45 protein-coding genes and 9 tRNA genes (1 of these 54 running past the window's edge) are annotated in these 57,671 nt (G+C 59.6%); 44 read left to right on the top strand and 10 right to left on the bottom strand.

Annotated features, from left to right (window positions below; translation table 11 throughout):
* Nucleotides 1–37: 37 nt before the first annotated feature.
* Nucleotides 38–2,905: a cache domain-containing protein gene (locus A8C75_RS15605; protein ID WP_067384408.1), complete on the bottom strand. Its 2,868-nt coding sequence runs from the start codon at nt 2,903–2,905 to the stop codon at nt 38–40.
* A 210-nt stretch (nt 2,906–3,115) separates the two neighbouring features.
* On the opposite strand from A8C75_RS15605, the gene A8C75_RS15600 reads away from it, so the two are divergent.
* From A8C75_RS15600 to A8C75_RS15555, 10 genes are all read left to right on the top strand, one after another.
* Nucleotides 3,116–3,934 carry an ABC transporter ATP-binding protein gene (locus tag A8C75_RS15600; protein ID WP_067384399.1) on the top strand — a complete coding sequence of 273 codons (819 nt, stop codon included), beginning with the start codon at nt 3,116–3,118 and terminating at the stop codon, nt 3,932–3,934.
* A complete protein-coding gene (locus tag A8C75_RS15595) occupies nt 3,931–4,647 on the top strand; it encodes an ABC transporter ATP-binding protein (RefSeq protein WP_067384397.1) in 717 nt (238 codons plus the stop codon). Before A8C75_RS15600 ends, A8C75_RS15595 begins: the two co-directional genes overlap by 4 nt.
* A 204-nt stretch (nt 4,648–4,851) precedes the next feature.
* The gene (locus A8C75_RS15590) at nt 4,852–6,066 is read left to right on the top strand and encodes an ABC transporter substrate-binding protein (protein WP_067384391.1); all 1,215 of its coding nucleotides are present in this window, start codon (nt 4,852–4,854) and stop codon (nt 6,064–6,066) included.
* Nucleotides 6,067–6,123: 57 nt separating this feature from the next.
* Nucleotides 6,124–7,011, top strand: coding sequence for a branched-chain amino acid ABC transporter permease (locus A8C75_RS15585; protein ID WP_067384387.1), 888 nt, complete (start codon nt 6,124–6,126; stop codon nt 7,009–7,011).
* A gap of 24 nt (nt 7,012–7,035) precedes the next feature.
* The gene (locus A8C75_RS15580; RefSeq protein ID WP_067384384.1) at nt 7,036–7,974 is read left to right on the top strand and encodes a branched-chain amino acid ABC transporter permease; all 939 of its coding nucleotides are present in this window, start codon (nt 7,036–7,038) and stop codon (nt 7,972–7,974) included.
* A gap of 52 nt (nt 7,975–8,026) precedes the next feature.
* Nucleotides 8,027–9,658, top strand: a complete 1,632-nt coding sequence (locus tag A8C75_RS15575) for an acyl-CoA synthetase (protein ID WP_067384383.1) — start codon at nt 8,027–8,029, stop codon at nt 9,656–9,658.
* Between the two features lie 206 nt (nt 9,659–9,864).
* Nucleotides 9,865–10,599 (top strand): 5-oxoprolinase subunit PxpA, encoded by a 735-nt coding sequence (locus A8C75_RS15570; protein WP_067387377.1) that lies wholly within the window; start codon nt 9,865–9,867, stop codon nt 10,597–10,599.
* The gene (gene pxpB / locus A8C75_RS15565; protein ID WP_067384381.1) at nt 10,599–11,285 is read left to right on the top strand and encodes a 5-oxoprolinase subunit PxpB; all 687 of its coding nucleotides are present in this window, start codon (nt 10,599–10,601) and stop codon (nt 11,283–11,285) included. Before A8C75_RS15570 ends, pxpB begins: the two co-directional genes overlap by 1 nt.
* Complete coding sequence (locus tag A8C75_RS15560; protein ID WP_067384378.1) at nt 11,285–12,220, top strand: 5-oxoprolinase subunit C family protein; 936 nt, start codon at nt 11,285–11,287, stop codon at nt 12,218–12,220. The genes pxpB and A8C75_RS15560 overlap by 1 nt, the downstream gene beginning before the upstream one ends.
* A 125-nt stretch (nt 12,221–12,345) precedes the next feature.
* Nucleotides 12,346–12,903, top strand: coding sequence for an acyl-CoA thioesterase (locus A8C75_RS15555; RefSeq protein ID WP_067287019.1), 558 nt, complete (start codon nt 12,346–12,348; stop codon nt 12,901–12,903).
* A gap of 71 nt (nt 12,904–12,974) precedes the next feature.
* Here the strand turns inward: A8C75_RS15555 and A8C75_RS15550 are convergent, their stop codons facing one another.
* Nucleotides 12,975–13,670, bottom strand: coding sequence for a hypothetical protein (locus tag A8C75_RS15550; RefSeq protein WP_067384375.1), 696 nt, complete (start codon nt 13,668–13,670; stop codon nt 12,975–12,977).
* A 131-nt stretch (nt 13,671–13,801) separates the two neighbouring features.
* Here A8C75_RS15550 and A8C75_RS15545 point away from each other — a divergent pair.
* The 18 genes from A8C75_RS15545 (at nt 13,802) to A8C75_RS15460 (ending at nt 32,727) form a co-directional block, all read left to right on the top strand.
* Nucleotides 13,802–13,877 (top strand) — tRNA-Glu (locus A8C75_RS15545).
* A 33-nt stretch (nt 13,878–13,910) separates the two neighbouring features.
* Nucleotides 13,911–13,986, top strand: a tRNA-Gly gene (locus tag A8C75_RS15540).
* 40 nt (nt 13,987–14,026) lie between these two features.
* Nucleotides 14,027–14,102, top strand: a tRNA-Glu gene (locus tag A8C75_RS15535).
* A gap of 34 nt (nt 14,103–14,136) precedes the next feature.
* Nucleotides 14,137–14,212, top strand: a tRNA-Gly gene (locus tag A8C75_RS15530).
* 430 nt (nt 14,213–14,642) lie between these two features.
* Nucleotides 14,643–17,255 (top strand): EAL domain-containing protein, encoded by a 2,613-nt coding sequence (locus tag A8C75_RS15525; RefSeq protein WP_084784108.1) that lies wholly within the window; start codon nt 14,643–14,645, stop codon nt 17,253–17,255.
* Between the two features lie 11 nt (nt 17,256–17,266).
* On the top strand, nt 17,267–18,787 hold the full coding sequence (locus A8C75_RS15520; RefSeq protein ID WP_084784107.1) for a response regulator: 1,521 nt from the start codon (nt 17,267–17,269) through the stop codon (nt 18,785–18,787).
* 35 nt (nt 18,788–18,822) lie between these two features.
* A complete protein-coding gene (locus tag A8C75_RS15515; RefSeq protein WP_084784106.1) occupies nt 18,823–22,371 on the top strand; it encodes a PAS domain S-box protein in 3,549 nt (1,182 codons plus the stop codon).
* A complete protein-coding gene (locus A8C75_RS15510; protein WP_067384363.1) occupies nt 22,371–25,349 on the top strand; it encodes a PAS domain S-box protein in 2,979 nt (992 codons plus the stop codon). Before A8C75_RS15515 ends, A8C75_RS15510 begins: the two co-directional genes overlap by 1 nt.
* Nucleotides 25,350–25,484: 135 nt before the next feature.
* Nucleotides 25,485–25,874: a response regulator gene (locus tag A8C75_RS15505; protein WP_067384360.1), complete on the top strand. Its 390-nt coding sequence runs from the start codon at nt 25,485–25,487 to the stop codon at nt 25,872–25,874.
* Nucleotides 25,864–27,531: a diguanylate cyclase gene (locus A8C75_RS15500; RefSeq protein ID WP_067384357.1), complete on the top strand. Its 1,668-nt coding sequence runs from the start codon at nt 25,864–25,866 to the stop codon at nt 27,529–27,531. Before A8C75_RS15505 ends, A8C75_RS15500 begins: the two co-directional genes overlap by 11 nt.
* A gap of 74 nt (nt 27,532–27,605) precedes the next feature.
* A tRNA-Glu gene (locus A8C75_RS15495) sits at nt 27,606–27,681 on the top strand.
* Nucleotides 27,682–27,731: 50 nt separating this feature from the next.
* Nucleotides 27,732–27,807 (top strand) — tRNA-Gly (locus tag A8C75_RS15490).
* Nucleotides 27,808–27,848: 41 nt separating this feature from the next.
* Nucleotides 27,849–27,924 (top strand) — tRNA-Glu (locus A8C75_RS15485).
* Nucleotides 27,925–27,958: 34 nt separating this feature from the next.
* A tRNA-Gly gene (locus A8C75_RS15480) sits at nt 27,959–28,034 on the top strand.
* 23 nt (nt 28,035–28,057) lie between these two features.
* Nucleotides 28,058–28,133: transfer RNA gene (locus A8C75_RS15475), tRNA-Glu, on the top strand.
* A 94-nt stretch (nt 28,134–28,227) separates the two neighbouring features.
* A complete protein-coding gene (locus tag A8C75_RS15470; protein ID WP_084784105.1) occupies nt 28,228–28,656 on the top strand; it encodes a hypothetical protein in 429 nt (142 codons plus the stop codon).
* A 25-nt stretch (nt 28,657–28,681) separates the two neighbouring features.
* Nucleotides 28,682–29,863, top strand: a complete 1,182-nt coding sequence (locus A8C75_RS15465) for a hypothetical protein (protein WP_067384354.1) — start codon at nt 28,682–28,684, stop codon at nt 29,861–29,863.
* An 8-nt stretch (nt 29,864–29,871) separates the two neighbouring features.
* Nucleotides 29,872–32,727: a bifunctional diguanylate cyclase/phosphodiesterase gene (locus tag A8C75_RS15460; protein WP_162272102.1), complete on the top strand. Its 2,856-nt coding sequence runs from the start codon at nt 29,872–29,874 to the stop codon at nt 32,725–32,727.
* 91 nt (nt 32,728–32,818) lie between these two features.
* Here the strand turns inward: A8C75_RS15460 and A8C75_RS15455 are convergent, their stop codons facing one another.
* Nucleotides 32,819–33,514 (bottom strand): winged helix-turn-helix transcriptional regulator, encoded by a 696-nt coding sequence (locus A8C75_RS15455; protein WP_067384347.1) that lies wholly within the window; start codon nt 33,512–33,514, stop codon nt 32,819–32,821.
* 179 nt (nt 33,515–33,693) lie between these two features.
* Here A8C75_RS15455 and A8C75_RS15450 point away from each other — a divergent pair, with 179 nt between their 5' ends.
* The 6 genes from A8C75_RS15450 (at nt 33,694) to A8C75_RS15430 (ending at nt 40,273) form a co-directional block, all read left to right on the top strand.
* Complete coding sequence (locus tag A8C75_RS15450; protein WP_067384344.1) at nt 33,694–34,215, top strand: flavin reductase family protein; 522 nt, start codon at nt 33,694–33,696, stop codon at nt 34,213–34,215.
* 114 nt (nt 34,216–34,329) lie between these two features.
* Nucleotides 34,330–35,466, top strand: a complete 1,137-nt coding sequence (locus A8C75_RS15445; protein WP_067384341.1) for an acyl-CoA dehydrogenase family protein — start codon at nt 34,330–34,332, stop codon at nt 35,464–35,466.
* 94 nt (nt 35,467–35,560) lie between these two features.
* On the top strand, nt 35,561–35,737 hold the full coding sequence (locus tag A8C75_RS23660) for a hypothetical protein (protein WP_157890306.1): 177 nt from the start codon (nt 35,561–35,563) through the stop codon (nt 35,735–35,737).
* Nucleotides 35,738–35,934: 197 nt separating this feature from the next.
* A complete protein-coding gene (locus tag A8C75_RS15440) occupies nt 35,935–37,713 on the top strand; it encodes an SLC13 family permease (RefSeq protein ID WP_067384335.1) in 1,779 nt (592 codons plus the stop codon).
* 395 nt (nt 37,714–38,108) lie between these two features.
* Nucleotides 38,109–40,067, top strand: coding sequence for a sensor histidine kinase (locus tag A8C75_RS15435; RefSeq protein WP_084784103.1), 1,959 nt, complete (start codon nt 38,109–38,111; stop codon nt 40,065–40,067).
* Nucleotides 40,064–40,273 carry a DUF3565 domain-containing protein gene (locus A8C75_RS15430; RefSeq protein WP_067384330.1) on the top strand — a complete coding sequence of 70 codons (210 nt, stop codon included), beginning with the start codon at nt 40,064–40,066 and terminating at the stop codon, nt 40,271–40,273. Before A8C75_RS15435 ends, A8C75_RS15430 begins: the two co-directional genes overlap by 4 nt.
* Here the strand turns inward: A8C75_RS15430 and A8C75_RS15425 are convergent.
* The 4 genes from A8C75_RS15425 to A8C75_RS15410 all read right to left on the bottom strand — a co-directional run bounded on the left by A8C75_RS15425 (nt 40,270) and on the right by A8C75_RS15410 (nt 45,725).
* Entirely contained in the window at nt 40,270–41,430 is a 1,161-nt protein-coding gene (locus A8C75_RS15425) for an NAD(P)/FAD-dependent oxidoreductase (protein WP_157890305.1), read from the bottom strand. The genes A8C75_RS15430 and A8C75_RS15425 overlap by 4 nt on opposite strands.
* Nucleotides 41,431–41,454: 24 nt before the next feature.
* Nucleotides 41,455–43,509 (bottom strand): LodA/GoxA family CTQ-dependent oxidase, encoded by a 2,055-nt coding sequence (locus A8C75_RS15420; protein ID WP_067384324.1) that lies wholly within the window; start codon nt 43,507–43,509, stop codon nt 41,455–41,457.
* A gap of 61 nt (nt 43,510–43,570) precedes the next feature.
* Nucleotides 43,571–44,932, bottom strand: a complete 1,362-nt coding sequence (locus A8C75_RS15415) for a hypothetical protein (protein ID WP_227819943.1) — start codon at nt 44,930–44,932, stop codon at nt 43,571–43,573.
* Nucleotides 44,933–45,326: 394 nt separating this feature from the next.
* On the bottom strand, nt 45,327–45,725 hold the full coding sequence (locus A8C75_RS15410) for a PA2817 family protein (RefSeq protein WP_067384321.1): 399 nt from the start codon (nt 45,723–45,725) through the stop codon (nt 45,327–45,329).
* Between the two features lie 261 nt (nt 45,726–45,986).
* Here A8C75_RS15410 and A8C75_RS15405 point away from each other — a divergent pair, with 261 nt between their 5' ends.
* From A8C75_RS15405 to A8C75_RS15375, 7 genes are all read left to right on the top strand, one after another.
* The gene (locus tag A8C75_RS15405; RefSeq protein WP_067384318.1) at nt 45,987–46,922 is read left to right on the top strand and encodes an ABC transporter ATP-binding protein; all 936 of its coding nucleotides are present in this window, start codon (nt 45,987–45,989) and stop codon (nt 46,920–46,922) included.
* A 94-nt stretch (nt 46,923–47,016) separates the two neighbouring features.
* The gene (locus A8C75_RS15400) at nt 47,017–47,790 is read left to right on the top strand and encodes an ABC transporter permease (RefSeq protein ID WP_067285839.1); all 774 of its coding nucleotides are present in this window, start codon (nt 47,017–47,019) and stop codon (nt 47,788–47,790) included.
* Nucleotides 47,787–48,614 carry an NADPH-dependent 7-cyano-7-deazaguanine reductase QueF gene (queF, locus tag A8C75_RS15395; RefSeq protein WP_067384315.1) on the top strand — a complete coding sequence of 276 codons (828 nt, stop codon included), beginning with the start codon at nt 47,787–47,789 and terminating at the stop codon, nt 48,612–48,614. The genes A8C75_RS15400 and queF overlap by 4 nt, the downstream gene beginning before the upstream one ends.
* A gap of 33 nt (nt 48,615–48,647) precedes the next feature.
* Nucleotides 48,648–49,208, top strand: a complete 561-nt coding sequence (locus A8C75_RS15390; RefSeq protein ID WP_067384312.1) for a nitroreductase family protein — start codon at nt 48,648–48,650, stop codon at nt 49,206–49,208.
* Nucleotide 49,209: 1 nt separating this feature from the next.
* A complete protein-coding gene (locus tag A8C75_RS15385) occupies nt 49,210–49,665 on the top strand; it encodes a YiiD C-terminal domain-containing protein (RefSeq protein ID WP_227819942.1) in 456 nt (151 codons plus the stop codon).
* 255 nt (nt 49,666–49,920) lie between these two features.
* Nucleotides 49,921–50,130, top strand: coding sequence for a heavy-metal-associated domain-containing protein (locus A8C75_RS15380; RefSeq protein WP_067384299.1), 210 nt, complete (start codon nt 49,921–49,923; stop codon nt 50,128–50,130).
* A 5-nt stretch (nt 50,131–50,135) separates the two neighbouring features.
* Nucleotides 50,136–52,376 (top strand): heavy metal translocating P-type ATPase, encoded by a 2,241-nt coding sequence (locus A8C75_RS15375; RefSeq protein ID WP_067384296.1) that lies wholly within the window; start codon nt 50,136–50,138, stop codon nt 52,374–52,376.
* A 20-nt stretch (nt 52,377–52,396) separates the two neighbouring features.
* On the opposite strand, the gene A8C75_RS15370 is transcribed toward A8C75_RS15375, so the two are convergent.
* Complete coding sequence (locus A8C75_RS15370) at nt 52,397–53,011, bottom strand: peptidylprolyl isomerase (RefSeq protein ID WP_067384293.1); 615 nt, start codon at nt 53,009–53,011, stop codon at nt 52,397–52,399.
* 251 nt (nt 53,012–53,262) lie between these two features.
* Between A8C75_RS15370 and A8C75_RS15365 the strand changes: the two genes are divergently transcribed.
* From A8C75_RS15365 to A8C75_RS15355, 3 genes are read left to right on the top strand one after another with little or no spacing between them, the layout of a single operon-like run.
* Nucleotides 53,263–54,003: a DUF6134 family protein gene (locus A8C75_RS15365; protein WP_227819941.1), complete on the top strand. Its 741-nt coding sequence runs from the start codon at nt 53,263–53,265 to the stop codon at nt 54,001–54,003.
* On the top strand, nt 53,970–54,737 hold the full coding sequence (locus A8C75_RS15360; protein ID WP_067384287.1) for an SDR family NAD(P)-dependent oxidoreductase: 768 nt from the start codon (nt 53,970–53,972) through the stop codon (nt 54,735–54,737). The genes A8C75_RS15365 and A8C75_RS15360 overlap by 34 nt, the downstream gene beginning before the upstream one ends.
* Complete coding sequence (locus A8C75_RS15355; RefSeq protein WP_157890303.1) at nt 54,734–55,171, top strand: nuclear transport factor 2 family protein; 438 nt, start codon at nt 54,734–54,736, stop codon at nt 55,169–55,171. The genes A8C75_RS15360 and A8C75_RS15355 overlap by 4 nt, the downstream gene beginning before the upstream one ends.
* Before the next feature lie 66 nt (nt 55,172–55,237).
* On the opposite strand, the gene A8C75_RS15350 is transcribed toward A8C75_RS15355, so the two are convergent.
* Nucleotides 55,238–56,611 carry an MFS transporter gene (locus A8C75_RS15350; RefSeq protein ID WP_067384270.1) on the bottom strand — a complete coding sequence of 458 codons (1,374 nt, stop codon included), beginning with the start codon at nt 56,609–56,611 and terminating at the stop codon, nt 55,238–55,240.
* On the bottom strand, nt 56,608–57,671 hold the 3' portion of the coding sequence (locus tag A8C75_RS15345; RefSeq protein WP_067384267.1) for an SAM-dependent methyltransferase. It continues 205 nt past the right edge of the window; the window shows 1,064 of its 1,269 coding nt (coding positions 206–1,269); its start codon lies off the right edge, out of view — the gene reads right to left on this strand; it ends in the stop codon at nt 56,608–56,610. The genes A8C75_RS15350 and A8C75_RS15345 overlap by 4 nt, the downstream gene beginning before the upstream one ends.

Raw genomic sequence — 57,671 nt, 5'->3', positions numbered from 1 at the left:
TAATTCAATTTATGTAAGAGCCGGTGGCGCCTGGGGTCTAAGGTGCCTGCTTGGCGAGGGCTTCGCGCCGCAGGGCCGCCTGCAGCGCGTCCTGCTCAAAGGGCTTGGGCAGCATGGTGAAAAAATGATCGCTGCTGTCACCGGGATCCTGTTCATAGCTGTAGCCGCTCATTAGCACGATGCGGCTGCACGGCTGCCTGTTGTGCAGCCGGCGGGCCAGTTCAAAGCCATTCAGTGTGCCCGGCATGATGATGTCGCACAGCATGCCATGGAGGTTGTCCAGGGAGTCAATCAGCTGGCAGGCCTCGTCGGCATCCTGGGCTTCAATCACGTTGTATTTCAGGCTGATCAGCTGCTCGCGCACGACCTGGCGCACATCAGCGTTGTCTTCCACCAGCAGGATCAGTTTGCCTGTGGTGTCGTTGAGGTCCTCGGCTGGGTTGGCGATGCCATCTGGTGCCTGCAGCTGTGGCATCGCCTGGGATGCGGGCAGCAGCAGCGAGATAACAGAGCCCTGGTCGAGCGCGCTTTGAATCTGGATATAGCCTTTGGACTGCTTGACGAAACCGTACACCATGCTGAGGCCCAGACCCGATCCGGCGCCGCCGGTTTTGGTGGTGAAGAACGGCTCGAAGGCCAGGCTCACAGCCCGGGGTGAAAAGCCGTGGCCGGTGTCGCGCACGCGGATCTCGACGTAATCGCCCGGCAACACCGGTTCGTCACAGGTCAGGGGTTCGCTGACATGACGGCGGCTAATTTCAAAGCTGAGGGTGCCGCCGTCGGGCATGGCATCGCGGGCATTGAGGGCCAGGTTGACCAGGGCATCTTCCAGCTGGCCGGCATCGACAAAGGGTTGCGGCGCATCGGGGGCGCACTGGTAGTCGATGCGGATGCTATTGGGCAAGGGGCCGGCCAGCAGTTCGGCGATCTCGCTGATCAGGGTCGGCAGATGGACGGGGGAGGGCTTGAGGGGCTGGCGCCGTGAAAATGCCAGCAGACGCCGGGTTATATCGGCGCCGCGCCGGGTTGCCCGAATGGCGGGGTTAAGGTAGCGCAGCAGGGCGTCGTTCAGCGCCGGGTTGTCGCGCATGGCCACCAGGTTGCCGAGCAAAATGGACAGCAGATTATTGAAATCATGGGCCAGGCCGCCGGCCAGCTGACCCACGGCACTCATGCGCTGGGCCTCGTTAATGTGCCTTTCCGCTTCCTTTTCCGCGGTGATGTCCAGTGACAGATTGAGCAGGCCGTTAACCTCGTCGTCGGCGGAGTGGAAGGGGATCAGAATGCGCTTGGTGATCATCTCCCGGTCTTCACGCTGTATGCGGTATTCGTACACCGATTCTTCGCCCGCCAGGGTGCGTTCAATCTGCTGGCGGATGTCGGCGAACATCTGCTCACCCAGTATCTCCGCTGGATGACGGCCGACGATATCATCCTTGCTGCGATTGAACACATCAGCGTAACCCTGGTTGACGAAGATGTAGCGCATGCTGGTGTCGATATAGGCGATCTGGGCTGGCAGGGCATCCAGAATCAGGCGCTGGCGCGCTTCGTGGACCCGCAGCTCTTCCTGTGCCTGGCGCAGTGAGTCGACGGCGCCGAGCAGCTGGCTGTTGGTCGCCTCCAGGTCCCGGGTGCGGGCCTGGACCTTGGCGTCCAGGGTATGAATATTGCCACGCAGCTGATCCACCATGCGATCGAAGGAGTGGGCCAGCAGGCCGAGCTCATCGTCGCGGCGAATGCCACTCTTGGCGCTGAGTTCGCCGTCGCTGACGCGCTGGGCGGTTTCCGACAGGCGCCGTATGGGTCGGGTGACCCAGTTGACGAAGATAAATGCCAGCAGTATCGCCGCCAGCATGGCGACCAGGGCCATGGTGAGGATGCGGTCGGTGAGGACTTGCGAGCTACTGCGCAGTTCGTCCACATAGACCGAGGAGCCGATGTACCAGTCGAAGCCCGGCAGGTAACGCACCAGTGCGAGCTTGTCGTAGACGTAGTGGCCGGGGTCCGAGGGCTTGTCCCACTTGTAGTACAGCTCCTCACCGCTTTCGGCCACCTCCATCAGTTCGGTGGAGATGGGGCGGAGTGTGACCGGGTCCTGCAGGCCAAGGAAGTTGGTGCCATCCAGGTTCGCATTGGGGTGGATCAGCATATTGCCGTCACCATCGAAGATATACATATAGCCGGTCTGGGCGATGCGCAGTTCGAGCAGGCCCGAGCGCAGCTTCTGCAGCGCCTGGGCGGTTTGTTGCTGCACTTCTGCGTCTATGTCGTCCAGATAGACGCCGGCGCCGACTACAAAGCCCCAGTCGGGAAAGTTCTTCACATAGGAGTACTTGTCGAGGCTGCGGCTTTCCCCCAGACGGTGCCACTTGTAGCGGTAAAAGCCTTCGCCTTCCTGCGTGGCCAGGGCCACGATTCTGGGAATGATGCTGTTGCCGTCGCTGTCGCGCAGGTCGAGTGCGCTCTGGTTGTGCAGGGCCTCTTCGGGGTGGGACAGCAGCACCGAGTCATAGTCGGCGATCCAGATATAGTCGCCGCGCCCATAGCTGAAACTGCGCAGGCGCTCGAACAGGCGGGCGCGGGCCTGATCGGGCGGAATGTTCAGCTGTCTCGCCTGCGCCAGGCTTTCGTCGATGTGCATGGCGGTGAGGGCGACCACGGCCTTGAGGCGTTGCTGGTGTGAATCCAGGGTGCGGTTGCGGTAGTCCTCCACGCTGACATGCATCTGGCTGGCCAGCTCAAAGATGTTGTTCAGGGTGGTGCGGCTGTTGTTGCGCTCGATCTCGAACACCTTTTTCTGAATCAGCGGCACCGAGTAGGCATAGAAGGCCAGAAAGATTGCCGCAATGATCAGGGCAATCACGGTGAAGAAGCGTCGTGTGAGCTTGGAGCCTGGCAGCATGGTGTTTCCTGCTCTGAAGGTGCCCCATCTTAACCAACTTAACTAGGGAAATCCCTTATATCACGGCCGTTGTTACATTTCGTTAGATTTGCGACAAACTCCGGCAACGGTCCTGGCCTAGATTGAGTGCAACCGGGGGCTCTGGCCCCGATCCCGAATACAACAATAAGGCTGTGCCGGCTTCAGGTCGTGGCAGCGGGGACGTGTTGCATGAGTCAGGATCTTATTCTTGAAACGAAAAATCTCATCAAGGCATTCAAGGGCTTTACCGCCGTGGATGATGTCAATCTGCAGATCGAACGCGGCGCCATCCATGCGCTTATCGGCCCCAACGGTGCCGGCAAGACGACAGTATTCAACCTGCTGACCAAATACCTTACCCCCACCAGCGGTGCGCTCCTGTTCAACGGCAAGGACATTACCGCCCGCAAGTCGGCGGATATCGCTCGCCTTGGCATTGTGCGCTCGTTCCAGATATCGGCGGTGTTTCCCAATCTCAGCGTACTGGAAAACGTGCGCGTGGCGCTGCAGCGCAAGGAAGGCAACAGTTTTCATTTCTGGAAGCACGAGCGCGTGCTCGATCGCCTTAACGACAAGGCCATGGCATTGCTGGACGACGTCGGCCTGACCGACTTCGCCCACAGCAAGACGCTGGACCTGCCCTACGGCCGCAAGCGGGCGCTGGAAATTGCCACCACCCTGGCGCTGGATCCGGAACTGATGCTGCTGGATGAACCGACCCAGGGTATGGGCCACGAGGATGTTGAAGTGGTAGCCAATCTGATCAAGCGGGTATCGGCCGGGCGCACCATCCTGATGGTGGAGCACAACCTGCATGTGGTGGCCAAGCTGGCCGATCGCATCACGGTGCTGCAGCGTGGCGCCATCCTGACCGAGGGCGACTATGCCAGCGTGTCGGCGGACTCAAGGGTACGCGAAGCCTATCTGGGTGTTGCCGATGACGAACCCGCTGCGCCTGTAGCCGCGGTTGGGGTGCATTCCAGTGTTGTTGCAGGAGCCCAGGCATGAGTACGTCTTCTTCGCGTGAAAAAATCCGCATCAGTGATCTGCACGCCTTTTATGGCGAGTCCCATATTCTGCATGGCATCGATCTGAGCATTCGCCAGGGTGAGCTGGTGACACTGCTGGGCCGCAATGGTTCGGGGCGCAGCACCACCTTGCGCGCGATCATGGGCATGGTGGGGCGACGCAGTGGCAGCATCATGGTGAACGGCAGCGAAACCCTGAATCTGGCGCCGCATCGCATTGCCCACCTGGGGTTGGGGTATTGCCCGGAAGAGCGCGGTATTTTCTCGAGCCTTAACGTCGAGGAAAACCTGATGCTGCCGCCTGCGGTACGTTCCGACGGCATGAGCGTGGAGGAACTGTACGAGATGTTCCCCAATCTTTATGAGCGCCGTTATAGCCAGGGCACACGCTTGTCCGGTGGCGAACAGCAGATGCTGGCACTGGCCCGTATTCTGCGCACCGGCGCCAATATCCTGCTGCTGGACGAAATTACCGAGGGGCTGGCACCGGTCATAGTGCAAAAACTCGCCCAGGTGCTGCTCGGGCTCAAGCAGCGTGGTTTGACCATCCTGCTGGTGGAGCAGAATTTCCGCTTTGCCGCCCCCATTGCCGACCGGCATTACGTTATGGAACACGGCCATATAGTCGAAGAAGTCCATGCCCATGAACTTGAAGCCAAAACCGATCTGCTCAACACCTACCTGGGCGTCTAAACGATAGATGGCTGCTCTTTAGAAAAGAGAGGGGCGGAAAACGCAGGAGCAGTTTTCTGTCCAGGCGTCCGGGCGCTACAGACTGATCACGAATCACGAATCACGAATCACGAATCACGAATCACGAATCACGAATCACGAATCACGCAACATGACTCACGCAACATGACTCACGCAACAACAAGAAAAACTGGAGTGTATTACATGAAAGCAATGAACAAGACCCTGCTCGCGGTGGCCGTTGCCGCCTCCACGGCTATCGGTGGCGCCGCACTGGCCGGGCCTGTCAGCGATGACAAGGTCAAGATTGGCGTACTGGCGGATATGGGCGGCGTCTATGCCGATATCTGCGGTCCCGGTTGTGTGACGGCCATTGAAATGGCGGTGGAAGATTTTGGTGGCACCGTGCTGGGCATGCCCATCGAGGTAGTCAGCGCCGATGATCAGCTCAAGCCTGATGTGGGTTCGGCCAAGGTGCGCCAGTGGGTTGAAAGCGAGCAGGTGGATGCAGTGGGGGGGCTGGTGTCCTCCGCCGTGGTGGGTGCGGCCACCAAGGTGCTGACCGACAACAAGAAGATCGCGCTGATCTCCACCGCCGCATCCAACGCCTTTACCACCAGTGCCTGCTCGCCGTACAACGTGCACTGGACCTATAACGTGGCGGCGATGGCGAACGGCACCGTCAAGCCGATTGTGCAGTCGGGCAAGAAAAAGTGGTTCTTCATCACTGCCGATTACGCCTTTGGTCATGCGCTTGAGGGCGTTGCGACTGAAGTGATTGTCGAAAACGGCGGTGAAGTTGTCGGTGGCGTGCGTGCGCCGCTGGGCACTACCGACTTCTCGTCCTATGTGCTGCAGGCCCAGGCCTCGGGTGCCGATGTAGTCGCGCTGGCCAATGCCGGTGGCGACACCGTTAACGCCCTGAAAACCGCCGCCGAGTTCGGCCTGACCCAGACCGCCGATGTGGCCGGCCTGCTGGTCTTTACCCCCAATGCCCAGGCCATGGATCCTGCCACCGCCGGCGGCATGACGCTGACCACCGGCTTCTACTGGGACTACGATGACGCCACCCGTGCCTGGAGCACGCGCTTCAAGGAACGTCACGGCGCCATTCCCGCCATGGGCCACGCCGGTGCCTACTCCATGACCATGCATTATCTGAAGGCAATCGAAGCCGCCGGCACCGATGAGTCCGATGCCGTGATGGCGAAGATGAAAGAGATGAAGCCGGACGACTTCTTCGCCCGCAATGCCACCCTGCGTGCCGATGGGCGCATGGTGCATGACATGTACTACGTGCAGATCAAGACGGCTGAAGAGCGTCGCGACGCCGACGATATCTTCAAGGTGCTTGACGTGATTCCGGGTGATACGGCCTACGCCCCCATGCTGCCAGAATGTAACTTCGTTAAATCATGATAACGAGCCCGGCGCCGGATCTGTCCGGCGCGGGGCTGGCGTTAGTCGGGGTACCTTATGGCCACTTTTCTTGGCATTAATCTGTTCGGGCTCTTTGGTCAGCTGCTAGTCGGCCTGATCAACGGCTCCTTCTACGCGTTGCTGAGCCTGGGACTGGCGATTATTTTCGGTCTGCTGAAAATCATCAATTTCGCCCAGGGCGCGATGTACATGCTGGGCGCCTTCGCCGCCTGGATGGCACTCAACTATCTGGGCATCAATTACTGGCTGGCACTGATTGTTGTGCCGCTGGCCGTGGGGGCTGTGGGCATACTGATGGAGCGGCTGCTGATTCGTCCCATCGCCAAGGAAGATCACCTTTACAGCCTGCTGCTCACCTTTGGCATAGCGCTGATGCTGCAGGGCACCTTTACCCATGTGTTCGGCTCATCCGGCATGGCCTACGCCATTCCTGAGGCGCTGCAGGGCGGTTTCAAACTGCCCTTCATGTACCTGCCGGCCTACCGGGCCTGGATCGTTGTCGCCTCTATCCTGGTGTGTGGCGTGACCTGGTGGATGATCGAGAAGACCCGTCTGGGGGCCTATCTGCGCGCCGGCACCGAGAACGCGCAGTTGATGCAGGCCTTTGGCATCAACGTGCCGCTGATGGTCACCCTGACCTTTGGCTTTGGCGTGGGTCTCGCGGGTTTTGCCGGTGTGATGGCCGCGCCTGTGTATTCGGTGTCACCGGACATGGGTTCCAATCTGCTGATTATCGTCTTCGCCATCGTTGTTATCGGTGGCATGGGCTCGATCGGTGGTGCCATTCTGACCGGCCTTGGCATGGGTGTCGTGGAAGGTCTGACCAAATACTTTTACCCGGAGGCCTCCAGTACGGTGATCTTCCTGGTGATGGTTATTGTCTTGCTGCTCAAACCTGCGGGCCTGTTCGGCAAGGAAGCCTGAGCCGGCATCGCGGAGGAAACGTCTATGAATACGTCAATCTTTACCCATTCAAAGTTGAACCTGGTGTTACTGCTGCTGGCACTGGTCGCACCCTTTGTGCTCTATCCGGTGTTTCTGATGAAGGTGCTGTGCTTTGCACTTTTCGCCTGCGCCTTTAACCTGCTGCTGGGCTTTGCCGGGCTGCTGTCCTTTGGTCATGCGGTGTTTCTGGGAACGGGTGGCTATGTTACCGGTTATCTGATGATCAATACCGGCATCACGCCTGAACTGGGCATTCTGGCCGGCACTGTGGCGGCGGGCCTGATAGGCGCGCTCTACGGCAAGCTGGCGGTGCGCCGCGAAGGCATTTACTTCGCCATGGTGACCCTGGCGCTGGCCCAGCTGGCTTTCTTCTTCTATTTGCAGGCGCCTTTTACCGGCGGGGAAGACGGTTTGCAGGGTGTGCCGCGCGGGCATCTGTTTGGCGTGATTGATCTGTCTGACAACCTGCAGATGTACTTCTTTGTACTGGCCATTTTCCTGTTCGGCTTCTGGCTGATTCAGCGCACGGTGCATTCGCCCTTTGGTCAGGTGCTCAAGGCGATTCGCGAAAACGAGCCCCGCGCCATTTCCCTTGGCTACAACGTCAATGACTACAAATGGGTGGCCTTTATCATCTCGGCGGCGCTGGCAGGGCTGGCAGGCTCCACCAAGACACTGGTGTTTCAGCTGGCATCGCTGACCGATGTGCACTGGCATATGTCCGGCGAAGTGGTACTGATGACCCTGGTGGGCGGCATGGGAACCCTGTTCGGGCCCCTGGTGGGCGCGGCAGCCATCGTTACGATACAGAACTATCTGTCCGGCGGAGAACTGGGGAATTATATCCATATCATCATGGGGGCGATTTTCGTGATCTGCGTACTGGCGTTTCGCAACGGCATTGTCGGCCAGTTCCGCAAGGTGCTGAAGCAGAACTTCTGAGCGCGCCCGGGGGAATCCTGATCGCTATTTTATCCTGAGCCGAGGGGCCTGTATGTCAGAACAACATCCTTACGAACAGGGGCTGGCGCGGACGCCGGCCAACTTCAGCGCCCTGACACCGCTGAGTTTTCTGGAGCGTGCGGCCATTGTTTATCCTGATCGCACGGCGGTGGTGCATGGAGCGTTGCGCCGCAGTTGGCGGGAGACCCATGAACGTTGCCTGAAACTCGCCAGCGCGCTGCGCCGGCGCGGTGTGCAGCCCGGTGATACGGTATCCATCATCGCACCGAACCTGCCGGAGCACTTCGAGGCGCACTTCGGTGTGCCCATGTGTGGCGCCGTGCTCAACTCCATCAATACCCGCCTGGACAGCGAGGCTATCGCTTTTATCCTGCAGCACGCCGAGGCCCGGGTGCTGATCACCGAGCGGGAATTCTCAGGCGTCGTGGCCAAGGCACTGCAAGGCATGGCCCATCCGCCGCTGGTGATCGATATTGATGATCCGGGCTGGCAGGAGGGGGAGCTGATTGGCGAACTGACCTACGAGCAGTTGCTGAGTGAAGGGGATGATAGCGAAGCCTGGACCCTGCCAGATGATGAGTGGCAGGCCATTTCGCTGAACTACACCTCCGGCACCACCGGGGATCCCAAGGGGGTGGTGTATCACCACCGCGGCGCCTATCTGAATGCCACCAGTAACCTGGTGTCCTGGAACATGGGGGATAATCCTGTGTATCTGTGGACGCTGCCGATGTTCCACTGCAATGGCTGGTGTTTTCCCTGGACCCTGGCGCTGGCGGCCGGCACCGCTGTGTGTTTGCGCCATGTGCGGGCCGAGCCCATTTTCGACGCCATCAGGCGCGAGAAGGTGGATCACTTCTGTGGCGCGCCCATAGTGCTGAATATGCTCAACGGCGCGCCGGATGCACTCAAGCAGGGTATCGAGCACGCGGTCAAGGTCATGACCGCCGGGGCGGCGCCGCCGGCGGCGGTGATCCAGGGGATGGAGGAACTGGGCTTCAAGGTGACCCATGTCTATGGCCTGACCGAAACCTATGGCCCGTCGGTCATCTGTGCCTGGCATGAGGGCTGGAATGAGCGCCCACTGGCGGAGCAGGCGCGCCTCAAGTCACGTCAGGGCGTTCGTGCCCCCATGCTGGACGGGCTTATGGTGGCGGACCCGCAGACGCTGCAACCGGTGCCACAGGATGGCCAGAGCATCGGCGAGATCATGATGCGTGGCAATCTGGTGATGAAGGGCTATCTGAAAAATCCTGCCACGACTCAGGAGAGCCTGGCCGGCGGCTGGTTTCATTCCGGCGATCTGGCGGTGTGGCATCCCGATGGCTATGTCGAGATCAAGGACCGCTCCAAGGATGTGATTATTTCCGGTGGCGAGAATATCTCCAGCATCGAGGTGGAGGATGTGTTGTACCGTCACCCCGCTGTTGCCGAAGCCGCCGTGGTGGCGCGCCCGGATGATAAGTGGGGTGAAACGCCCTGTGCCTTTGTGACACTCAAGGCCGGGGCTGTTGCGTCCCAGGATGAGATAATCGCGTTCTGCCGCGAGCATATGGCGCGCTTCAAGGTGCCCAAAAGCGTGGTGTTCTGCGAGCTGCCCAAAACCTCCACCGGCAAGATTCAGAAATTCGTGCTGCGGGCCCAGGCCAGGGAACTCCCCTAGCCGATGGTTTGATGCCAGTACTCTGAGTGCATTCTGGGCTTCCTGCGGGAAGCCTTTTTTGTGCGTGCCTTGTACGTGTTGTGTGAAAAGCAACCTGGGGCGCGGCGGATAGGGTGAAGTACGCTGGGGGAGGCGCCCAAAGCCGCGACAAAAAGGCTCAGGTTTTGTTTATCATAAGTGATCAGACGATTTCGGAAGGTCACTCCATGAAGTTCAATTGTGATATGGGCGAGAGCTTCGGCAGCTGGGTCAAGGGCAATGACGCGGCGGTGATGCCCTTCGTCGACATGGCCAATATTGCCTGTGGCATGCACGCATCCGACCCGATGACCATGGCGCGTACCGTGATGCTGGCCTGTCGCTATGGCGTCAGCATAGGCGCACATCCGGGTTATCCCGACCTGCTGGGGTTCGGGCGCCGCGAGTTTGCCCTCGAGGGAGAGGAGCTGGAAGCCTGTGTGCTGTACCAGATAGGTGCGCTGGACGGGATCTGCCGTGCCCAGGGGCGGCGGGTCGAATATGTTAAGCCCCATGGGGCGCTCTACAACAAGATGATGCGCGATGAAGCAACCCTGGACAGCATGATCGCGGCCGTACGGCGCTACGGTGTGGACTTGCCGCTGGTGGTGCTGGGGGCGGGCGAAAGTGCCAATGCTGCACTGCGCGAACGGGCGGCGGTTCAGGGCGTTGAGCTCTGGTTCGAGGCCTTTGCGGATCGCGCCTACGGCGCCGACGGGCGACTGGTGCCGCGCATCAAACCCGGCGCCGTGCATACCGATGCCGAGCGGGTGATTCAGCAGGTGCGCGAGATTGTCGAGCAGGGGCAGGTCAGCACGCTGGAGGGCGGCACTATCCCGTTACAGGCCGATACCCTGTGCCTGCATGGCGACAACGAACAGCTGCTGGCCGCGGTCGGGCGCATACGCGCGGCCTTGTCGTGATGCGGATCGAACCCGCCGGCGAGTCCGGTTGCATGCTGTACCTGGGCGAGCAGATTGAACCTGCTGTCTGCGCCCGGGTTTGCCGTGCCGCCGCGCTGATACGCCACCGTTTAGGGGCCTGCGTCACCGACCTGGTGCCATCCTATGCCAGCATTTTTATAAGCCTGGATCTGTCCCGCACGGGCGTGATGGCGTTTTGCGCCTTGTTGCGCGAAGCGCTGCATGATCTGGACAGCGTTGCTTATGAGAGCGAGGCCAGTGGCGAGGTTATGTCTGTCGGCGTCTATTACGGCCCCGAGGTGGCACCTGATCTGGATGAGGTCGCGCAGCTTGCAGGCTTGTCCCGGGATGAGGTCATCGCTCTGCACTGCGGCCAGGAGTATCTGGTGTACGCCATTGGTTTCAGTCCCGGTTTTTGCTTTATGGGCAATACGGATGCGCGCCTGAAGGTGCCGCGCAAGGCTTCGCCCCGCACCCGGGTGCCGGCCGGCAGTGTGGCACTGGCGGACCGGCAGACAGCGGTCTATCCCTGCGTGTCGCCGGGGGGCTGGCAGATTATCGGGCGTACGGCGGTGGATATGCTGGCGCTGTGCCAGCGCAGTGAAAGTCCGCTGCAGGTCGGAAGCCGGGTGCGGTTCGAGCCCGTAAGCCTTGAGCACTTTGTGCAGGCCGGGGGGCAAATCTGATGGCATTCGAGGTTATCAAACCCGGTTTCCTGACGCTGCTGCAGGATTATGGCCGCTACGGCATGCAGCATCTTGGCATGGCCAGCGGTGGGCCGCTGGATGAACATGCCTTTCTCTGGGCCAATCGGTTGCTGGAGAATCATTACAACTGTGCGGCGCTGGAGATTACTCTGGGCCCAGTGCGCCTGCGCGCGCTCCAGCCTACCCAGATCGCCATTACCGGGGCTGATTTTGCGGCCCGTATCAATCAGCAGCCAATTGAGCCCTGGGGCAGTTACTGGCTCGAGGCCGGGGATGAGTTGAGCTTTGCTGCGGCGCGCAGTGGCATGCGCGCCTACCTGGCGGTCGGCGGCGGTTTTGAGGCACAGCTGCAGCACGGCAGTTGTGCCACTGTGATGCGTGAGGGCTGTGGTGGTCTGCAGGGGGACGGCCGGCGCCTGGAGGCGGGTGATCGGCTTGAGTACCGATCGGCACCGCGAAAACGGCCGCGGCAGGTGCCCCCGCGCTATGTACCCGATTACAGCGCGCCGCTGTGTCTGCGGTTGCTGCCGTGCTATCAGTACGATCAGTTCGATGCGGCTCAAGTCCGGCGTTTTTTCAGTAGCGACTATCAGGTATCGCCCCACAGCGATCGCATGGGCTATCGGCTGTCGGGGCCTGCAATTCACTCGCGCCTGGACGGTATTATTTCCGAGGGTATTGCCTATGGCGCCGTGCAGGTGCCGGGGGATGGTCAGCCCATAGTGCTGTTGCGGGATCGCCAGACCATCGGTGGCTATCCGAAAATCGGCTCTGTGGCGACACTCGATGCCGCGCAGCTGGCCCAGCGCGGGCCGGGCGCGGTGATTCGATTCACACCTGGTGATGCTTGGGAGGTTGAAACCGAGCGTCTGGCCTTTAATCGCTTTTTTTGCATAGGCACGCCCGGGCGGTGACGGAAAATCAGTCGCAGGGGCTTTGGCGCTAGTGCTATCTTAGGCAGCCGGGTGCGAATCCCGGCAAGCATGTTAAGGCCGCAAGGCCTTGCGCATTTATTTCAGTGTCAGTAAGGACTCGGCAGATGTCAGAAAACGAATTCAGAACGGTCAAGGCATCCCAGCAGGTGCTCAAGGAACTGATGGTGCCCTCCTATGCAAACTTCGGTGGCAAGGTACACGGCGGCATCATCCTGTCGCTGATGGACAAGATTGCCTACACCTGTGCTGCGACCCATGCGCGCTGTTATTGCGTCACGGCGTCGATCGATTCGGTGGATTTTCTTAACCCTGTGGAAGTGGGGGAGCTGCTGACGCTCTATGCGTCGGTCAACTACGTCGGGAAATCCTCGATGGAAATCGGCATCAAGGTCGTGTCGGAGGACTTTCACAAGGGCATCGTGAAGCCGACCAATACCTCCTACTTCACCATGGTGGCGGTGGATGAGGAAACGCGCCTGCCGGTGCAGGTACCGGGCCTGGTGCTCGAGGATGATGTTGAGGTCAAGCGCTTCCTGGAAGGGATTACGCGGCGCAAGTTCAAACGCACCTACAAGGACGAACTGCGTCAGGCGCGGCGGGAGCTGGATGTGGAGATCGACCTTGGGCGTCTGGACGGGGAGAATTGCCGCCTGCAGCGCTAACCGGCTATTGACGGCCTTTTCTTGGGGTCAAGAAGCTTGGCGTTGAGAGGCCTGGCTAGAAGAGCGCGGCTCTAGTCGCCCTGCGCCTGGGAAACGTTCAGCCGGCGCTCGAGCTGCTCCAGGTGGGTTTGCAGGTTCTGGATCTGGGGTGCAGTATTTTGCATGGCGCGAATGGCCCGCAGCTTGCCCAGGCAGCTGCGGTACTGATGTGCGGCCACCTGGGCCCGCCCGCCGGCTTCCATTGCCTGGGCATCCATGATGGCTAAGTCGCAGCTCACGCGGTGGTAGCCGCTCTTGATATGACGCAGGCACAGTTCCGCCATTTCGCTCGGCAATTCCTGGCGTTGCTGTTGCAGGCGCAGCAGCTGCGCCAGATCGCGCAACAGGGCGCGTACGCGGCGGGCGCTGTGCTGATCCGGCAACCGTGTCAGTGCCCCCGGGGGCAGGTCGGGCTCGTCAGGTGTTTCCTCCAGGTGCTGTACCAGTGTCAGGCGCTCCTGCTCGCTGCAGGCGCGCGGCGCCAGCTGCTGCAGTTCTGTGAGTGTGAGACTCAGGCTTGCCGCCAGTGCATGGCGGATATCGGTACTCTGGAAGGGGGCGGGCAGGTTGTCCGCAAGGTAGGTCAGGTGACGTATGTTCTCCTGCAACTCGGTGCTGCGTGCAAGGCGCAACTGGCGCCGGTTAACAAGGTGCTGGGTTAGGCTTGCGGCCAGGGTACAGAGCAGTATGGCGGCAAGAATCAATAGTCCTGTTTCGGTCGGGCTCATGGCTATCCTGACGAGTTAGCTAAAAAATGAACATATTGATTTTATAGGAAAAAAACCTTAAAAAACCCTTGACCTACGCCGGCGTCGGAAATAATATACGCCCCGCATTTGGCGTTAAGCCAAAGCGAAATGTCCCATTCGTCTAGTGGTCCAGGACACCGCCCTTTCACGGCGGTAACAGGGGTTCGAACCCCCTATGGGACGCCATTTTCTGACAGTCGATCGGCTGGCGGGAAATTAGCGGGAATAGCTCAGTTGGTAGAGCACGACCTTGCCAAGGTCGGGGTCGCGAGTTCGAGTCTCGTTTCCCGCTCCAATCCTCGAAAGAGGGTATGCCTCGCAAGAGGTGTTAGTAAGTCCCATTCGTCTAGTGGTCCAGGACACCGCCCTTTCACGGCGGTAACAGGGGTTCGAACCCCCTATGGGACGCCATTTTCTGACAGTTGATCGGCTGACAGAAAAATTAGCGGGAATAGCTCAGTTGGTAGAGCACGACCTTGCCAAGGTCGGGGTCGCGAGTTCGAGTCTCGTTTCCCGCTCCAGATCACTCCGTACTTTCATCTGTCCCCTGTTACGCTTGCATGCAGTCACCGCTATTTTCCGGTGTACTATCTGTCGACTCATTTTTCTTTATCGTCTGCGTTGTGCGACGCTGGGTACTATAGTTAGCCGGTGCAGCACTGTCGTCGGCGATCTTCGGGATCGAAATATTCTGCTCTATCTGAATGCTTGCAGGTGCGGATGAGGGTGATCCAGGGTGCTCGGTTTTAGCGTAACGGATTTACTGTGTACAGACGACGTCAACTGTATGTGCAAGCATTGTCCGATTGTGTAATCTGCTTTGTGCGGTTGCGAGACCATTTTCATAACGGGCGCTATATTCCTGTTATCGAACACGGATGCTTGACACGCTGTCTTATATGCGAAGACGGTGGTAGTGCGAGGAAGTGAGTTCTTCATTCTGTGTCTGGGATGGGGTTACAGGGAGAGTTCAAATTGCTGCATGCTGAAACGAGTTCACTTTGTCGTGCATTGTCACTGGCGCCCTGTGCAGTCATGGTCGTCTCGCCTCGGGGAGAGGCCCTCTGGGTCAATGAGGCATTTTGCTCCTTGTCCGGCTGTCAGCCGCAGGACGCCTTGCGTCGTGCGGCGCTATCCTATTTCGAGGGTCCAGCCTCGGACCCTCAGCAGCTGCATCAAATCGATAGGGCGCGATCCTGCGGGGACCCTCTTGATATTGAAATTCTCTTTTATCCGACCGCGGGTGCTGTGCGCTGGGTGCATCTGCAGAGTCAGCCTCTGCACGAGAGCGAAAGGCCGCCGGAGGCCTTTGCGTGGTTTTTCACCGATGTGACGGATGAGCGGCACAGGCGCGGGCTGGAACAGCTGCGCGCCTCGCTGCTGGACCCAGTAGCGCTAGCCAGGCCGCTGGCAGGTCAACTCCAGTCATTGGCCCGCGGTGTTTTGTCTCTGTTGCCTGAGTCGGCTGTCTGTATTCTCCTGCTGCAAGATGATGGGTATCGGCTAGGCTGCGGTGCCACAGCAGGGCTTTCTGATCGCTACCTGGAAGCTTTCGAGAATATGACGCCGGGCGATATGCCGGGGCCTGCATCCCTTGCGATCAGCCGGGCCGAGCCGGTGCAGATCGACGACATCGCAACCAGTGCGAGCTGGCGTCAGCATGGGGATGCGCTGGTATCACAGGGGTTCTCGGCGAGTCTGTCGCACCCGGTGGTCAGTGCCGGCAAGATGCTGGGGTGCATCGATATCTATTATCGCCAGGGGGCGCTCTCGCAGCTTGTTGTCGATGAGGTCGCAGCGGTCGCAGCAAGTATTACGGCTATTGCCCTGCAGCTGCGCGGTGATCGCGATCGGCTGCGGACACTGAGTTGCGGGATGAATCAGGCAAATCTCGCCATTGCAATTCTGGATGCGCGCGGTCATGTGACGGAGATAAACGACTGTTTTGAAGCCCAGACAGGTTTTGGGCGTGCCGATATAGTAGGGCGGCATCTGTCGGAGCTGAATTGCAGTGATGAAGGGGAGGAAGGTTGGGAAAACTGGTGTCAGGAATTGCTCTCATCCAGCGGTTTTGACGGCGAGTTGACGCTGCGACGCAAGAGCGGCGGCGATTATCTGGCTGAAGTGACTTCAACGGTACTGCGGGACTCGCGGGGCACTATTACCCATTATGTGTCTGTGCTCAAGGATGTGACCGAGCACAGGGAAAGTGAAGCCATGCTGCACCAGATGGCCTTTTTTGACCCTATGACGGGGCTGCCAAATCGCCGCTTGCTGCTGGATCGGCTGGAGATGGTACTGGCATCCGGACGCCGTCATCGTCGGGTGTCGGCGCTGATTTTTCTCGATCTGGATCAGTTCAAGCGTGTCAATGATGTCTTCGGGCACAGTGTGGGCGATGCCGCATTGAAAGTGCTGTCGCGGCGGCTGGAAGCGCTGGTGCGCGAGCAGGATACGGTGGCAAGGCTGGGGGGGGACGAGTTTGTGGTATTGCTGCCGGATCTGGACGCCAGTATATCGCCTGATGTCTCACGTACGGTTCGGCGCCTGGCGGGCAAGCTGGCACTGGCAGTGCGTGAGCCGTTTGAGATAGACGGTCATCAGCATCACCTGCAGGCATCCATGGGCATTACGCTGTTGCCCAAGGGGCTGGAAACGGCGGAAGACTTGCTGCGCGAGGCGGACATAGCGCTCTATCGCAGCAAGGCTGCAGGGCTGGGGGAAGTCACGTTTTTCGAGGCGGGTATGCAGCTGCAGGTGCAGGAATTTGCGGATCTGGAACGCGATCTGCGCCATGCGCTAATGCACGGTGAGCTGTTTATATTCCTGCAGTCACAGGTCAACGGTGATGGCCGCATGGTTGCGGCTGAAGCGCTGACACGATGGTGTCATCCCACACGTGGTTTTATTCCGCCGGTGCAGTTTATCCCGGTGGCCGAAGAGTGCGGGCTGATTATTGAGCTGGGAGCCTGGATATTTGCCGAAGTGTGCAAGCTAAGCGTACGGGTTAATGCCTCTGGCCCTGTGCTGCCCCTGTCGATAAACGTCAGTTTAAGGCAATTTCAGCAGGAGGGATTCGTACAAAGCGTCAAGCATATCCTGCAGCAGACAGGTGCAAACCCCGCGAACCTTGTACTGGAAGTTACCGAGAGTCTGCTGGGTGATGAAATGGGCGATGCTGTGGGTGTCATGGCTGAGCTGTCGCGCCTGGGTTTGCAGTTTTCGATTGATGATTTTGGTACCGGCTATTCCAATCTTGCCAGGCTCAAGCAGATGCCGCTGTGCGAACTCAAAATCGACAAGAGTTTCGTACAGGATCTAGCCGAAGGAAGTAATGACGCCGCCATCGTCGAGGCGATTCTTGGTATTGCCAAGAGTCTGCACCTGTCGGTTGTGGCGGAGGGGGTTGAGACCCGGGCGCAGGCAGACTTTTTGCGCCAAAGGGGCTGTGATCGTATGCAGGGATATTTTTTCGCAAGGCCTGAGCCCGCCGAGGTGCTGCTCCGCGAGTGGCTCGAGCCTACTGTCGGTGGCGCCTTGTGCGCTGAGTCCAAGGTTCATTGACGGGTGTGCATATGAATACTGAAAAGACGATGGACGTTCTTGCGCTGGCGTTTCTGGAAAAATTGCCTACGCGATTGCAGGCAATCTGCATGCAGGCCGGACGGGTCGGGCCTGGCTACTGGCAGTCGGGTCCGGTACAGGAGCTGTGTCGATTGTTGCATAGTCTGGTGGGTGCGGCGGGTACCTTTGGTCAGTCAGGGCTTGGGGGCAAGGCACGCTGTCTGCTGGATTTTATTGAAGGCTGGAGTGAGGATAAGGCGGGGCCCACACAGGCGGAGTGGGCTGTCTGGACGGGCTTGCTCGAATCCATGAAAAGCGTGCCACTGTCGAGCCCGCAGCAGCGACGCTGGGATGATGGTGTTGTATTTGACTTGGGTGTGGATCAGGCGCCGAGCCTGGCTAACACGCTCAGGCCTTCCATTGATGTGCTGGAAGATGACCTGGAACAGGCTGCCGTGTTGCAGACACTGCTCGAGTCCCATGGCTACGATGTGCGGGTGTTCGAGGAAACCGCTGACTTCCGGGATGCCTGGCTGGGGGGGCACCGGGCCGATCTGGTGCTGGCTGACATGGTCTTTGCCGAGCGGGTGCAGGCCGGGGCCGAAGTGGTGGTTGAAGTGCTGGCCACGGTGGAAAATGCGCCACCGGTGGTGTTTCTGTCTGCCCGCGATGATGTGCCCGCGCGCCTGGCGGCCTTTCGTGCCGGTGCCTCCCGCTATCTGACCAAGCCGGTTCAGCCGGCCCGGCTGTTCGAGCTGGTGGATGAACTCTCCCTGCGCCGCCCGGCCGAACCCTATCGCGTGATGGTGGTGGATGATGATCCGGTGCAGGCCGAGCTGACGGCAAAACCCCTGCTCGATGCCGGCATGTGTGTTCAAGTGCTGCATCAGCCACTCGAAACCCTGGACATGCTGCGCAGTTTCGGTCCGGACCTGTTGCTGCTGAATATTTCCATGCTGCAGGCCAGTGGTCCGGAGATCGCGGCGATCCTGCGGGAAGAAGATCAGTTTGCCTTCCTGCCGATCCTGTTTCTGTCCGCGGAAAAGAGTGCGGCAACACAGCTGATGGCGCTGGGCTTGGGAGGTGATGATTTTCTGCTCAAGCCCATACGTGCCGTTGCATTGCTCGCGGCAGTGCGTGCCAGGGCCTGGAGGGCCCGGCGCATGCGTTTGCTGGGGGCGCGTTATCAGGCGTTGTCATATGAACATGAGCGCCTGCTGGATGGCGTTAGTCATGGCATCGCCCTGGCACGTGCTGATGCGACAGGCAGCCTGACAATGACAAACGGGCGACTGCGCGCACTGCTTGGGTACGACAGTGCCCAGGCCTGGCGCCAGGAGGGCCTGCCGGCGCTATCGCAGCAGCTGCATGACCTTATCGTCATGTGCCTGGCAGTGGGTGAAACCTGGCAGGGGCAAATGACTTTGCAGCATCGCAATGGGCGGGCCATTACTGTAGAAAGTACCATTACGCCATTTGGAGATGCGGACGGGCGTTCCTATAAGGCATTCGTGATCGTTCAGCCCGAGTGAGTGTTGTTTATCAAGCAAGTTTGAGGTGTAACACAATGGTTCAGCCCTACAGGGATGATGCCGGGGCTGGAGCTCGCTGGAGCCCTGTCTGGTTCGTGTTTTTGGCGGTGGCGGTGTTTGGCGGGTACCTGTGGCTCTTGCTGTCTGGCAGCTGGGGTGTTGGCAGTGCGGCGACCCATACGCTGATGGAACTCGTGGCGACTGTGCTGGCACTGGTGGCCGGGGGTATTGCGCTGGTGCGTTTCTACAGTCGCCCCGAAATTGGTTTCCTGGTGCTGGGCGCGGGCCTGGTGGGCGCGGGGCTCCTGGATGGCTCCCATTGTCTGCTGAGTGCCGCAGGGTTTGAATCAGACGCGCCCTCATCACTGGAGCGCCTGGCGCCCTGGAGCTGGTTTGTCTCGCGTTTTTACTTCGCTGTCTTGCTGTTTATGTGGTGGTGGTTGCGCAAAGCACCCTGGGCTATGCAGATAGACTCGAAACAGCTGGCCTCGCCGGTATTCATCATGACCGGTGTTGTGGCGGTGGGCTGTTTCCTCTTCTTTGCCCTGGCACCCTTGCCCCAGGCGCATTTTGATCTTGCCCTGTTATCCCGCCCTGAAGAGTTTATTCCGGGCACTTTCTTTCTGCTGGCGTTGGTCGGTTTATGGCGCGATCGACGCTGGTCCGAGGATCGCTTCGAGTATTGGCTTGTCATTACACTGCTGCTGAGCAGTCTTTCGCAGTGGCTTATCATGCCTTTTTCGGCGACCTTGTTTGATGTCTCCTTTGTCAGCGCTCATCTGGTCAAGATTCTCAGCTATCTGGCGTTGATGGCGGGCCTGTTCTGCAGCATGTATCAGACGTTCAAGCAGAAGGAGCAGGAAACCTCCCGGCGTCGCCAGGTTGAAACCCGGCTGGGTGCGACCGAGTCCCGCTTGCAGCTGTTGTTTGATCTGTCGCCGGTGGGTATCGCCATGACGGATGTCGGCAGTCGGCGTTTTCTGGACGTTAACGATGCCCTGCTAACGGCGACAGGCTACAGCCGAGAGGCGTTTCTCGAGCTTGACTATGAGGCTGTGGCCGCACGGCCAGGCGCCCAGACTGAGCAGGATATAGAGACCAGCCTGGCTGAAACGGGTCGATACGGGCCCTTTGAATCCGCCTTTATCCGCCAGGATGGTAGCCGCTTTCCAGTGTTGCTCAGTGGCGTAAAGCTGGCGGATGAAGCCGGGCGAGAAGTGATCTGGTCGATCGTGCAGGATATCAGCACGCGCAAGCAGGCCGAACAGGCGCTGGTGAAGGACCGGGAGTTTCTCAAGACAGTGCTGGATAACCTGAGCGACGGTGTTGTCGCCTGTGACGAGACGGGTACCCTGACCCTGTTTAACAATGCCGCGTTTGAGTTTCATGGTTTACCGCCTGAACCGCTGGCCCCCGAGCGCTGGGGGCGGCATTACAGCCTCTATGCCGCGGACGGACAGAGCATTCTGAGGCAGGATGATATTCCGCTGTTTCGGGCACAGAAGGGCGAGGTGGTACGGAATGTCGAGGTTGTGATTGCACCGGTCGGGTTGCCCCGGCGCACCGTTGTCTGCAGTGGTCAGCCGATATTGAGTCCGGAAGGCCAGCAGCTTGGCGCTGTGGTTGTCATGCATGATGTCAGTGAGCGCAAGCAGGCAGAGCGTCAGGTGCAGCAGTTGAATACGCGCCTCAAGCTGGCAACCCAGGCGGCCAAGGTGGGTATCTGGGACTATGCCTTCGCTTCCAGCGAGCTGATCTGGGATGCCAATATGCATGACCTTTACGGCTATGCAGAGGGCGAGTTTGATGGCCGTTACCGCAGCTGGATTGATCAGGTGCATCCGGACGACCAGCGGCGCGTGCAGCAGACGCTGGATGGGCTCTTGCTCAAGAGCGACCCGGTTGAGTGTGAGCTGCGCATCATCCTGCCTGGAGGTGAGATTCGCTGGCTGAAGGCGTTTGCGATCCTGAGTCGTGATGAGTCTGGGCGTCCGCTGCGCATGACCGGCACCAATTGGGATATCTCGCAGACCAAGCACAATGAACAGATGAAAAACGAGTTCATTTCAACGGTCAGCCATGAATTGCGTACGCCCCTGACGTCGATTTCGGGTTCGCTGGGCTTGCTGGCCGGTGGTGCTCTGGGGGACATGCCGCTTAAGGCGAAGCCGTTGCTGGATATTGCCCAGAAGAACAGTCAGCGTCTTATTCATCTGATTAACGATTTGCTGGATATCGAAAAGATCACTGCGGGCAAGATGACATTCAATTTCCAGACGCTGGACATGTCGTTCCAGCTTGAGCGCGCCTGCGAAGTCAATCAGGGCTATGCCGAGGCCCATAGTGTCGAACTGATGCTGGCTGGCGGCGGCGTGGGGCATGCGCTTGTCCGGGCCGACGAGCAGCGCCTGCAGCAGATTCTGGCCAACTTCATCTCCAATGCCATCAAGTTCTCACCCTCTGGCGGGGTGGTTGAGCTTGCGGTGCAGGAGCTGGATGGGCGTGTGCGCGTTACTGTGCGGGATCAGGGGCGAGGTATTCCGGCATCCTTTCATGCCCGCATTTTCCAGAAGTTCGCGCAGGCGGACGCGTCTGATACCAAGTCGACAGAAGGTACCGGCCTTGGGTTATCGATCTGCAAGGAGCTGGCCGAGTGCATGGGTGGCGGCGTAGGTTTTGATTCGATTGAGGGGCAGGGCAGCTGTTTTTACGTCGAGTTTGACGATCTGAAGATTGAGAGCAGTGAGCCGGACCCGGATACGCCGCTGCCAGAAGGTGCGCCGCGAGTACTGGTGGTGGAAGACGAGCCTGATATTGCGCGCCTTATCAGTCTGATGCTTAAGCGCGGCGGGGTCGCCAATGATGTGGTATTCAATGGCAAGCAGGCACTGGCGCAATTGCGGGTAGCGACCTACGACGCCATGACGCTGGACCTTATCTTGCCTGATATTGCCGGCAGCAAAATTATCCGCAAAGTGCGGGAGTGGGAGCAGGATGAAGGTCGCGAGCCACTGCCTATCCTGGTGGTTTCGGTCGTGGCCGAAGAAGGCCGGCTGGAAATTGGCGGCAACTTCCCCGTGGTCGACTGGATGAGCAAACCGATTGATGAAATGCGGCTGCTGGCAAGTCTCAGGCATATGCTGCCCAAGGGGCTGCCGGCATCGGTGCCACGGATTCTGCATGTCGAAGATGACAAGGACCTGTGCGAGGTGGTCAACGTCATGGTCAGTGAACTGGCCTCTCTCGATCGGGCCGGATCGCTTGCCAGCGCAAGGCGCAAACTGGCGCAGGAAGCCTATGATCTGGTGATTCTGGATCTGGGGTTGCCAGACGGGTCTGGCTGGTCCTTGCTGCCGGAGCTGAAAGAATTGACCCAGCGGCCGCAAATTATGCTGTTGTCGGCGACCGAAGTCAGCTTTGCCGAGGCGCAGCAGGTTGATGCGGTGTTGCTCAAGTCCCGGGTCTCACAACAGGATCTGCTTGAGCAGTTACGCGCTCTGCTGGAGCAAACCCGGGCCAGACGCGTGATAGCGACGGCGATTGAATGCGAGACCGCAACTCCTTTGGATACGGGGGCTAACTGATGCAGGCGCCTGACATTCCCGATAATGAGGCGCAACGGCTGGCGGCACTTCAGCGCCTGTATATTCTGGATACGTCGGCGGAGGAGCGGTTTGACCGCCTGACTCGCCTGGCGAAGGCCCTGTTTCAGGTGCCGATAGCGCTTGTCAGTCTGGTGGATGCTGATCGGCAATGGTTCAAGTCGCGCCAGGGACTGGATGCCTGTGAAACACCCCGCAACATATCCTTTTGTGGTCATGCCATTCTGCAAGACGGTGTCTTTCATGTGCCTGATACGCATGCCGATCCGCGTTTTGCCGACAACCCCCTGGTTGAACTGGCGCCGAACATTCGCATGTACACGGGCGCGCCGCTGCGTACTCTCGAGGGTTTGCGCATCGGCACCCTGTGCATTATCGACGACAGTCCCCGCGCTCTGGATCAGGCGCAACTCAGTGCGTTGCGGGATCTGGCCGACTGTGTCGAGCGCGAGCTGGCACAGGCCGAGTATGAAACCCTGATGCTGCGCCTCAGTGAGGCCGAGTCCTACAGCCGTGCCGTCATGAACCATGTTATCGATGGCATCATGACGCTGGACGCCAGGGGGATTATCTGTGATCTGAATCAGGCGGTATCGCAGATGTTTGGTTATGATCGCGATGCCTTGCTGGGACAGAGTCTGGACTCGCTGCTGTTTTCGCCGGTCGATGGGCACAGCGGCCTGGGGTCCGCTGCGGAGTTCGAGGCGTTTACTCAGCGGGCCGACGGGCGCGAGATCGTATTGCAGGGGCAGCGCAGCGATGGTGGTGTCTTTGCGCTGGAGGTGGGGCTTTCGGCGGTGAACCGCCGCGGTGGCAGGCAGTTTGTGCTCCTGCTGCGGGATATCAGCTTGCGCCACGGCGCCGAACAGGAGCAAAAAAAGTACTCCGTTGCGCTGGAACGCCTGCATACAATCACGACCTCGTGCTGGTCCTTCGAGCGCAAGGTCGAGCAGCTGCTGCAACTGGGCAAGGATGTGTTCGAGCTGCCGCTGGCCATCGTCAGCTGTATCGAGGCGAATGATTACCGGGTTGAATTTATCAGCGGCCCGCAGGGAGCTCCTGAGCCGGGAAGCCGTTTTTCACTGGGCTCGACCTATTGCGTGCACTGTTTGCAGGCCGATTCACCGCTGGGCTTTCATCATGCCGGTGAGAGCGACATCAGTGAGCATCCCTGTTATCAGAATTTCGGGCTTGAGGCTTACATAGGGGCGCCCCTGCTGGTGGATGGACTGCGCTATGGAACGCTGAATTTTTCCGGCCCGGATGCGCGTACACACCCCTTCGGCAAGATCGACTTCAACCTGATTCAGCTGTTCAGCCGCTGGGTGGGCAATGAGATTAGCCGCAACAGGACCCAGCTGGTGCTGCAGCGAGAAATAGCCCACCGGACCGCAATCCTGGACAGTGCCAACTTCAGTATCATGTTCTGCGATCAGGAAGGTGTGGTGCGGTCGTTTAACCGTGGCGCGCAGCGCATGCTGGGTTATCGCTCGCAGGACGTGGTGAACCAGCAGCGGCTGACCTTTGTACATGACGCGCAGGAGCTGGCTGCCAGTGCCGTGGCACAGGGGCTGGAGTTTGCCGCTGAGTCCGGTGTCGAGGTGCTGGTCGGTCGCTCGCGCAATGGTTCAGCCGAAGAGCATGAGTGGACCTACGTGCGGCAGGATGGTTCGCGCTTTGCGGCCCAGGTATCCATCACCTCGGTGCGGGACGAGCGCGGCCAGATCGGCGGTTATGTGTGTATTGGCGCCGATATCAGCGAGCGCAAGCGCATTGATGCAATGAAAAGCGAGTTTATCGCCACCGTGAGTCACGAGTTGCGTACACCCCTTACATCCATTGCCGGGTCCCTGGGGTTGATCTGCGGCGGTGTGCTGGGAGACGTGCCCGAAAGTGCCAGGCCCTTGCTGGCTATAGCGCTAAAAAACAGCGAACGACTCATCCATCTGATCAATGACTTGCTGGATATTGAAAAAATTACCGCCGGCAAGATGCAGTTTGATCTTCGCACCCAGGATGTGGCCGAGCTGGTGAGCAAGGCGCTGGAGGGCATAGCCGGTTACGCAGAACCCTATAAGGTGACGGTGACGCAGGGCCGTGTGCCTGATGAGCCGCCCCGCATCTGGGTGGATGAACAGCGCGTGCAACAGATTCTGGCGAACTATTTCTCCAATGCAGTGAAGTTTTCACCACTGGGGTCCGAGGTAGGGGTGCATGTGGATGTGCTGGGCGCCTGGGTACGGGTGTCGGTAGAGGACAGTGGCATGGGTATTTCCACTGAATTTCGCCCCTACGTGTTTGAGAAATTTGCCCAGGCCGATGGCTCTGATACCAAGAAAACCGCCGGTACCGGGCTGGGTCTGGCGATCTGCAAGGAGTTGGCCGAACATATGGGCGGGCGGGTCGGTTTTGAGTCTGAACCGGGTTGTGGCAGTGTGTTTTATGTGGAGTTTCCCCGCGCAAATCGCGATGGGGTGGCGTCGGCCAATGTGCGACAGGACAAGCAGGGGCGGCCCTTTGTTGAGCGTCGTCGCAGTGTGCTGTCCAGTCGCAGCCAGCTGGGGCTGGATGCTGCGGTGGCGGGGAATGGGCGAGTCCTGCATGTGCGCGATGCGCAGGATCAGACCCTGCACCGCCTGGCTGAGCGCCTGGCGGTGGATGTCGAACAGGCCTACAGCATTGAAGATGCCAGGGCCAGGCTCGAAAACCGCGCCTACGATCTGGTCATACTGGATGTCGGGATTGAGGATAACCGCACCCGCACCCTGTTGCCGCATATTCAGGGGCTCAGGGATTCGCCCCGTGTACTGGTGCTGACGGTGGAGGATACGTCAGCCCAGTGGCTGGATGACGTCGACAGTACGCTGGTCAAGTCGCGCATATCTGAACAGGATCTCAGCCAAAGTGTTAAAAGCTTGTTGCATTTGGCACAGCATACTCAGGGAGAAAAAGCAGAATGACGGAATTGGTCAGCCCAGTGGCTGGATGACGTCGACAGTGCGCGGGTTAGAGCGCGCATAGCTGAACAGGATCTCAGCCAAAGCGTTAAAAGCGTGTTGTATTTGGCACATATATAGTCAGGGAGAAAAAGCAGAATGACGGAATTGGATCGCGTGCTCTATGTCGAGGATGACGAGGATATCCGGGTCGTCGCCCAGGTGGCGCTCGAAATGGTCGGTGGACTCAATGTGAAGGTGTGCTCATCCGGCGATCAGGCGCTGGCCGAGGCAGAGGCGTTTGCGCCCCAGCTTATTTTGCTTGATGTCATGATGCCGGGGCTGGATGGCCCTATGACGCTGGCGGGGCTGCGCCAGATACCCGCGTTGGCGCAAACGCCAGTGCTGTTTATGACGGCCAAGGTGCAGCCCTCGGAAGTCGAACACTACCGGTCTCTCGGTGCTGTGGATGTATTGAGCAAGCCTTTTGATCCCATGAGCCTGGCTGATCAGTTGAAGTCCATCTGGGGTGGCTTGAATGACGGCTAAAGACCGTGCAGTAGAAACGTTAAAGTTGCAGCGTCAGCGCTATCTGGAGCGCCTGCCGGCGACCGTTGCCTACCTCGGCGAACTGGCGCTGGCCTGGGGGAAGGGGCGTCTGGATACTGAGCGTTTTGATGCTCTGAAGCAGGGGCTGCACCGTATTGCGGGCTCCGCTGGCATTTTCGGGCAGGAGGCGCTGGGGCTTGAAGCCAGCCGGCTGGAGCAGGCAATCCGTGGCGGTCAGTTGCTTGAGGGAGACGCCCGTCAGGCGCTGGTGCGGGACGTTCTGGCACTGGGCGAGCGCTGGCTCAATTCGACTGAGCATCTGGCCGCGCCGGTCAGCACGCTCGAGACCCCGTCCCAGGGCGTTATGCCAACGATCTGGCTGCTGATGGGCGCGGTTACCCGTGAGCAGAATTTATTGCGCTCACTGCGTCAGTACGGTTTTGCAGTTAAACCACTGGATGGGCTCCAGGCGGCGGAAGATGCGCTGGTGTTTCCCGAGCCCACGCAGGGTGTGCTGATACTGGATGCCGAGCGGGTAACGCTTCCAGAGTCGCTTTTGCAACGCCTGTCTCTTGCCGGTGTGCCCTTGGTGTTCATTTCACAGCAGGATGACTTTGAGTCCCGACTTGAAGCGGCAAGATTGGGCGCGGCGGCATTTTTCGTGCGGCCACTGAATGTGATGCAACTGGTTGAAAAGGTCGATTCGCTGGTGGGGGATCATACGGAAATACCCTATCGCATTCTGATTGTGGACGATGACGAGATGTTGTCGCTCAGTTATCAGCAGGCGCTTCTCAATGCGGGAATGCGGGCAGAGATCGAGCCTGACCCGACCCACCTGCTGCGTCGGCTGGAGGATTTTCGGCCGGACCTGTTGTTGCTCGATATCCACATGCCGGGCTATAGCGGTGTCGAGCTGGCCGCGGCGCTGCGCTACTACGACGAATGGACCGGCTTGCCGATCATTTATTTGTCGGCGGAAATTAACCGGGAGCGGCAGTTGCACGCGCTGAATCGGGGCGGGGACGATTTCATTACCAAGCCCATCTCCGAGCAGTATCTGGTGTCGGTCGTTCGAGTGCGGGCAGAGCGTATGCGTCGTCTTGCCAACCTGCGCGCCTGCGATGGTCTGACCGGGCTGTTGAATCATGTGCATATCAAGGAAGCGCTTGCTGCCGAGTGCCTGCGCGCGACACGGGAGGAAAGCTGCTTCAGTGTGGTCATGCTGGATATCGATCACTTCAAACAGGTGAACGATACCTATGGCCATGCCCGGGGCGATACCGTGATTCGGGCTCTGGCGCATTTGCTGAAAACCCGTTTGCGGGGCACGGACAAGGTCGGGCGTTACGGCGGCGAGGAGTTTTTTGCCATTTTGCCCAGTTGTCAGGAAGAGGGGGCGGAACGCCAATGCAACTGGCTGCGCGAAGCCTTCGCGGCGCTTGAGTTCGAGCATGAAGGTGAAACCTTCGCTTGCACGCTAAGTGCCGGTATCGCCTGCAGTGAAGATTTTGAACTGCTGCACGCCGATCAGTTTATTGAATGCGCTGACCAGGCGCTCTATGCGGCCAAGGACGCTGGGCGCAACTGTGTGGTGGGCTGGCACGGGAAGCTGCCGCCGCGAAGCGAAGCCGGGTTCGGCGTAGCGCGCCAATAAAATTCCTTGAGGGGCTTTACAGCTCCTGATCCTGGGCATAGAATACGCGCCTCTTCTGGTGAAGAGGCCGCAGCGTCCCATTCGTCTAGTGGTCCAGGACACCGCCCTTTCACGGCGGTAACAGGGGTTCGAACCCCCTATGGGACGCCATTTCATGCCAGGCACAGCCTGCGGAAATACGGCAAGCGCGCAAGCGTTCAGCGGGAATAGCTCAGTTGGTAGAGCACGACCTTGCCAAGGTCGGGGTCGCGAGTTCGAGTCTCGTTTCCCGCTCCAATCCTCGAAAGAGGACATTCCTCGCAAGAGGAGTTTTATCAGTCCCATTCGTCTAGTGGTCCAGGACACCGCCCTTTCACGGCGGTAACAGGGGTTCGAACCCCCTATGGGACGCCACTTTCTGACAGCCGCTCGGTTGGAAGAAGAATAAGCGGGAATAGCTCAGTTGGTAGAGCACGACCTTGCCAAGGTCGGGGTCGCGAGTTCGAGTCTCGTTTCCCGCTCCAATCCTCGTCCGGGGATTCAGTCAGTCCCATTCGTCTAGTGGTCCAGGACACCGCCCTTTCACGGCGGTAACAGGGGTTCGAACCCCCTATGGGACGCCATTTCGACCAGCTCCTGCTTTTGACTTACCTCAGGCTTATTCTTTCCTATACTATTCATCGGATTGACAGGAATATCAGGGGGTAGCAAGGGATTGTGGGATATTTTCTGCGTTATGGGGTGCTGACACTCGTGCTTGGCGTATTGCCGGTACAAAGTCTGTGGTCCCAGGTTGTGATTGCCCATCCCGGGGTTCAGACCGACTCCCTCAGCCCAGCCTACCTTTTTTCTCTCTTCTCACTGCGCAACCGTCACTGGCCCCAGGGGCAGCCCGTCTCGCTGATCGTATTTGAGGATCAGCATCCCGCCCACGTTGACTTCGTCAAGCAGGATCTGGGTGTGTTTCCCTATCAGCTGCGCAGCATCTGGGACCGCTATATTTTTTCAGGCGCCGTGCAGGCACCCAGAGTCGTCGGCAACGCTGAAGAGATGCTTTATTGGGTCAGTCATACCGAGGGCGGGATTGGTTACCTTGAGTCTGCCGTTGGCGATATTCAGGGGGTGCGCGTCATTGAAATCAAATAGCCTGGCTTGTCTAATGGGAGTCGCAATGCTCTTTGCGGCTTTGGCGGTGCGAGCCGATGGCACGGCGTTGCCATCTAACCTGCGCATGAACGGCTTTGTCACCCAGGGTTACTTTCTCACCGATCACAACAATATTTATGGCAACAGTGAAGACGGCAGCTTCGACTTTCGTGAGCTAGCGGTCAATGCGTCCTGGCGACCTAAGTCTGATCTTCTGGTGGCCGGTCAGCTGATGTCCCGTCGTGCCGGCAACGTCAATGACGGTTCACCGCAAGTGGATTATCTGCTGCTGGACTGGCGTCTGCAGGACAGTCTCGAGACCCAGAGCGGCCTGCGTCTGGGGCGACTCAAGGTGCCCTACGGCTTTTATAATGACACCCGGGATGTGGCTTTTACGCGGCCTTCCATTCTGCTGGCCCAAGAGATCTATTACGACATGTCCCGTGATCTGGCGCTGTCCGTTGATGGCGCAGGCTTCTATCGCCAGGGGATGGCGGCTGGTCTCCATCTGGATCTGGATCTGATGCTGGGGCTCCCCAAGACGGATGTGGCGGTCGAATATCCCTATCTTGGAGGGGATATGCCCGGCGAGTTTGACTCAGGCCTGGCTGTGATTGGCCGCCTGATGCTGTCCGACCCGCAGGAGCGTTGGCGTGCCGGCGTCTCGCTGCTGAGCTTTGATCTGGATTACGAGGCTTTCGATGATCCGGTGCCCGTGATGTTGCCGGGGGATGGTCAGCTGCATGTGGATATTGCCGTGCTGTCAGGGCAGGCGCGATATAAGCGCTGGCTGTTTACGGCCGAATACATGCTGCAGCATATTGACTGGGGCGAGCTCGGCGGGGTTGTGGCGCTTAAGCCCGAGGTCGATCTGGAGGCCTACTACCTGCAGGCGCAATATCGTTTTTCTTCGCAATGGGATCTTATCCTGCGCTATGGCGAAGCCTATCTTGATCGTGACGACCGGGACGGCCTGGATTACCAGGCGCGACTCGCTGATCTGGGCATCGCTTCGCTGCCCGCCGTGCGCTACGCCAGGGACCTGACCCTGGGGGTTGGCTGGCAGCCGTCGCCGGCCTGGCTGCTGCGGGCGGAATGGCACCGTGTGCGGGGTGCCCTCTGGCTGCCGGTACAGGACAATCCGGACCGTCTGCAGCTGGAGCGCAGCTGGAATCTGTTTGCGCTCCAAGCCACCTACCGGTTTTAGGGGGCGCCATGAGTACCAGGGCGAGCAGAAGCAGTACCTTTATCAGTCTTAAATGGAAACTGATGCTGATTCTGCTGATGACGTTGTCCCTGGTCTATGGTCTGGCTCAAACCCTGTCCTATTCGCGTCAGCAGCGGGAGCTGGCGGCCGAGCTCAGTGCGCGCAGTCAGCAGCAGGTCGACATGCTTAATGCCACGGTGGATACGAGTTACAGGCGTCTGCTGGATATAGCCCAGGTTATGCTGTTGCCGCGAAATGACGCCCTGGCTGCACCGACCGATGACCCCTGGTCGCAACAGGCCCAGGACATGGAGAGTCGAGCGACGAACATCCTGATGCTGGGGGTGGTGGATCTGGTGCAGCTGTACAGCGCCGATGGTCAATTGCAGCAGGCCTGGGGGGAGTCACTGGCTATCAAACCGGAGATTGTCCGGCGGGTGCTTGAGCTTGAACAGCCGCAACAGAGTATTTCATGTCAGAATAACTGTCTGCGTTACCTGGCCATTCCGGTTATGTTCGAGGGTGGCACGACCGCGGTCCTGCTGGTGGGCAGCCTGATGCATGATGTGGTGCTGGAGTACCATCGCCAGAGCACCGTGGATATCGGCTTGCTGTTGATGCCCTCAGGGCGCGGTGATGGCTTGGCGCCGCGTCTGATGGCGCTTACCAACCGTGACCGCTATGAGTCAATGCTCAGTCATATGAACCTGACGGCGCGGCTGCAAAGCCCCGGCTCCAGCTTTAGGCTGACGGTGGATGGGCGCGAGCTGGAGCTGTTGTTGTCACCCCTGGTTCAGGATATATCCGACAGTCGCGCCTACTGGCTGATTATCAGTGATATCACGGCACCGCTGGAGGCCATGCATAACCGGCGCCTGTTCGATATGAGCGTCGCGCTGAGCGGCATTGTGCTGGTCCTGGTACTGCTGGCGCTGATGTTGCGCCGCCCGCTGGGCTATCTTGGGCGCCTGGCCGAACAGCTGCCACAACTGGCCAGGGTCGGCGGCCTGCGCAAGCAGGAGTTGCAGCAATTGCCGGCAGGTCTTGGTTCCAGAGCCTTTAGTGACGAGCTGGATGTGCTGGCGGACAGCGCCGGTGAGCTTGCCAGTCGGCTGGATGAGCTGGAGGACGCCGTGGCTGACCACACCCTGCATCTGGAGCGGCGCAGCGCGGCACTGCAGCGTGAGCGTGATTTTGTCACCAGTCTGTTTGATACAGCGGAGGCCGTGATTCTGACGCAAAGCCGCGCCGGGGTTATTCAGTCCATGAACCAGCATGGCAGTCGTCTGCTGGGGCTTGCCCTGCCGTTGCAGCCCGGTTATCGCTTCGAGGATATCGGGCTGCTGGCAGAAGGCGAGGATGCACAGGCGCAGTTGCAGTCGCTTTATGAGGGCCGCAATCCGCGGTTGCAGCTGGATACGCGCTTTGTCGCCGACGATGGGCGCGAGCTGCACCTCTCGTGGCAGCATTCGCGGCTGCGCGACGCAGGCGATCGCGATGCCTATATTCTCTCCATCGGGCTGGACATGACCGAGCGGCGCCACGCTGAAAGCCGCCTCTACTGGCTTGCCAACCATGATCCGCTGACCCGACTGCCCAACCGCCAGCTGTTTTTCGAAGCGCTGGTACAGCGGTTGAAAAGTGCGGCGCAATCCGGTCGGGAGCTGGCCATGCTCTGTTGCGATATTGACGATTTCAAAGGCGTTAATGACAGCCTTGGGCACCATGTTGGCGATCAGCTGCTCGAGGCGGTGGCGCTGCGTATCGGCGAAATCACTGTTGAAGAGCATCATCTGGCACGCCTGGGAGCGGATGAGTTTGTACTCATGCTGGAGTGCGAACGGGACATAGCGTCGGCGGCCAGTTGTTTGGCCCAGCGCCTGATTGGTGCTTTTGTCGAGCCGTTTCATCTGGGAGGCTACGAAATTTACAGCACTCTCAGCATTGGTATCAGCCTGTTCCCGGAGCATGGCCAGGACGCCACCGACCTGGTTAAAAGTGCAGACCTGGCAATGATCGAGGCCAAGGAACAGGGCTCGGGGCGCTACCGTGTGTACCACGCGGCACAGGGCAGTGTGCGGGTAGAGCGCTTTGCGCTGGGCAACGAGTTGCGTCGGGCAACGGATAGGGGCGATTTTACCCTGCAGTATCAACCCAAGGTGGATGCCCTCAGTGGCCTTGTCTGTGGCATGGAGGCGCTGGTGCGCTGGCAGCATCCCGAGTTTGGTGCTGTGTCCCCCGGGCGCTTTATTCCGCTGGCCGAGGAAATGGGGCTGATTGTGCCGCTGGGGCGCTGGGTGTTGAACGAGGCCTGTCGGCAAATGGCGCAGTGGCAAGGTGAGGGCATGATTCCGATTCGCCTGGGGGTGAATCTTGCCGGTCCGCAAATAGCCCACGAGGGTCTGTTGCAGGAGGTAGACGCTGCGCTGGCGCATTCAGGTTTGCCGCCGACCCTGCTTGATCTGGAAATCACTGAAAGCTTCGTGATTCGCCAGCCGGAGCTGACCATCAGCAAGCTGATTCAATTGCGCGAGCGGGGTATCAGCCTGTCGATGGATGATTTCGGCACCGGTTACTCCTCACTGAGTTACCTTAAACGCTTGCCCATCAACACCCTGAAAATAGATCAGAGCTTTGTACGCGACATAGGCAAGGACAGGGATGACGAGGCGATCGTCAAGGCGATTATCGTGATGTGCCGCAGTCTGGGCATTGGGGTGCTGGCCGAAGGTGTGGAAACCAGCGAGCAGCTCGACTTTCTGCTCAAGCACGGCTGTCACCACATCCAGGGTTATTACTACAGCCGCCCGCTAGACCCATTGGCCCTGTGGGACTTCGTGGATCAACACGGGAGTTCGGAATAGGCGTCGCCGGGGAATTGGATGATACCGGGGGTCGTCATTATGCGCCGCAGATCAATACAGGCCCGACAAGCATCCGTCCGCTCCCCGTTTCTCAGGCGGGTTCCATGATCTCCCGGGCGTCCGGGATGCCGGCGAAAATGCTTGGTTTGAGCCAGTGCTCGACATGCTTGGTCAGCTCGGAATGCCCCACCAGTTGCAGCCGTCCCTCGGAAATAGCCCTTTTGTAGCTGATGTCGCCCATCCACAACTGGCACATGGTTTTCAGGCCGACGTTGAAATACACATCCACCTCTTTGCCGGGATCATGCACACAGACATCGACATCCGCTCCCTTCACGACTATCCACCAGCTGGGGTACTCCTTGACGTCTTTGAAGTTGAAGCGAATAACGGTTTCATTGCCGATCAGCCGGTCTGGACAGATGCTGCGTTGCAGATAGATCATCAGCAGTTCGAGGTCATAATCCTCTTCGATGAGCTGATTGCGCGCCCAGCGCATGCCCCAGTGACCGATCTGTTCGATGACGGGCATCAGGTCCCTGCAGGCCTCGGTCGGAAAATACTCGAATCCCCGCTGACCTGGAATGCGTTTGCGCACTATAAGTCCGGCTTCCTCAAGGCTTCCCAGGCGCTTGGTCAGCAGGCTCGGTGACATTTGACAGAGTCCGCGCTGAAAGGCGTTGAACCGGGTCGAGCCCATCAGCAGTTCCCTTACCAGCAGCAGAGTCCAGCGTTCGCCCAGCACTTCCATGGCTTTGGCAATGGGGCAAAATTGGTAATAGCTCACGGTGTACCCCTTGTTTAGACAGCCTGGCAGGTCAGGTTTTCCGGTAGTCAGCTTTATCTACAGTAGTTAGTTGCTACAAAAACTGTAGCTGGTTCCTGCTGTTTTTGAAGCATTATAAAAAGCCCCGGTGGATTAACCTGAACAGCATGCAAGTTACAGAGTAAACCGGAGGCGCCATCATGTGCAGAATAATAAAAAGGCCTATTGATAGCAGCGATCTACGCAAGACGCTGAGCACCTATCCAACCGGCGTATCGGTGGTAACGGCCACGGGTCTTGATAAACAGCCCAGGGGCATGACGATCAACAGCCTGGTTTCAATCTCTCTTGATCCACCGTTGCTGGGCTGGTGCCTTGATCTGAAGGCTGCCAGCTTCGCTGATTTTGCCCATTGCCGCTTCTTCAGTCTGTCGGTGTTGAGTCTGCAGCAGGCTGCACTGGCAAAGCGTTTCGCTACTCGCGGCATAGACAAGTTTGCCGGCCTTGATTGTCGGCCAGGGCCTGAAGGCGGTGAGGACGCGCCGCTGTTGATCGCCGATGCCTGTGCCTGGATTAGCTGCAAGCTGTACCGTTTTGTGCCCTTGGGCGACCACCTGATGCTGGTGGGTGAGGTGCTGCATGTTGAGCAGGGCGATGCGCATCCGCTGGTTTTCGCCGCCGGGCGTTTCACTAACCTGGACGCTGAGCAGCAGCTGGCCTGACGCGGGCTGGACGATCCAGCCGCGCGGGCAAGACTCTGGCGCTATTGTGTAACGACTCTCTTTGGCTGACGCGATCAGTCCTGCAAAAGAAAAACAAATCGAGGAGATAATCCGATGAAATCACTAGCACTTAACCCCCGTCTGGCTGAAACACTGGAACGAATCGGCGGACAGATTGCGGAAAATGGTGAGGCGGCAGAGCAGGCCGAGCGGTTTTCCGAGGAAAATTACGCACTCTTGCAGCAGGAAAAAATCTTTTCGGCGCTGGTGCCCGAGGCGCTGGGCGGGGCTGGCCACGGCTACCGGGATCTATGCAGCTTCCTGAGGGAGCTGGCCGCACTGCATCCCTCCACGGCGCTGGCCTGTTCCATGCACCAGCACATAGTGGCGGCCAATCGCTACAACCACCTGAATGGCCGTCCGGGTCAGGCGGTGCTTGAAAAGGTGGCTGCCCGGGAGCTGGTGCTGGTCAGTACCGGCGCCGGGGACTGGCTGGCATCGAACGGTCAGCTCGAGAAAACGGAAGGCGGTTTTATCTTCAATGGCGTCAAGCATTTTGCCAGCGGCTCGCCGGCCGGCGATGTGCTGGTGACGTCGGCGCCCTACGAGGACCCTGCGCAGGGCTGGCAGGTATTGCATTTTCCGGTACCGCTGGGCACCGAGGGGGTCAAGGTGCTTGATAACTGGACGCCGCTGGGCATGCGCGGTTCGGGTTCGAACAGCGTCAGCCTGGAAAATGTCTTTGTTCCTGAGGCCAGTATAGTGGTGCGCCGTCCCCGGGGGGATTTCCACCTGATGTGGTGCGTGGTACTGCCGGTGGCGCTGCCTCTGATCATGTCGGTGTACTACGGCACGGCCCGCGAGGCGGCAAGACGTACGCGTGATCTGTGCCGCAGCAGCCTGGATCCGGTAACACCCTATCTGCTCGGTGAGATGGAGAACGCATTGACCTGCGCCGAGGTCGCACTGAACAGCATGATCGATATCGTCGACGAGTTCGGCTTCAGTGCGGACCTGGCAACCGTCAATGAGGTGGTCAAACGCAAAACCCTGGTTGCCGAGGCCTGCAAGGGGGTGACCGCCAAGGCTCTGGAGGCCAGTGGCGGCCGGGGCTTTATGCGCGGCAATGGTATCGAAAACCTGCTGCGTGATGTGATGGCATCCCATTTCCATCCGCTGCAGGAGAAACGCCAGCATCTGTTCACCGGCTCACTGGCCATGGGAAAAGAACCCCCCACTCAGGCATTCTGAAATCTGACTGGCCTGACAAGCGTCCCTAGAGGGGCAGGGCAAGTGACCTGGTCATGAGTCCAGCCCCTGACACAACTAGTATCGGGAGACAGTTATGAAATTTCTCAAATCTGTTATCCAACACTTGAAATCCTGGCATCAGCCTCGGTGCTGGGCCAGGCATACGGCAGTACCGTTACTGGATCGGCATACGCTGAAAGATATAGGTGTCGACCCCATGGCGCTCGAGCTTCAGCGCAATGAACGTCTGTGGCAGGAGCTGGCGTCATGAAGTCTGCTGTTAGATCCGGGGTCTTTGGTGGCAACCGCTAGCGCTTGCGCGATACCGGTTACCTTCGAACAGCGCTGCCGATGTTTGATTTTCCAGGGCGCGAGACGGTGTCAGCTGGAGGGTCGCAATAGTGCTTTGCCTGTTTATTCCCCCTGCGGTGCTCTATCATCAGAGGCCTGTGAACAGGGAGTTTCAGCTTGAATTTTGAACAGTGGCTTATCTCCGCCATCCTGCTGGCGACCTTGGTACTCTTTGTCTGGGGGAAGTATCGCCATGATGTGGTGGCTGCGATCGCACTGGGGCTGTGCGTGCTTGCCGGCCTGGTGACGGCTGAAGATGCGTTTGCAGGTTTCGGCCACCCGGCGGTGGTAACGGTGGCGGCGGTGCTGGTGATCTCCGATGCACTGCGCCGCTCCGGTGTGGTGGACCTGATCGTACAGAAAATCCTGCCCTATACCGAGCATCCGCTCAGCCATATTCTGATTATGACCTCGGTCGTGACGGTGGCGTCCGCCTTTATGAACAACGTGGGGGCGCTGGCGCTGATGCTGCCCGTTGCGCTGGCGACCTGCAGCAAGCATCAGCGCTCGCCGGCGCTGATACTGATGCCGCTGGCCTTTGGCAGTATTCTGGGGGGCATGACCACGGCCATAGGTACGCCACCCAATATTATTATTGCCATGATGCGGGCCGAGGTGAGCGGAGAATCATTCAACATGTTTGATTTCTCCCCGGTGGGGGTGGCCATCGCCATCATCGGTGTGCTCTTTATCACGCTGCTGGGCTGGCGCCTGATACCGGCGGCACGCCTCAAGCGCAGCTCGCCCGAGCAGCTGTTTGCCATTGATGAATACCTGACCGAAGTGATAGTGACCGCAGATTCCGGTTTGGTGGGCCGGCCGGTGGAGGATATCGACGGTCTGGATGACGGCAGCATCGAGGTGGTAGGTGTGGCGCATCGCCATGGCAAGACGCTGTCGATGCGTCCGGGACAGCGGCTCAATGCCGGCGATATTCTGATTCTGCAGGCCGATCCGTCGGAGATTCAGCCTTTGCTCGACAAGAACGATCTGGAGCTGATCACCAGTGCCGACAAGAAATTTGCCGAGCTGACCCAGGGCGACCTCACCCTGGTGGAGGGGGTTATCAAGAGAGGTTCGGTGCTGGAGGGGCGCGATGTGCCCTTTTTGCGCAGGCGCAGCGGCAGTTCCCTGGCGCTGGTCGGCCTGGCCCGGGAAGGGCAGCAGATTCGCAGGCGGCTGCGGCGCGAGCAGTTCCAGGCCGGCGATATTCTGCTGTTGCAGGGCGCTGCCGATGATGTTGATGAACAGCTCAGTGAACTGGGCATGATTCCGCTGGCTGAGCGGAATCTCAGTCTGGGGCAGCCGAAAAAAATTGCCATCGCACTGACCATCTTTGCCGTGGCCATTGCGCTGGGCGTTGCCAAGGTGTTGCCGCTGGCGGTCGTGTTTTTTCTTGCCGTTGTGGTCTATCTGCTGCTCGAAATTCTGCCGGTGCGCAATCTGTATGATGCCATCGACTGGCCGGTGATCATCCTGCTCTCGGCCATGATTCCGGTGGGCTCGGCACTGCAGAGTACGGGGCTTACGCAGTTGCTGGCCGCAGAAGTACTGGCCCTGACCGAGGGTATTCCGGTGTATCTGGTCATCGGCCTGGTGCTGGTGGTGACCATGTTCCTGTCGGACATTATCAACAATGCGGCCACGGCCGTGATCATGGCGCCGCTGGCCTACGGTATCGCCATGGGGCTGGGCGTCAGTCCGGATCCGTTTTTCATGGCCGTGGCCGTAGGTGCATCCTGTGCCTTTTTGACCCCGATCGGGCATCAGTCCAACACCCTGGTGCTGGGTCCCGGCGGATACGCCTTCGGGGATTACTGGCGCATGGGGTTGCCGCTGGAAATTCTGATTGTGCTGCTGGCGGTGCCGCTGATATTGCTGGTCTGGCCGCTCTAGTGTACTGCTTCGCTCTTAGAGGCGCTTTTAGCGAGTCGCCAGGAGGTGGGCCGCACGGCGCATTTTCGAAGGCATAGTGGGCCTATGTCGAGGAAATGCAACACCGCGGACGGCCTTCTGGCGGCTCGCCCGCAGGGAGCGCGCCAATTCGCGCCCAGCTGCGTTGCCGCTCTTGGCAAGAGCCCCACATTACCGGCGAACGGCGCCTTGCCGGACACGAATTGGCGGGCTCTATAAGCACCCATTAGGGCGAAGCAGTACACTAGCCGCAGGATCGCGGCCGTGGAACAATGCCGCCTGTCGGGAAACGCGGCGGCTCTTTTGCACCACCTCGTATGGTTACAGTTTTGATCTATAACGCTGAAGTCTGGCGCTGAATAAAAGGGATTTTGAGTATGCATATCTCAGATGCCGCAACTGAGCCTTCGGTCCGGTCTGCAGCGCCGCAGTATAGGTTGCTAGGTACCGTCAAGCTGACCTGTATTGTATTGATGCTGGCGATAGCGACGCCGGTACTGCTGGGCTGGCTGCTGCCCTGGGTGGGCGCGCAGTTGCCCGGTGACTGGTTCCTGATGAAGGCCAACACGGCGCTGGCGTTTCTGCTGTGCCTGGGGAATTACCAGCTGGGCGGGCTGCACCCCAATCGGTTGCGGCGTGGCGCGGCCTGCCTCTGTGCATTTTTGGTGCTGCTACTGTCCGGCACCGCCTTGCTGGGGCACCTGAGCGGACGGACCTTCGGGCTCGATACCCTGCTGGCGGCCGATACGGCGGCCGATCTGCCGGGGCGCATGTCCCTGCAGACGGCCCTGCTGTTTCTGGTTGTCGGGCTGATACTCGTTGCCGAGTCCAGTCTGCGGGGCCCTTGGCGCAACAGAGCCGCTGATAGCCTGAGTATCGCCATGGGCGCCATGATACTGATCATTATTGCCGGCTACAGCTTCAAGGCGTCGCAGCTGTTCAGCCAGTCCTCCTTTACCGTTACCTCGCTGCAAACCCTGGTCTGTTTTGTCCTGCTGGGCACTCTGGTGATTATCAGGCGCACGGATTCAGGTTTCTTTTCTTTACTGGTAGGTGAGGGTATTGGCAGCCTGATCGTCAGGAAGGCCATTCCATTGGCGCTGCTGTTGCCTTTTATACTGGTGGGCGGGGCTGTCTACGCGATCTCGGCCGGCTGGCTGCCCAGAGCCTATGCGGCGGCACTGATATCATCTATCACCTCGGTCATGCTGCTGGTGCTGGTGATGCTGCTGGCCTGGCGCATCAGTGAATCGACCCATGCGCTGCAGGCGTCCGAGCGGCACAATCGCCTGCTGCTGAATGCCGTCGGTGAAGGCATTTACGGTCTGGATCTGGAGGGCTGTGTCACTTTCTCGAACCCGGCTGCCTGTCAGATTCTCGGATACGGTGCCGAGGAACTGCTGGGGGCTCATATGGGTGCGCTGATTCAGCCAGGCGTGCCGGCCACCAGGGCTAAAGGCTCAGGTACGGAGCCCCTGGACGAGGTGTACCGGGTGCAGGGTGAGCAGTTCTGGCGCCGGGACGGTTCAAGCTATCCGGTGGAGTACACCCGCACACCACTGAAAAAAGATGGCCTTGTGGTGGGCTCTGTGGTTGTTTTCAATGATGTCAGCGAGCGCAGGAAAGTCGAGCGCATGAAGGATGAGTTCATTTCCACGGTCAGTCATGAGCTGCGTACGCCCCTGACGTCCATCAAGGGGGCGCTTGGCCTGATTGTCGGCAACAAGCTGGGCGAGGTGCCGGCGCCGGCACAGCGGATGCTGCAGATCGCCTATGACAACAGTCACCGGCTGGAGCAGCTGATCAATGACCTGCTGGATATCAACAAGCTTCAGCTCACCAATAACAACTTCCAGCTGCATCCGCTATCGCTCGAAACTCTGATCGACAAGGCTGTCGCCTCCATGCAGGGCTATGCGGGCAAATATGGCGTGCACATCCTCTGGCACCCCGGCGAGGGTGCTGACACCCGCGTGCTGGGGGTTGAGAGCCGGCTGATGCAGGTGATGTCGAACCTGCTGTCCAATGCCATCAAGTACTCCCCCGACGCAGGAGAGGTTCGGATTGAAAGCCGTGTGCTGGCTGAGCGGGTGCGGGTCAGTGTGTCCGATAACGGCCCCGGGGTTGCGCTTGAGTTTCAGGCGCGCATTTTTGAGAGATTTTCCCAGGCGGATTCCTCCGATACGCGGCAAAAAGGCGGCACCGGGCTTGGGCTTGCGATCACCAAGGAAATTGTGGAAAAGCATGGTGGCACCCTCAATTGCATCAGTACGCCGGGAGAAGGTGCCTGCTTTAGCTTTGAGCTGCCGCTGAATCCCGCGACTGAGCTTGCATGAAACAGCCAATTACGGGCTATCACCTGGATGAGCTCGGTGACTGGGTGGCGCAGCTGGCCTGCGGACATTTTCAGCACGTACGACATAACCCGCCCTGGGTAAGTCGCCCCTGGGTAATCACCGAACAGGGGCGGGCGTCAAAGCTGGGCTGCGAACTGGAGTGCAAAAAATGTGATCAGGGCGCGCCGGTGGACCGCTGTGACTAAGTGCGCGCCAGCGGACTATCCTTGATGTCGCCGCGTCGTCGTCGCCAGAAGGGCGCGTTCCAGAAGCGTGTCTCGCCGTGATATAGCTGTCGCCGAACCCCGGCATACTGATTGAAATCCGCAAACACCTGGTCCTGGTAGTCGGCCAGGGCTGTGCCTTCCCCCGATTGCGCGTACTGCACCATGGCGGCAGCGGCCTGCTGTCCCTGCAGCAGGGCCTTGGTGATGCCGGCGGACGAGATCGGATCATAGCAGGCGGCGGCATCGCCCACGGCCAGCCAGCGGTCGCCGGCGACGGCGGACAGGATCGACGAGAAGGCCGGCCGCAACAGTATATCGAGTGTTTCGGCCGCCGCCTGGCTAATGCAGGCGGGAATCTGATGGCGCAGCCAGGTTGTCTGCTGGAGTGCGTCGAGCCAGGCCCAGGGTTGCTGATACCGCTGCTGCTTGATCAGCGCGCGGTCCGAACAGAGTGTCAGGATCATTTGATTGTCCGGCAGCCGTGCCCCATACCACCAGCCGTTTGCGGTCGCTTCGATAAGTGAATGCTGCAGGCCAGCGCTGTTGTCGGGCAGGGTAAAGCGCGCGCAGGCAAACAGCACTTCATCCAGCAGATTCCGCGCGATGCCTGTTTTGCGCGCAAACACCGACGCCGGGCCAGTAGCATCGACCACGAAGCCCGCCCGGACGCTTTCCTCGCGCGCGTCCGGGGTGCGAAACACCAGGTCGTAGCCCGGTTCCCGGGATTCTGCGCGCAGCAGGCGGTATCCCTGGTAGTGTTCTATGCCGCGCCAGTCCACACCCTGGCTGAGCTGCTGCTCAAACAGGGCCCGGTCCAGGTGGTAACCCTGGCCTGACAGATCATACAGAAAGTCGTTGTGCCCCGGCTGTTCGCTGTTCCAGACCGACATGCTGCCGGGGCAGACCAGGTGCCGCGCCAGATGCTGCGCTGCCGCGGGGCCCAACAGGTCTTTTAATGGGGGTGTCGCTGCCGGCGGGATGGATTCGCCTATTCGGGGGGACAGTCCCCGCCCTGCATCGAACAGCAGCAGGGGGCACGGATAGCCTTGCTGCTGCAGCGAAATCGCGGTGGCGAGCCCGGCGGGCCCGGCGCCTATAATGGCGGTGGGTAGCCGGGTGCTATCGCGCGCGTTCATGCTGCCATCGCCCCCCTGATGCACTCAGGCATCCGGCTTTGTCGGTGTTACCGACGTGGGCCAGGGCTGCACTATATCGCCATTGGCGCTGTACAGGCTTGCGACTTCGAGGAACTTGTCACTGCCGTAGTCGCCGCCCTGGTCGTCCTTGATCTGGCTGCCCTGGATGATAAAGCCGGTTTTGTGCCAGTTATGCATGAAGTCGATATATTGCTGATAGCGCCCCTCGTTCTGCGGCAGATTGGTGTGGGTGCCGTTCTGTGCGCCCTCGCCGTCGCCCCGGATGCTGAACACCTGTCCGCCCAGGTTCCAGACCTTGCGTTGCGCATCGAAGGTGCAGGCGCCCACGGGATACACCTGCACCGGCCGCTGCGCAGGCCATGACCAGTACAGGGTATTGTTGTCCGACGGATTGGGATCCGGCGTGTGCACGGCGCAACTGTTGTAGTCCGTGTGCCAGGGCTGGGACATGAACTTGCTCAGATCGCCGGGCTCGACCTGGGTGCTGCGCAGCGGTATATAGCCGACATCCAGAAAGGGCTGGCCCTGAGTGCTGGTGGCATAGTTCAGCGGCTTGCGGTTGATGCGCAGTGGCCCGGTGCTTCCCTGCCACTGCTGCTGGTACAGGTTGATATCCCGCACGATGAACGTAAGGTCGATACCGGGGGAGTAGCGCCCGCCCAGGCAGTTTTCCAGCACCACCCGGTCGAGCTTTTCGCCGGCCCCCAGCGGTGCACCCGATTCCAGGCTTTTGCCGTTGTACCACTGCATCATCAGAAAGTACTGGGTGCGGGTGAGTGACAGAAAGCTTTTCTGCGCATCGCCCAGGGCCAGGGGCATCTTCACGCCCTGGCTGTCTTCTTCGCTGGCGTTGGGGTCGCGAATCAGCGACTGGAAGTTGGGAATCTTGGCTTTAGGGTCGTCGGACGGCTTGATCGCGGCGACCCAGTTGTGGCCCTGTACGCCCTGTGCCGGGAGGCTGGTATTCCAGCGCTGCAGAAAGGCGCCGTGAAATACCGGCAGGATATCCTGATTGAAGGAGGCCGGGTAATCGGCATTGTACTGGCCATTGCTGAACAGCGAAGGGATCAGTGCCAGCTCCTCGACCCAGGTGCTGAAGACATCGTCCCAGGTCGACACCACGTTGCGGGTTTGCGGCGCATAGGCAGGGTCCGTGGAGACGAACCAGGCGCCGGTGGCGCTGACCGCGGAGCCGTCATCAAACAGGATCACGGCCTCCACCGGGCCATCCGCGACATCGTCGAACCAGCCGTCGTTGTCGATGGCATCTTTCAGTGTGGGTTTTTCGCCGCTGGCATCGACAAAGGAGAAGGCCTCGCCGAAGCCGCCGGCCACGATCAGCCGGCCGGTACCCGCCTCTATCCTCAGATCGCCGAGCGATTTGATGCAGCCCAGTTCAGGATTGAGGTTGTCGAAATGATCGCCCGGAAAGCTTAGCGGGTAGTCGGGCAGCGGCTGAATGGTTCCCTGGGCGTCGGCATGGCTGCAGGGCGAGTCCGCGCTGAACCTGATCACCTGCTGTGCATCCGTCGAACGGATGGCGCGGGGGCCTGCATCGATCACCAGCCGGGTACGCCGGGTTGCATCGCCCAGGTCATTGCCGTAGCTGGGGTTTCGCAGCGGCGGGGTAGCGTTATCCTGGTAAGCATCGATACCTTCCTCCTGGCCATTGCTGCTGGTGATTTTGAAGTTGTTGTTTTTCTTGTTGGCCAGATGAACGGTCCAGACAATATCGGTGATCGTCTTGCCGTCGATGCAATCGCCTATCCGGATTTCGCGCCCGGGATCCTCGGACGGGTAGCGCTGTTGCAGGGCGTCGTAGGCATAGATGCGATAGCGCGCGGCCTGGCGCACGACATTCTGGCTGGCGTCGCGAAAGGCCTGGGCGTCGATGGGCGTATCTTCAGTCCCGGGCTGGATCGGCAGTCCGCCAAAGAGTCCGCTGGTTTTGTCCAGCACTTCACCGGCGGCGGTTTCCGGTGCCAGGTAGTAGTCATCGCTGTTGCCGACACGGCCGAAATTGATGGCGGGATGAATTCGAAAAATGCTGTTGCTCATAAGGGTACACCCTGTAATTCGATGAAGATGCTAAGGCCCGGTATAGGCGCAGGCGATGGGTCTAGTTGGTGCCGGCCTTTTTCTGCTGTGCCAGCTCCTGAGACCAGAAATACAGATTCACGAACGCGTGGCTGATATTCAGGTTGAGACCCGGCAGCGGGTCGAGGGAGGTGTTCGGGGGAAAGCGGTGCAGGGTGTTATGGCAACGAAAGCAGTTGTTCATCGTGCTCTGGGACTGGGTGAAGGTTTCGACCGCCGCATTGGACAGCTTCAGCGAGCCGGTCAACAGCTGCTTGCCGCCCTCGGTATCGGTCGCCAGGGCCATATTGGGTTCAAGCGTGGCACCGGGTGCAAACCAGATGGCGCCTACCTGGAAATAGTTGGACCAGACATCCTCGCCGGACAGTTGCGACAGCACGCTGCTGTTCAGGCGCTTGACGTCGGCAATGTTGGTCGGGACGCTCTGCGTCGTCTGGTTGGGGTCGTTGCCAAAGGCATAGCGGCGGCAGACCTGGGTGATCGGCGTCAGGGTCTGGGTGGCCTCGTCCAGCTTGAGTTCGACGGATTTGGCGGGGTTGATGTTGCAGCCCGAATAGGGCGTGTTGGCCTGGTAGAAGGTCCAGTCCCGGTCGGATATCAGGGTATTGGCATCGAATGTGGCCGGTACATCGGGGGCATTGTCCTTATGCTCGAAGGTGGCCCAGATCATCTCCGGATGGTCCTTGACCACGCCGCCGATATGGAAACCCACCAGTGCCAAAGTGGCGTCGATCGGCTGGGTGTCGTCGACAACAATGACGCCATCCTTGTTGACCAGTTTATAGACGGACGATGGCATGGTGAAAAATCCAGCCGTGCTTTCACCCGGCATCACGACTTTCCAGGATGCCTTGAGTTCCAGTGTTTCAACCGGGAAGGGAGTGTGCGGGTCGAACTGCCGGACGACGTCGGGATCGAGCAGCTTCTGGTCCTGAATAAAGGATACAAAGGTGTCGTTCAGGTACTGGGAATAATAAAGCGCCCGTCCATTCTGATCGATCATGATGCCTTCGGTGCCGGCCTGGAGATATTCATCCAGCGCTCTGGGCGAGCCCGATTTTTCCAGCCGGGGCAGCATGCTGGTGCGGTTGTCGAGGTTCAGCAGTGTGTAGGGCGACTGGAAAGAGAGGAAGCGCGGCTTGCCCTCGACCTCCTGCGTCAGCCATAGAAACATCTGCCAGGACCAGCGGTGAAAGGAGCAGGCCGAATCGGCGGTGAAATCTGCGCTGTCGGGCTCAGGTGTCTGGTTATGGGGAAACCAGCCGTCGATGGCGCTGCAGTTGTCGTCCGGGTGGGAGCCGGATTGCGCCGCGGTGGCTGAAAAACTGGTCAGTGACAGCAGCACAGCGACGCTCAGTATCCCAACTGAAAATCGGTTTTTCATATTCAATTCCCTTTGAAGTTATTGTGAATTATCAGACGTGTATTTTCTGTTTTTTCACATTTTTCTATTTTGCGGATGGCTGTCCATGGCTATTGAGTGGGGTAAAGACTAGTCGCAGAGGCAGGGGGGTTCAAATATTTAAACAGATGTTTGAACGGGTGGGCTTCAATCTGTTGATACAGGTGAAGGTCCTGGGCAGATAATTGCGCTGCGCAGGGGCAAGGAAAACCAGGCAGCATGGTGCAGGTCGTACGCGGGAGCTGTTTTTGATCACCCAGGCAAGACCATGCCCGGGTTCGAACTCAAATGCCATAGTGGCGCGCTGGGTCCGTTCCGTCGCGCCGCTATTTTCCCGAGCCTTGCTGGGATCGGTTGTTGTCGGTCTTTCCGTCTGTCAGTTCAGGCCCAGCAGCCGTGCGCGGGACTCTTCGTAATTGAAGCTTTCACCGGCGGTTTCTGCGGCGTAGCGTTGTTCATCCAGCTGCTGGAATATCTCGATTTCGTCGTCCGGCATGAAATGCAGCAGCTCGCCACCAAAGAGCCAGAACAGGTCCCGGGGCACCAATGGCACCAGGTCGGGGTAATGTCGTACCAGACGGGACAGAATTTGCTGGCCGGATTCGATATAATCCCCGCGCATGTGCTCAAGGTCTGCCACCAGGGCGATCAGCTGCTGCTGAAACTCGATCTCGTTTTCCCCCAGCTCTTCCAGGTTGAATGGCGCCTGGCGCAGCAGGTTGTTGCTGGCGACTTTGAGCAGATTGAGCTGGAACTGGTGATAATCGGCAATCATCGGTGGCTACCCTCGGTTGAAGGGGCGCTATTTTAGCAAAGGATGGGGCCGGGGCGAGCATTCTTCAGCGCGATTTTGCATGGCGTGGCAAGGGTATGGGCCTCTTTGCAAGGCGTTTCGAGGTTGAAATTGAGCCCCTTTGGCCGCATATAGAGAGCCTCTGAAGCCGTCGCACCTGCAGCTGCAAGGCGCATCCAGGCCCCATGGGCCTGTCGACACCCCATCAGCGGCTCCCGCAGGCCGAACAGACAGGATGAATACATGACCGCTGCGCTATCGATACGCAATCTTTGTAAAACCTACGGCAACGGCTTTGAGGCGCTCAAGGGCATCTCACTGGAAGTGCAGCAGGGCGACTTCTTTGCGCTGCTGGGGCCTAATGGCGCCGGCAAGTCCACCACCCTGGGCATCGTATCCTCGCTGGTCAACAAGAGCTCGGGGGATGTGGAGGTCTTTGGTCACAGTCTGGACAAGGCCCACGCCCAGGCCAAGATGTGCCTTGGCGTGGTGCCGCAGGAGTTCAATTTCAACCAGTTTGAGAAGGTGATGGATATAGTCACCACCCAGGCGGGGTATTACGGCATAGCGCCGCGTCTTGCGCGGGAGCGGGCGGAGTACTATCTGAAAAAGCTCGGCCTCTGGGACAAGCGCAATCAGGTATCGCGCATGCTTTCCGGCGGCATGAAGCGCCGCCTGATGATTGCCAGGGCGCTGGTACACGAGCCCAGGGTGCTGATTCTGGATGAGCCCACGGCGGGTGTGGATATAGAGCTGCGTCGTTCCATGTGGGCCTTCCTGCAGGACATTAACCGTGCCGGCACCACCATCATTCTGACCACCCACTATCTGGAAGAAGCCGAGAGCCTGTGTCGCAACATTGCGATTATCGACCATGGCCGCATCGTCAAGAACACCAGTATCAAGGCGCTGTTGCAGCAGCTCAATACCGAGACGTTTATTCTGGACATAGACCCGCCCCAGGGCAGCCTGCCGGCACTGAACGGATATGAGGCACGGCTTGAAGACGATCATACGCTGGTGGTGGATGTGGAAAAAAATCAGGGTCTGAGCGGGCTCTTCGCCGAGCTGTCGCAGCAGCGCATTGAAGTGCAAAGCATGCGCAACAAGGCCAACCGGCTGGAAGAGCTGTTCGTCAGTCTGGTGGACAAAAATCTCAAGGACGAGAAAAGCGCCTGAGCCCTTTTGAAATGTCCGCCGCTGCAGACTTGGGGCGCTGTTAGTAATGCACGCCCAGGGCGAGTAATCGATTCACGTTTAATCAGGAGAGTGCATGAAACCGCGGGAGCTATTAATTGCTTTCTGGACGATAGTCGTCAAGGAAATACGCCGATTCATGCGTATCTGGCCGCAGACGCTGTTGCCGCCAGCCATCACCATGACGCTGTATTTCATTATATTCGGCAACCTGATCGGCAGTCGCATTGGTGAGATGGGCGGCTTCGATTACATGGAATACATAGTGCCAGGCCTGATCATGATGTCCGTGATCACGAACTCCTATGGCAATGTAGTGTCGTCCTTCTACGGCACCAAGTTCCAGCGCAATGTCGAGGAATTGCTGGTATCACCCATTCCCAACTGGATTATCCTCTGTGGCTATGTGGTGGGTGGCGTTGCGCGTGGGGTCGGCGTGGGCCTGATCGTGACCCTGCTGTCGCTGTTCTTTACCGACCTGCAGGTGCATCACCTCTTTGTGACCATCAGTATCGTGCTGATGACCGCGGTGCTGTTTTCGCTGGGCGGCTTTATCAATGCGATCTACGCCAATTCCTTCGATGATATTTCCATAGTGCCGACCTTTATACTGACACCCCTGACCTACCTGGGTGGCGTCTTCTATTCGATTCAGCTGCTGCCGGAATTCTGGCAGGGCGTGTCGATGCTGAACCCCATTCTGTATATGGTGAATACCTTCCGCTACGGTATTCTGGGCGTCAGTGACATCAACATTGTCTTTGCCTTCAGCATGCTGCTGGCGGTGATCGCAGTGCTGTTCAGCTATTCTTTGTACCTGTTGCAAAAAGGCAAGGGGATCCGCTCTTGAGTCATGAAGATCAGGTTTTGTACCAGTCCCCGCTGGGGCAGGGCACCGCCTATGTGAATACCTACGACGCCGGTCAGCTCTACCCGATCGCGCGCAATCTCAACTGGCAAAAGCGGGGCATCGATCAGACCAGCCTGCCGTTTGCCGGCGAAGACATCTGGAATGCCTACGAGGTGTCCTGGCTCAATGGCCGGGGCAAACCGCTGGTGCGTTTGGCGGAGTTCCGTATTCCCGCCAGTTCCAGCCATATCATTGAATCCAAGTCGTTCAAGCTCTATCTGAACTCCTTCAACCTGAGCCGCTTTGACAGCGAGGCCGAGGTTGCTGCGCTGATGGTGCGGGATTTGTCCGCCGCGGCAGGCGCAGCAGTTGGAGTGCGACTGATTGAACCCGATGCCGCTGCGCCGATCGGCGCTTTCGAGGGCCGCTGTATCGATGAGCTGGATGTGGAGATCGAGCATTATCAGCCTGCGCCCGAGCTGCTCTGTGCCGGCGAAAATGCAGTTACCGAGAGCCTCTACAGTCATCTGCTCAAGTCCAACTGTCCGGTCACGGGCCAGCCAGACTGGGCCAGTATTCAGGTGAGCTACACAGGCCCGCAGATCGACCGCGAAGGCCTGCTGCGCTATCTGGTGTCGTACCGCGAACACGGAGATTTTCACGAGCAGTGCGTCGAGAATATCTTTATGGATATCTGGCAGCAGTGTCGCCCCGAGTCGCTCAGTGTGTATGCCCGCTATGTGCGCCGCGGCGGGCTGGATATCAACCCCTATCGTAGCAGCCAGCCGGGCGAAGCCCCCAACCTTAGGCTGGACCGGCAGTAACCCCTTCGCGCCCCTATTAGGAGAACTTATTCCATGGATGCACTGGATGCATTGATCAACCGCGTATCAATTCCGCTGCTTGAGGCGCCGGGCCCTACTGCCGAGCAGCTGGAGCAGATGTTTCGCGCCGCGCTGCGGGCACCGGATCACGGCGGTATCCAGCCCTGGCGCTTCCTGGTGATCGAAGGCGAAGGGCTGGAGCGTCTGGGAGCGCTGTTTCTGGCAGGCGCCAGGGCGCAAGATCCGCAACTGGCACCGGAGCGGGGCGACAAGCTGTTCAAGGCGCCGTGCCGTGCTCCCATGGTGGTGGTGGTCATTGCTGCCACCCGCGAGCACCCGAAGGTGCCGCAGATTGAACAGCTGATATCCGCGGGCTGCGCCGCCAACAATATCGTCACGGCTGCCCATGCCTTGGGCGTCGGTGCCATGTGGCGCACCGGGAGCCCCGCCTATGATCCGCTGGTGTTGCAGGGTTTGGGGCTGGCCGAGCACGAATCCCTGGTGGGCTATGTCTACCTGGGTACGCCGAGCCGCCAGCGCACCACCCAGGCGCTGGAGCCTGCAGATTTTGTGCATCGCTGGGATGGCGCCTGAGATGAAGGGCCCGACAGACATTGCTGATTTTCAGCACTGGTTGCTGGGCCAGATACCGCTGCTCAATCATATGGGGCTGGGGTCGTTTGATTACGATGGGCAGCAGCTGGTGATTCCGGCGGCACTGGGGCCCAATGTCAACGACAAGGGCACCGGCTTTGGCGGCTCCCAGGCGACACTGGCGACCCTCTGTGGCTGGTCACTCATTACACTGCTGCTGAGTGAGCAGGGGCTGGACTGCGATCTGGTGATCGCGGACAGCCAGCTGAAGTACCTGTTACCGGTGGATGCGGACTTTATTGCCCGCACACAATTGCCGGATTCGCCCGCTATTGATGCTTTTCTTGACAGGCTCAGATCGCGGGGTCGGGCGCGGCTGGATCTGGCGATTGAAGTCTGCCAGGGTGAGCGTGTGGCCATGCGCATGACCGGCGCCTATGTAGCGTTGCTGCGCTAGGCCGCAGGCCCCGTCCTGTCTGCTCATATATTCCTGTTCCTCGCTGTTTTTTGCTGGTTTTCCTGTTGCCGCTCAAGCACCTTCCTCCGTCTTTCTGTTCAGCGCTTGCAAGATTAATTCGCCGTTTTGAGTGTGGTGTTGTTGGCTGGACTGCGTTTATTAAAAAGTGTGCCTTGAGTCTTGACTCTGTAGTTGGGTTTAGGGTTTATGATGTCTTCGAAGGTCATCCATACTGTTAATAACGCGAGGTTCCCCATGACACACGAATATCACTTTAATCTGGTTGGCGTTTCCTGTGGGGGTTGCGTAAAAACCATCGAAACCCGTTTTGCCGCCTCCGGTGAAGTCGCCTCGGCAGAGTTCGACCTGGCAAGCAAAACCGTTATCGTGCGCACCGCGGCCAGCAGTGAGGCGATCATTGATCTGATCCAGGATGCGGGCTACAACGCCAGGCTGGAGGAATAGCAATCATGAGCAGCATTCACCAGTTCGCATTGCAGGGCGTGTCCTGTGCGGCTTGTGTGCGGACTATCGACAAGGCGCTGCAGTCTGAAGAGGGCATTCAGGCTTTCGCCATCAATTTTGCTGATCGCAGTGCCACGGTGCAGGCTGACATCGAGCCTGGCCGCATTATCGACTCCATCCGCGCAGCGGGTTACGACGCCATGCTGGTTGAGGATGAAAACGATCAGGAGCAGGTGCGCAGGGCCGAGCAGCAGCACTATCGCAAGGTACTGCACCGCAGTCTGATTGCGCTGGCGCTGGGCAGCGCCATGATGGTGGCGGGCCTTCTGGGCTGGATGCCGGATATCACCACCACGGCCGGGCGTATTGAAGCCCTGGCCATGGGGCTACTGACGCTGGCGGTGATGGTGTTCTGCGCCGGCAATATCTACCGTGGCGGCTGGCGTTCCATCGTACAGCGCAATCTCAATATGGACACGCTGATTGCCCTGGGTACCGGGGCGGCCTGGCTTTATTCCAGCATATTGCTGATGGTGGCGGTTATTGCGCCCGAGCTGCTGGTGGCCGAGGCGCGGCATCTGTATTACGAGGCCGCGGTGATGATTCTGGGCTTTATCCTGCTGGGCCAGGCGCTGGAATCCCGTGCCCGTGGCCAAACCTCGGATGCCATTCGCAAGCTGCTGGATCTGCAGCCCCGCACCGCGCGGCGTGTGCGTGATGGCGAGGAAACCGAAGTGCCGGTGGCGCTGCTGGTGCCGGGAGACCAGGTGCGGATCTTCCCGGGTGAACGCATTCCGGTGGATGGCAAGGTCGTCGATGGCAGCAGCCGAATCGACGAGTCCATGCTGACCGGCGAGCCCATACCGGTGAGCAAGGCCGCCGGTGATACTCTTGTCGGCAGCACCCTCAATGGCAATGGCAGCCTGCTGATGGAAGTCACCCATGTCGGCCGCCAGACGGTACTGGCGCAGATTGTCGATACCGTGCGTCAGGCGCAGAACAGCAAGCCTGCGCTGGGCCGGCTGGCGGATCGCATCGCCGGGATCTTTGTGCCGGTGGTGATTGTGCTGGCGCTGGTGACCGGGCTGGTGTGGTGGTGGTTCGGTCCTGAGCCCCGTTATACCTATGCACTGGTAACCCTGATGACGGTGCTGATTGTCGCCTGTCCCTGTGCCCTGGGCCTGGCAACGCCGATGTCGGTGATGGTCGGCGTCGGCCGTGCCGCCGGGCGCGGCATCCTGATCCGCAACGGTGAAGCCCTGCAGCGGGCGCAGGATATCACCACCCTGGTGCTGGACAAGACCGGCACCATTACCGAAGGTCACCCGGCGGTGACGGATGTACTCATGCTGGATGAGTCGCGCCGCGATGAACTGCTGCGCTGGGCCCATGTGATAGAGCGGCGCTCCGAGCATCCGCTGGCACAGGCCATGGCTCGCTATACCAGCGAGCAGGCCGGCACAGCGGCGCGGGGCATGGAGCCCGAGGCGTTTGAAGCCGTTTCCGGCGCGGGCGTGCAGGCCCGCATCGACGGGCATGACATACTGCTGGGCAATGCGGCCTGGCTGGCCCAGCTGGGCATTGATTACAGCACGCTGGAGGAAAAAGCCGAGCACTGGAGTGCCCAGGCTCGCTCCCTGGTGTTCATGGCGGTGGATGGCCAGGCGCAGGCGCTGTTTGCGGTGGCGGATCCCGTCAAGGCGGGGTCGGCAGAGGCCATTGCCCAGCTGCGCGCCATGGGGCTGCGGGTCGTAATGCTGTCGGGAGACAACCAGCGCAGTGCCGAGGCCGTGGGGCGGGAAGTGGGTATCGACCAGGTATTCGCAGGTGTCAGGCCGGAGCAAAAGCAGGCCAAGATCAGCGAGTTGCAGGCGGCCGGCGAGATCGTCGCCATGGTGGGTGACGGCATCAATGATGCGCCGGCACTGGCCCAGGCCGATATTGGCTACGCCATAGGCACAGGTACCGACATTGCGATCGATACCGCCGATGTCACGCTGATGAGCGGGGCGCTGTCCGGGGTGGTGGAAGCCATAGCGGTGTCCCGTGCCACGGTGCGCAACATCAAGCAGAACCTGTTTGGCGCCTTTGTTTACAACAGCGTCGCCATTCCGGTGGCCGCCGGGCTGCTGTTCCCCTTTACCGGCATGCTGCTCAATCCGGCAATCGCCGGTGCCGCCATGGCGCTGTCATCGGTGACCGTGGTCAGCAACGCCAACCGGCTACGCTGGATCAAGCTGTACTAACTGTCTCGCTTAAGCTCAGCCTATTGCGCCCCGGTATCCTGTTGCCGGGGCGTTTCTGTTTCTGTTTCTGTGGGCAGGGGTTTTATGCCCAGAATAACGATCGGTGTCGTGGGCACATCGCGGTGTGACGCGCGCACAGTGGTGGGGGTGTCACTGATATCGCTCACCACATCCATTCCCTTGACGATCCGGCCAAAGACCGCATAGCCGTGCTGGCTACCCCGGGCATCAAGTCTTGGGTTATCGACGCTGTTGATGAAAAACTGTGCGGTGGCACTGTGCGGGTCATTGGTACGGGCCATGGCGAGGGTGCCGGCAAGATTGCTGAGACCGTTATTCGACTCATTTTCGATGGGGGCGCGGGTCTGTTTTTTCTGCATGTCTTCGGTAAAACCGCCGCCCTGGATCATGAAGCCTGGAATCACGCGGTGAAAGATGGAGCCGTTGTAGAAGCCTTCCTCGACATATTGCAGAAAGTTGGCCACGGTTTTTGGGGCCTGGTCTTGAAAGAGTTCGATTTCCAGATTACCGGCGCTGGTTTGCATCTGTACCAGGGGGCCTGCCTGTACCGGCAGCACGCTGAGGCCGGCGATCAGGCTGCAGCACAGGGCTGTATTACGCAAAAACTGTTTCATGGTTGCTGTCTTTCCGTTGCCCGGGACGGCAAGGGCGGGGCTGCGGTCCCGATGTGTCTATGGGGGCGGTGCTTGTGTCACGCCGCTGTCTAAGCAACCGTATTGAAGCCTGTGCTGCAGTGCAACGTCAAGGGCGCTTATTTATAAGGCCGCGGCACAATGGTGGGCATGAATCCGATGGCGCCTGTTTTGCGTATGCACAACCGGACTTACAGTTGGAACAGGTTATGAACGGGCGTGCAGTACGGTGGTTGGACAAAGCGGGTTGGTTACTGGCGCTAATGCTGCTGGGTGCAGCGGCCCAGGCGCAGGCGACAATGACCCAGACAGCGGGGGTGCCGGCGTCGCTGGCATTTGAGGTAAAGCGTAACGGTGCTGTCATAGGCACGCACTGTGTGGCCTTCTCCCGGGAGTCGGAGCGCCTGCGGGTGGATATCATGATGGATTTGCAGCTGCCCATTGCGCTCTGGTTTGACTACCGCTATCGCTACAGCGCCATCGAATGGTGGCAGGCCGACAGGCTTGATGCGCTGCGGGTGCAGATTGAGGATGGTGCCGAACAGTCGCGCATTGATGGCGATACAAGGGCGGGCCGGCTTGAAGTCGATGGCCCCCAGGGGCTGCTGCGTCTGACCCGCAACCTGCTGCCGAGCAATCACTGGAATGTCGCGGTGCTGCATGAGTCACAGCTGCTCAATACCCTCACCGGCGGTACCAGTGCGCTTGATGTGACCCTTGAGGGCCGTGACAGCATCCCGCTGGCGGGCGGCGAGGTCGAGGCTGATCGTTATCTGCTGGGTGGCGACCTGGCCGACACAAGGGTCTGGTATGACACTGAGGGCCTGTGGCGCGGGCTGGAATTTTCAGCACGGGATGGCTCTGTTATCCGTCTGTACCCCCGCGACCTTGCGGCGGTGTCGACCGCCACCACTGAACCTCTCTGGAGCAGGAATGCTGTATGTCAAAAACTGACTGGTCCGTTGTCTGGATAACAGGCGCCTCCACCGGCATAGGCGCTGCCCTGGCGCTGGCGCTGGCTCGCAGGGGCTGCACCGTTGCCATCAGCGCCCGCGGTGTCGCAGCACTCGAGAATCTGGTGCACCAGGCTCAGGGGCTTGCGGGCGAGCTCTGGCCCTATCCGCTGGATGTCACCGACACGGCCGCCTGTGCCGCAACTCTGGCGCAGATCGAAGCCGAGCGCGGCCCTGTTACTTTGGCGGTACTGAATGCCGGCAGCCACCGTGCCCTGGCGCTGGAGGCATTCGAGGTGGCGGCGTTTGAGTCCCTTATGCGGCTGAACTACATGGGGGTGGTGAATATCGCCGTACCCCTGCTTGAGCGCATGCGCAGGCACGGATCGGGTCAGCTGGCGATTACCGCCTCGGTAGCGGGGTATCGGGGCCTGCCGACGGCCAGTGCCTATGGTGCCAGCAAGGCGGCGCTGATCAATTTCGCTGAAGCGCTGCAACTGGACCTCAAGGGCACGGGCATAGCGCTGAGTCTGATAAATCCGGGTTTCGTGCGCACCCCCCTGACCGATCAAAATAGCTTCCCGATGCCATTTCTGCTGGAAGCGGAGGATGCTGCCGGGCGCATTATCCAGGGCCTGGAGAAGCGGCATTTTGAGATCGCCTTTCCCTGGCGCTTTGTGTTCGGCCTCAAGCTGTTGCGCCTGTTGCCATACTCTGTTTACTTTCCACTTGTCCGATGGATTACGCGTCTATGACACCTGCCCAGACCTGCGCCCGATACGTGGCACTGTTCGAACAGCTGAGCCCTGACACTATCGCGCAGCTAGAGCCCTTGCTCAGCGAATCAGTGCGTTTTCAGGATCCCTTTAATGATGTGCGGGGTGTGGCGGGGGTAAGGCAGGTGCTTGAAGACATGTTCAGCCGTGCCACGCAGCCGCGCTTTAGCGTGCAGCACTGGTCGGTGGACGATAACAGCGGCTATATCCTCTGGACCTTCAGTGCCGGTTTGCCGGGCCTGGGCCTCTGGCAGGTGGAAGGGGTCTCGCGCCTGGTGTTCGACACGGATGGGCGTATTGCCAGCCATGTCGATTACTGGGATGCAGGCGCCTTGTATGAACGCCTGCCATTGCTTGGCCGCCTGTTGCGGCTGATTAAAAAACGCATCTCTGCCAGCGGTAGGGGCGCCTGACATTTAAGCCGGGCAGACGTTAACGCAGGTGCGGATCATGGCGATAATGTCTTGCATATAACACCCTCAGGCAGCTTCAACTCCCTCCTGGCGCCGGGCGAGGCGCCTTTGTATGGCCTGATGGCGTCGCTGACTCAGCGGAAAATTCCATAGCAGGGCTATGGCAATGGCCTTGCAGGTGCAGGGTACAAGGGCATAGAGCAGCGCCAGCAGCCACAGCGGCTGGGCGCCGCTTGCAGCCGCGTCGAAACCGCCCGCGCCCAGCAAGACGAAGGCGCAACCCGCCGAGAGTCCCAGCGCCAGCTTGGTTGCCATGTTCCAGCAGGCAAACAGGCTGGCATTGCGTTCGGCACCAAAGCGATAGCGATCCCAGTCCGAGACTTCTGCCTGCATCACATGGGGCAGTGTCAGATCGGCCCCCAGTGCCGTGCCGGTAATCAGGCAAATAGGAATAAACCAGAGCGCGGTGTCGGCAGACAGCAGCGGGGCACACCCAAATGCGAGGATGGCGGCCAGCATGGCCAGACACCAGAGCCGTGCCCGCGAGACCTTTAGGGTCAGATACTGCCACAGCGGCAGCGACAGAATGGCGGCGGCAAAGTACAGCAGTATATAGAGCGCCCGGGCCTGGTTGTTTGCGTCCAGATAGGCGGTGACGAAGAGCGGAAACAGAATGGCGGGAAAGCCATTGGCCAGGCCGTTTATGAACCAGCTCAGCAGCAGGCGCAGCGCCAGCCGATTGTCGCGAAACAGTGATGGCTGTCGTGCACAAAGGCTGTCCGCCCTCGCTTTGTGTGAGGCTTTCAGCGGTACTTTAGGCAAAGCCTGGGTTGGCACCCGGGGCTGGGCCAGGCCACGCAGCGCCTGCAGGGCGACGAACCCGGCCGCTATGGCGAGTATCACCAGGGCATTGAGGGATTGCTGCAGGCCAAGGCCTGCGAGTCCCAGCAGTACGGGCAGGGCGGCTGAGAGTACCAGCCCGCACAGGGCCAGAGCCTCACGATAGGCGGTGGCGCGGTTGCGCTCCCGGCTGTCGGGGTGCAGCCGCGGCAGCCAGGCCAGATAGGGGATCTGTATCAGCGTCCAGCCGGCGTAGAGCAGCACCAGAGAGAACAGCAGACTGGCGGCGGGCTGGTGCACAAAGGGGTTGACCAGGAGCAGCAGCGCAGGGGCGCAGATCAACCCGCCGGTGAGTGTCAGTGAGGTCAGGCGCACCCGGGGGTGGCGGTCCATGAAGATGCCGACCAGCGGGTCTGTGATCACATCGAACAGCCGTGTCAGCAGCAGGATAACCCCGATCTGAACCAGGCTCAGGCCGACCTCTTCGGCGTACCAGGTTGGCAGCAGTACATAGACCGCGACCGTGGGCAGGGCCTGCGGCAGCCCCAGGGCGCTGTAGCGCCAGAGGGTCGCCTGTGTCAGTGGCGGGCGGGCGTTCATGCGGCCGCAGTAGCGTCCTGTTCTGCGCGAATCAGGTAGAGGCCGACATCAATGGCGCCGTGGCGAAAGCCGCCTTCGCAGTAACCCAGATAATAGAGCCACATGCGTTTGAAACGCTCATCGAATCCCTGCGCCTCAATCTGTGGCCACTGCTGCAAAAAGGCGTCGCGCCAGAGCGTCAGCGTCAGGGCGTAGTCCTCACCGAACTGCTCCTGCTGTACCAGCTCGAGCCCGGCGTGGCTGATCTCCTGCTGCAGGCGGGCACGGCTTGGCAGCATGCCGCCGGGGAAAATGTAGCGCTGAATAAAGTCGGCACTGCGTCTGTAGCCATCAAAGCGATCATCCTCAATACTGATGATTTGCAGCAGTGCCAGGCCGCCGGGTTTGAGGCTGCGCTTTATCTGGGTGAAATACTCGGGCCAGTTTTCCTCACCCACGGCTTCGAACATCTCTATGGATGCGATGCGATCGACCCGGGTATCGAGGTCGCGATAATCGGTCAGGGAGAAGCTGCACTGTGACTCCAGCCCTTGTTTGGCGATGCGTTCCCGGGACCAGGCCAGTTGCTCCTGGGACAGGGTAATTCCACTGACCTGGCTGCCATAGTCCCTGGCGGCGGTTTCGGCAAAGCCGCCCCAGCCGCAGCCAATTTCCAGCACCTGCTGGCCGGGCTCAAGCTGGAGCAGATCACAGATGCGCCGGTACTTGTTTTGCTGCGCCTGCTCCAGGCTCTGCTGCGGGTCGGCAAAGAGGGCCGAGGAATAGGTCATGCCGGGGTCGAGCCAGAGCCGATAGAAGTCGTTGCCCAGATCATAGTGGTAGGCGATGTTGCGCCGGCTGCCACGACGGCTGTTACGCCTTGTCAGGTGTGACAGGCGGTGCAGCCCGGCGCTCAGGGCAAAACCCTGGTCAAGTCGGCCAAAGTTGGCCTCGTTGCCCAGTGCCCAGAGTATCAGGGCACTGATGTCCGGGCTGTCCCACTCGCCTGCCATGTAGCCTTGGGCCCAGCCTATCTGGCCACCGCGCAGCAGTCGGCGCAGCGGGCGCAGGCTGTGCAGGC

Origin of the sequence: Marinobacterium aestuarii (genome assembly GCF_001651805.1) — a bacterium.
GTDB lineage: Bacteria > Pseudomonadota > Gammaproteobacteria > Pseudomonadales > Balneatricaceae > Marinobacterium_A > Marinobacterium_A aestuarii.
This window is presented reverse-complemented; position numbering and strand designations above follow the sequence as displayed.

Excerpts from the sequence above, each read along its gene's own strand:
- A8C75_RS15605 (WP_067384408.1), bottom strand. The coding sequence starts at position 2,905 with ATGCTGCCAGGCTCCAAGCTCACACGACGCTTCTTCACCGTGATTGCC.
- A8C75_RS15600 (WP_067384399.1), top strand. The coding sequence starts at position 3,116 with ATGAGTCAGGATCTTATTCTTGAAACGAAAAATCTCATCAAGGCATTC.
- A8C75_RS15595 (WP_067384397.1), top strand. The coding sequence starts at position 3,931 with ATGAGTACGTCTTCTTCGCGTGAAAAAATCCGCATCAGTGATCTGCAC.
- A8C75_RS15590 (WP_067384391.1), top strand. The coding sequence starts at position 4,852 with ATGAAAGCAATGAACAAGACCCTGCTCGCGGTGGCCGTTGCCGCCTCC.
- A8C75_RS15585 (WP_067384387.1), top strand. The coding sequence starts at position 6,124 with ATGGCCACTTTTCTTGGCATTAATCTGTTCGGGCTCTTTGGTCAGCTG.
- A8C75_RS15580 (WP_067384384.1), top strand. The coding sequence starts at position 7,036 with ATGAATACGTCAATCTTTACCCATTCAAAGTTGAACCTGGTGTTACTG.
- A8C75_RS15575 (WP_067384383.1), top strand. The coding sequence starts at position 8,027 with ATGTCAGAACAACATCCTTACGAACAGGGGCTGGCGCGGACGCCGGCC.
- A8C75_RS15570 (WP_067387377.1), top strand. The coding sequence starts at position 9,865 with ATGAAGTTCAATTGTGATATGGGCGAGAGCTTCGGCAGCTGGGTCAAG.
- pxpB (WP_067384381.1), top strand. The coding sequence starts at position 10,599 with ATGCGGATCGAACCCGCCGGCGAGTCCGGTTGCATGCTGTACCTGGGC.
- A8C75_RS15560 (WP_067384378.1), top strand. The coding sequence starts at position 11,285 with ATGGCATTCGAGGTTATCAAACCCGGTTTCCTGACGCTGCTGCAGGAT.
- A8C75_RS15555 (WP_067287019.1), top strand. The coding sequence starts at position 12,346 with ATGTCAGAAAACGAATTCAGAACGGTCAAGGCATCCCAGCAGGTGCTC.
- A8C75_RS15550 (WP_067384375.1), bottom strand. The coding sequence starts at position 13,670 with ATGAGCCCGACCGAAACAGGACTATTGATTCTTGCCGCCATACTGCTC.
- A8C75_RS15525 (WP_084784108.1), top strand. The coding sequence starts at position 14,643 with ATGGGGTTACAGGGAGAGTTCAAATTGCTGCATGCTGAAACGAGTTCA.
- A8C75_RS15520 (WP_084784107.1), top strand. The coding sequence starts at position 17,267 with ATGAATACTGAAAAGACGATGGACGTTCTTGCGCTGGCGTTTCTGGAA.
- A8C75_RS15515 (WP_084784106.1), top strand. The coding sequence starts at position 18,823 with ATGGTTCAGCCCTACAGGGATGATGCCGGGGCTGGAGCTCGCTGGAGC.
- A8C75_RS15510 (WP_067384363.1), top strand. The coding sequence starts at position 22,371 with ATGCAGGCGCCTGACATTCCCGATAATGAGGCGCAACGGCTGGCGGCA.
- A8C75_RS15505 (WP_067384360.1), top strand. The coding sequence starts at position 25,485 with ATGACGGAATTGGATCGCGTGCTCTATGTCGAGGATGACGAGGATATC.
- A8C75_RS15500 (WP_067384357.1), top strand. The coding sequence starts at position 25,864 with ATGACGGCTAAAGACCGTGCAGTAGAAACGTTAAAGTTGCAGCGTCAG.
- A8C75_RS15465 (WP_067384354.1), top strand. The coding sequence starts at position 28,682 with ATGCTCTTTGCGGCTTTGGCGGTGCGAGCCGATGGCACGGCGTTGCCA.
- A8C75_RS15460 (WP_162272102.1), top strand. The coding sequence starts at position 29,872 with ATGAGTACCAGGGCGAGCAGAAGCAGTACCTTTATCAGTCTTAAATGG.
- A8C75_RS15450 (WP_067384344.1), top strand. The coding sequence starts at position 33,694 with ATGTGCAGAATAATAAAAAGGCCTATTGATAGCAGCGATCTACGCAAG.
- A8C75_RS15445 (WP_067384341.1), top strand. The coding sequence starts at position 34,330 with ATGAAATCACTAGCACTTAACCCCCGTCTGGCTGAAACACTGGAACGA.
- A8C75_RS23660 (WP_157890306.1), top strand. The coding sequence starts at position 35,561 with ATGAAATTTCTCAAATCTGTTATCCAACACTTGAAATCCTGGCATCAG.
- A8C75_RS15435 (WP_084784103.1), top strand. The coding sequence starts at position 38,109 with ATGCATATCTCAGATGCCGCAACTGAGCCTTCGGTCCGGTCTGCAGCG.
- A8C75_RS15430 (WP_067384330.1), top strand. The coding sequence starts at position 40,064 with ATGAAACAGCCAATTACGGGCTATCACCTGGATGAGCTCGGTGACTGG.
- A8C75_RS15425 (WP_157890305.1), bottom strand. The coding sequence starts at position 41,430 with ATGAACGCGCGCGATAGCACCCGGCTACCCACCGCCATTATAGGCGCC.
- A8C75_RS15420 (WP_067384324.1), bottom strand. The coding sequence starts at position 43,509 with ATGAGCAACAGCATTTTTCGAATTCATCCCGCCATCAATTTCGGCCGT.
- A8C75_RS15415 (WP_227819943.1), bottom strand. The coding sequence starts at position 44,932 with ATGAAAAACCGATTTTCAGTTGGGATACTGAGCGTCGCTGTGCTGCTG.
- A8C75_RS15410 (WP_067384321.1), bottom strand. The coding sequence starts at position 45,725 with ATGATTGCCGATTATCACCAGTTCCAGCTCAATCTGCTCAAAGTCGCC.
- A8C75_RS15405 (WP_067384318.1), top strand. The coding sequence starts at position 45,987 with ATGACCGCTGCGCTATCGATACGCAATCTTTGTAAAACCTACGGCAAC.
- A8C75_RS15400 (WP_067285839.1), top strand. The coding sequence starts at position 47,017 with ATGAAACCGCGGGAGCTATTAATTGCTTTCTGGACGATAGTCGTCAAG.
- A8C75_RS15390 (WP_067384312.1), top strand. The coding sequence starts at position 48,648 with ATGGATGCACTGGATGCATTGATCAACCGCGTATCAATTCCGCTGCTT.
- A8C75_RS15385 (WP_227819942.1), top strand. The coding sequence starts at position 49,210 with ATGAAGGGCCCGACAGACATTGCTGATTTTCAGCACTGGTTGCTGGGC.
- A8C75_RS15380 (WP_067384299.1), top strand. The coding sequence starts at position 49,921 with ATGACACACGAATATCACTTTAATCTGGTTGGCGTTTCCTGTGGGGGT.
- A8C75_RS15375 (WP_067384296.1), top strand. The coding sequence starts at position 50,136 with ATGAGCAGCATTCACCAGTTCGCATTGCAGGGCGTGTCCTGTGCGGCT.
- A8C75_RS15370 (WP_067384293.1), bottom strand. The coding sequence starts at position 53,011 with ATGAAACAGTTTTTGCGTAATACAGCCCTGTGCTGCAGCCTGATCGCC.
- A8C75_RS15360 (WP_067384287.1), top strand. The coding sequence starts at position 53,970 with ATGTCAAAAACTGACTGGTCCGTTGTCTGGATAACAGGCGCCTCCACC.
- A8C75_RS15355 (WP_157890303.1), top strand. The coding sequence starts at position 54,734 with ATGACACCTGCCCAGACCTGCGCCCGATACGTGGCACTGTTCGAACAG.
- A8C75_RS15350 (WP_067384270.1), bottom strand. The coding sequence starts at position 56,611 with ATGAACGCCCGCCCGCCACTGACACAGGCGACCCTCTGGCGCTACAGC.